This is a genomic window from Pseudarthrobacter sp. As-47 (assembly GCF_058215595.1).
On sequence record NZ_CM177088.1, the window covers coordinates 3,737,065 to 3,793,223 of the forward strand.

A 56,159-nucleotide genomic window follows, 5' to 3' on the forward strand; every position below is an offset into this window, starting at 1 on the left:
CCGCACCACCACGCCGTCAGGGAGCGGCACGGGGACGCTGAGCGCCTGCGCGCCGCCGATCATGATGGATTCCGGCGGATCAGGGACAAAGCCGTGCCCCAGCAGCACCTCATGCAGTCCGGGGGCGTGGTCATGGCTGCGCGTCTTCCATTCCACCCGGGTGATCCCGGGATCGGCCCGGAAGCAGTCCACCGCCCCCCGGACCAGCCGGCGGAGGGCCTCAGTGCCGGCATCCCCAAGATCCCGGTATGTCACAAAGCCGCGGCCGTCCCGGAACGCCGCCAGGTGCAACGGCCCGCGCCTCTTCACCGAGACGGCGCCGGGTGTCTCGGCATCCGTGCGCAGCTGTTCATCGTAGGCAGCCAGGAACCGTGCGGATTCACTCATTCCGCGAGCTTACTGGTGGACGCCGGGATTGATTGCCTGGCAGCCGCTGGACCATCCGTGGTTTCCCCGGCAGGCGGCTGCGGCTTGTAGACCCAGGCCACCAGCACCACTGAAATGATCATCAGCAGGAACCACGCCACCAGTTTCTCCAACCCAACGGGCTGCCAGCCGTCCACCTGGCTGGGGTACAGCCAGGCGCCGGACCAGGTGGCGATGTTCTCGGCCACCCAGATGAACAGCGCCACCAGCAGGAAGGCGAGCAGCAGCGGCATCCTGTGATGCTTCCTGAACACCCTGAAGTGCATCACGCACCGGCCAAAGACAACCACGACGGCGGCGAGCAGCACCCAGCGGGCGTCCCAGATGTAGTGGTGGCTGAAAAAGTTGCCGTAGACGGCCGCGGCCACGGTCGCCGTGATCCAGCGCCGCGGATAGCGGGCGAACCTCAGGTCGAACAACCGGTAGACGCGGACCATGTAGGAGCCGACGGCCGCGTACATGAAGCCGCTGAAGAGGGGGACCGCCCCGATCCGCAGGAAGCCCTCGGCCTCGTAGGACCAGGAGCCGGCGTCGGTCTTGAAAAGCTCCATCACCGTCCCCACCAGGTGGAACAGGATAATGACCCGCAGCTCCTTCAGGGTTTCCAGCCTGAAGGCGACCATGAGGACCTGGATCAGCACCGCGGCGAGGGTCAGGAAGTCGTTCCGGGCCAGTCCGGCCCCGTCCGGGTACCAGAGCCGCGCGGCCATCAGCACTGCAAGCAGGGTGGCGCCGAAGATGCATGCCCAGCCCTGCTTCAGGCCGAAGACCACGAATTCGGTGAGCTTTGGCCGGACGCGGCTGGCAGGGGCGCTGGCCAGGAACCGCCGGGCCCGCTCGTCAAGCCGCGCCTCCAGCGGAGTGGAACTAAGCACTGACGCGCCCTGCCCGGCGGGAGAAGGTGTCCAGCTCGGAGAGGCAGTAGTTCTTGAACCAGTGCCGGAGGCGCTGCGGCAGCTTTGGGTAGGCCACGGCGAGGGCTTTCATGGTGCGGTGGAACCGGCGTTCGTGGCGCCCGCTCCACGGCAGGCCGAAGTCATTCCGCAACTGGTCCGGGAGGAGGCCGGCCGTCAGGAACCGGGCGAACGGCATGATCGCGCGGTACCAGAGCGCTGCATGCCGTGGATACAGGAGCCCGCGGCCCACGCGGACGGCGGCGTCGCTCGCCCGGAGGCCGGCCATGCGGGCGTCATAGTACCGGCCGAACGCCTCACGGTCCTTCGGCCACATGTCCGGCGGCAGCTGCAGGGCTGTCCCCAGCTTCGCGTAGTCCTTGTACATGGCGTCGGCGGACTCGTCGTCGAGCGGGCCGTAGATTTTCTCGATGATGACCACGGCGGTGTCGTAAAGCGTTGCCGTGACCCACAGCTGCAGTTCGGGGTCGTACGCGTTGTAGCCGGGCGTTTCGTGATCGGCATCCCGGCGGACAGGGACGTGGGCGCGGTTCACCCTGCGCCGGACCTCTTTGACCTGCTCGTCAGTCCCGTAGGTGACGGCGTACACGTAGGTCAGGGTGCCCTTGAGCCTGTTGATGGGACGGTCCGTGAAGGTGCTGTGCTCTGCGACGCCGCGGCCCACGCCGGGGTCTGCAAGCTGCAGCAGGATGGCCCGTCCCGCTCCCGCGAGCAGGATGACCTCCGCGTTCAAGTCCGCAAGTTCCCGCACCATTCCCTCAGGGTACCGGAGGGACAACGGGATGGAGCGGGCCTGGGAACGCGCGCAATGGACAAGTTTACTTTACAGTCAAGCTCGCTTTACACTGGAGACATCGATTACCGACAAGAACTGGGGGTCTGACATGACGGAGAACAAGAACAGTGCGGCAGGGAATCCGGTACGCACCGCCTGGGGACGGGCCCGGCTTGGCACCCGCACCGTACCGGCCATGATGCCCGCCATCCCCCTGGGGATCCTTCTCGCCGCGCTGATCGCGGCAGCTGCCGCCCTGGCAGGCTTTGCTCCGCAGCAGCCTTTGCTGGGTGCCGCCATCGTGGCAGCCCTCATGGCCCTGCCCATGTGTGCACTCGCCTGGGCGTTCCTTGTTGACCGGGATTCCCTGGAGGGCGCGGCCTCCCGCCCGGAGGAATCCGTGGAATCGCGCTGGTATGACAATGCCGCCGCAGGAGCATTCCACGACCTGCTGATCTTTTCCGGCCTCGGAACAGCGGTGCTCTTCCTGACGCCCCTTGAAATTGAGGGGTCCGTGGGCCTGCTGGCCGTAAGTGTCGTGGGAATGCTGTCCGCGGGAATACGTTACACCGTCAACCGGAGACGGGGGTAGCCGATGGAGAACACTCTTCCGGAACTGCGCAGGGAGCATGGCTGGTCGCAGCAGAAGCTGGCCGATGCGCTGGGAGTCTCGAGGCAAACCGTCATTTCCATCGAGAAGGGCCGGTTTGACCCGTCACTCCCCCTGGCCTTCCGCCTGGCATCACTCTTCGGGTGCACCATCGAGGACATCTTCACGCCCGGCAGCTAGCACGAGCAATGCCCGCCGAAAATCGAGTACCCACCACTCGTGCCCTCCATCCCCGCTCACCGTAGCGTCCTGTGAAAGCCCGCGGACATCACCACGGGAATTCCGGCTGCGAGGGGGGTCATGGGCTGCATCGAGGCACCGACATGACCCAGCCGGACGGTAACGTCCCTCCCCTCCTGGACCCCGCAGTGCTTGAGCGGCTGCGCGACGAACTCGAGGATGACGAGGGCGTGTGGAAGGTCTTTGTGGAGGCCTTCATCGCGCAGATGCCCCAGAGGCTGCAAAAGGTACGGCTTGCCCTGACCACCGGCGACCTGCCGGGTGCCATGGATGCTGTCCTGAGCCTCAAGACGTCCAGCCAGATGGTGGGGGCGGAGAGGCTCGCCGCCCTCGCCCTGGAACTTGAAGGATCGCTGCGGGAGGAAGCCAGAGCCGCCGACCCGGCCGTTGTGTTGCCCCGGCTTGCGGCGGAGCACCTGCGGAGGCTCAAGCAGTGCGCCCAGCGCACCATCTATGTCCTGCAGGACCACCTGCGGAAAGGTCACTGAACCGACGGCACGGCACGATGTCCCGCGGACTGACGCGGCGCCCCGGAACAGGAACGGACGACGGCGGAACCTCCCGCCGTCGTCCGTTCCGGTTGGGGCAGCCCGCCCGTGCCGGCAGCCCCGCCCAGAGCGTCAGACCTGCAGGGTGGCGTAGTTGTGGCTGGTCTGGACGATGGCTGCAACCGTCTCAAGTTCGCTGTCGTCGCGGGGACCATAAACCAGGACCATGCCGCTGGCCAGCCGGACGCCGGCCAGCGGATGGGCAACCGCCCAGCCCTTCGCTACCGCCTCCGCGGCCAATACCGGGGGCAAGGCAACGTGGAGCGAGCCGTCGTGGGCCGGATGCTGGTGGGCGAACTCGCCCACGGACGGCACCAGGAAACCGTCCGAAGTTGCAGCAGGAGCGGGGCCCAGCATGAGTCCCGTGGCTCCGGGCACCGAAATGGCAGACTGCCGGCTGGAAACACCGGCCAGCGTGCTGATGCGGGACAACAGTTTCTCCTGCAACTCCCGCGGCGCGTTGTCGCTTCGCTGTTCCTGCGGAATGGTCCATGAAACCTGCGGACGATGTCCAGCACGAAGCGGCAGGCCATCCTCCCGCAGCCCGGTCCACCCGGCCTTTACGCCACTGTCGCCGTTGGCGCGCGGCCGTGCCACGAATGCAAGCCGTTCACGGATCCAGCCGCCGAGTTCGGCCAGCGTCTCCCCGGTGATGCCGTGCCCACCCGGATCGCGGCGGGCATAGGCCGGGGCGGCGGACTCTGTGAGGAGATAGGTCCACGTCCGCAGCAGCAGCTCTGCCGGGATGACCCGGTCCTGCTCGCCCTGCGCAACGAAGACGGGTACCCCGGCCAAGCGGGCCGCCGAGAGGGGCACCCCTGCGTCGAAGGGCAGGGTGCCGTACAGGATCGCCCCGCCGGCAAAGCGCTGCGGGTCGGAAAGCAGCAGGCCGCCGGCGAACGCCGCTCCCCCGCTGAATCCCACCAGCACCACCGGCCGGCCGGCCGGAGCAACGGCGTCAAGCCAGCTCCGGAACCAGGCCATGGTTTCGGTCAGGGATTCCTCGACGGGCCTGCCGATGCCACGGTTCCGGAACCAGGCGTAGCCGCCACCTTCAGCGATCGGCGCCCGCACGGCCGCGTAGACCGGGCCGGCGGGCAGGTGCTCTGCAAGACCGATGATCCCGCGTTCGCTTGAACCCCTGCCGTGCAGCAACACCACCAGCGGCTGCGCCGGGTCCGACGATCCGGCGGTCGCCACCACATACGGGGTGTTCATTAGTTGGTGACCTTGAGCCCGGTGTCCCAGTTGAAATCTGCGAATTCAGGGTTGGCCTGCAGGGTCATCAGGACGAACTGGAAGCCCTCGAGCTCGCGGGCGCGCTTGAGTGGTCCCACTACCAGGGGGCGCATTCCGGCGGCGCTGGCAAAGCCGCTGACTGCACGGGTGGCTGCGTCGTCGTCGCCTGCGATGAAAACGTCGAGGGGCTGGCCGTCCGACTCCCCGGCCACCAGGGTGCCGGCGAAGGTGGTGTTGAAGGCCTTGACCACGCTTGCGCCGGCGGGTGCCAGCGCCGCGATTTCCTCGGCGGCGGACGTGCCCGGCTCCACCACCAGGGAATCGAAGGTTTCGAAGTTCACCGGGTTGGTGATATCCACGATGGTCTTGCCCTCGAGCGCGGCACCGTAGGTGCTGACGACGGATTTGGCGGCGTCAAAAGGCACGGCGAGGACAACGATGCTGCCCTGGGGATCCTGCGCCGTGGTGCCGGAGGCGACGCCGGCACCCAGTTCGGCCGCGAGGGCCTGGGCCTTGCCTGCGTCCTGGCCGAGGATTTCGACGGTCTTGCCTGCCGACAGGGCCCGGGTCGCGATGCCGCGGGCCATGTTGCCGTTGCCGATGATGGTGATGGTGATGTCAGTCATGGGGTTCTTCTTTCCAAAGATGCGGGCCAGGAGGTTTGTCATGGGGTTCTGTTCTGCCGTTGTGGATTACTACTTGAAGCTACAACTAAATGTATGTGCGATTAGTTGAAGTGTCAAGTATTTTTTTGGGCCGAAAGACACCAGCGAATGTAGTGCCGACAGTGCATACTGGCGCCATGACTGATGCAGCGCGAAAACCGGACCGGATCCTCCTCGTGCTGCTGGGGGTTATCGGACTGCTGGTGGTGGTGGCCCTGGCCGTGGTGTTTTCCCGGGGAGATCCTGAACCCCTCGATGAGGCCAGCCCGGCCGGAGTCGTCCAGCGGTACAGCACGGCCGTGATCGACGGCGACCTCGCAACTGCCGAAACGTACCTCACGGATTCCGCCCGCACCATCTGCCGCGGCTCGTACTTCGGTGAACCCCGGCCGGCCCGGGTGGTCCTGGTGTCCACGTCGGAGCGGGACCAGTCAGCCACCGTGCGCGTCTCAATCGTCAACTCGTCCCAGGACGGGCCCTTCGGCCCCTCCGAGTACGAGTCGGAAGACATCTTCTCGCTGGTGAAGGCGGACGGAGACTGGAAGATCAGCCAGGCGCCGTACCAGCTGATGGCATGCACCGGAACACAGGTCAAACCATGAGCGCCCCGGCAGGCACAACGGTTCTGCCGGCGGGGCTCGCCCAGGTGACGCTGCGTCGGCTCATCCAGTACGCCCTGCTGTTCGCCCTGGTGGTAATTGCCGCCAGTGGCCTCAGCGGACTACTGGACCGGCTGTTCACTTCAGGGGCTGTGCTGGCTTCCACGGATGTGGCCGGGCTCGCCCGGTCCTTGGCCTTCACCTTGATCGGCGGGCCTCTCGCCCTGCTCCTGTGGTGGTTTGTGTGGCGCAGGCTCGACGACGAGGCAGAGCGCAGGTCCGCCGGGTGGGGCCTCTACCTCACCGCCATGTATGGGGTTTCCCTGATCATCTTCACCACCTCGCTGTTGGGGATGGCGGCGTCCCTGATAGGGCGGCGGGACGGTGACTGGGCGCCGGCGCTTGCCAACGCCATCGTCTGGGCGGCCATCTGGGGGTGGCACCGCTGGATGTGGAAGCACTCCCGGAAGCCCACGGTCCACCTGGACGACGTGAGGGCCGTCGTCGGCTCAGTGTTTGGCCTGCTGCTCGGCGCCGGAGCCGGCATCGCAGCGCTCAGCGGCCTGCTCGACGTCGCTGTCCGCGGCTTCCCCCTGACGGTGACCGTTGAGCCCTGGTGGTACTCCGTGCTCAGCTCGCTCGTGTGGGCGGCGGGCGGAACCGTGGTCTGGTGGTGGCACTGGTTCAGGGAAGGCGGGCGCCGCTTCCAGACCAACCTGGTTGACAGCATCATGATCATCGTCGGGGTTTTCGCGGCCGGCATCACTGCCCTCGGCGGGGCGGGCGTGGTCCTGTTTGTGTTCCTGCGGCTGGCGTTCGACCGGGATGACCCCCTGAACGAACTGCTGGAGCCGCTGGCTCCGGCCGTGGCCGCAACACTCGTGGGGGCGCTGGTGTGGCGCTACCACCGCACCGCGTCCATCCGCCGGTCCCCCGCCACCACGCGTGCCAGCCTCCTGGTGACGTCCGCGGTTGCCCTGGCTGCTTCAGCGTCCGGGGTGGGCGTTGTGGTGAACGCACTGCTGGCAGCCGCCGTTTCCCCGCTGGCGGGTGGGGCTACGCGCACCTTGCTCCTTGGCGGTATCAGTTCCCTCCTGGTGGGCGGGCCGGTCTGGTGGCTGGCGTGGAAGCCCAGGAGCCAGCCTCAGTCTGCCGATGCCATCCCGCCCGGACGCCGCGTGTACCTCATCGCATTCTTTGGCGTCAGCGCCGTGGTGGCACTCATTACGCTCCTGGTGATCGGCTACCGGGTCTTCGAGTTCCTGCTCGGGGACGTCACAGGCGGCAGCCTCCTGGACCGCATCCGTGCACCGTTCGGGCTCCTGGTGGCTGCCGCCCTTGTGGCCGGGTACCACTTCGCCCTGTGGCGGCACGACCGCGCCCTCCTCGCGGCCGCCCAGCCGGCCAGGAAACGGACCATCGAGCAGCTCACCCTGGTCGTGGGGCAGCACCCGGACCCGGACGCCTTGGCACGGGGCATTGCTGACGCCACGGGCGCTGCCAGGGTTACCGTCTGGGTACGGGCGGACGACGGCGGCCCGGTCCTTCCGGCGTCGGGTCCAGATTCGGTGGGGGCAGCTTCCAGCGCAGTTTCGCCAGCATCGGACACCAGCGCCGGCGGAGCTGCCTCTCAAGCCGCTGACGCTGCTCCGGCCGCCGGTGACGCCGTCGCCGTCCAGGTGGCCAAAGCCGTGGAGAACGTTACGGCCCCGCACGTTCTGGTGATCCTGGGCCCGGGGTCGCGGCTGGAAGTCATCCCGCTGGGCTCGCTGCGCTGAGCGGACTACAAAGTGGGGACATCCACAAAATGACGTAGGGTCTTCAGCCCGGACTTCTCTAGACTGGCCAATGGACGTTGAACCACGGACAGAGAGCAAGGGAGCACAGCATGAGCGGAGTAGTTGTTGTAGGTGTGGACGGCAGCCCGTCGGCACGGAAGGCTGCGGAAGTGGCGCTGGGCCTTGCAAAATCGCTGGGAGGTTCCCTCCACATCGTCACCGCATTCGACGTGGACCGGTCCGAGACCTTCGGCGTGGGCTCGGATGAAGTGAAGGTCTGGAACTCCGAGGCCGCCGAAACGGTCGCGAAGTCCCTTGGCGAAACACGGCCGGGAGTGGAGATCAGCTACTTCGCAGCCCGCGGCAAGCCCGCTGACGCACTCATCAAGGAAGCCATGCGCCTGGACGCCCGGCTGATCGTCGTCGGGAACCGGCGCATGCGCGGCATCGGCCGCCTCCTCGGCAGCGTGGCAAACAGCGTGGCGCACAACGCGCCGTGCGACGTCTACATCGCCAACACCTACGACGACTAACCCCACCCAACGGGGCAAAGGACAGCGGACGACGGCGGGAGCTCCCGCCGTCGTCCGCTTGCTTTATGCGCCTCTTGCTCAAGATTTGCCAAGTTTATCCCGTCGATAGATAAACCCTCTTCCGCTGCCGTCCCGGCCTGCCTACGGTTAGCTTCACAAGCACGCCAAGGGGGATACATGGAACGCTCGGACGACGCTACGCAGACTGCCCGCGAGGATGGCCAGCAGCCTGCAATTTCGGACCCGCTGGAGGGCCGTCAGCGGACAGTCGCCGAGTGGACGGGCGACCTCCTGGTCGGCATCCGGCAGCCCGTGCAGTTCAGGCTGGCGGACTGGCCGTAGCCCTGATCCCTAGGTCGAGGCGTCCTTCTCGATCTCCTCGGCAAGGTCGTCGACGGCCTCCGGACGCAAGCTTATGCCGGCCTCGTCGAAGCGTTCCTCAAGCACGTGGCTGACGTCGTCCTCGACGTGGCCCAGGCGGATCTCGTCCCGGATTTCGTCCGCGATACTCTCCGCCGTCGCCACGCCGTCAACCTCCTCCACGGCATCGTCGCCAGAAGGGGCGCCTGCGGGGTCAGCTCCAGTGTCAGTCATACCCCATCGTGGCCAATTGCGGGTGGGCGGTCAACAGCCGGCCCTATCCTTTGATCTCCACTTTGACGAAGTCCTCCCGGTGGAACATGCGGCGCTCGGACCACCCGTCCAGGACCACCCAGATAATGGAGCCGTCCGGTGTGGACCCGTCCACCACGCCGCAGCCGATATGTTGCCCGTCCTGAGAGAGGCGTACCGGCTGGCCTGCGGGCAGGGCGTTCCAGGACACCCGCCGCCAGCTGTGAGCTTCGCTCGGTTTCATGGCGCCTACCGCAGGACGACGGTCCGGTTGCCCAGCAGCAGGATCCGGCCCTCGCAGTGCCAGCGGACGGCATTCCGGAGCGCCACGCACTCCGCGTCCCGGCCCACCGCCACCAGGTCGTCCGCGGTGTACGTGTGGTCCACCTCGATGACCTGCTGCGAGATGAACGGGCCCTCATAAGGCCCCGCGTTGGTGAGCTGCCGCCCAAGATGCGGCTCCTGGCGGGTTGTCACAGGGTTAGTTGTCACGTGCTGCTCCTCGGATCAAAGCTGTCTGGAGTGCGGAAGGGGAAGACGCGGCCGCATCGTTGGGGACCGCATCGAGGCTGTTGAAGCTGTAGAGGTGGATGCCGGCGACGGTGCCGGGCGTGGTTTTGAGCCCGGCCACCAGGGTGTCCGGGGAGTACCGGTCGCCGCTGAGGAGTTTGCGGGCCAGCGGGCCCTTGCGGCTGAGGAACTTCAGGGAACTTCCGACGCCGATCTGCGTGGCGAGTGCCACCAGCTTGGTCCGCGGGACGGACCCCGCCACGCCCGCCCACAGGGGCAGGTGGACGCCTTCGCGGCGCAGGAGCGCGGCGTAATCGTGGATCTTGCCGGCGGAAAAGCACATCTGCGTGACTACATGCGAGGCAAGAGGCTGCTTGGCCAGCAGCCCGTCCAGCAGGTCCAGGGGGCTGACCAGCGGGTGGCCCTCCGGGTATCCGGCCACGCCCACGCGCATCATTCCGCCGGTGTACTGGGCGATGTCCTCGAGGACCGGAAGCGCCGAGTCGTAGGTGCCGGCGGGCTGCTTCCGGTCTCCCCCAATAACGAAGACTTCGCGGATTCCCGCAGCATCGCAGCCACGGATAATCTCGGTGAGCTCGGCACGGCTGCGGATGCTCCGGGCGGCGAGGTGCGGGATCACCTGGTAGCCGGCGTCGCTCAGCTCCACGGCGGTGCGCATGGTGCGCTCGATGCCGTGGTGCGGCAGGCAGGTGACGCTCAGCGGCGTGGCCGCGGACACCTTGGCTCGGACCTGCTCAACGATTCCCTCGGAGGGAATGATTTCGATTCTGACGGGGAACATCATTGGTCCTGTATTTGCTTCAGTTTTCAGGGGCTTCAGCGGTGGCTATCCCGTCATGCAGTGGCCGCCAGCAGGGAGCTGGCTTCCTGGCGGGTGCTGCCGGAGGACTCGATGTGGGCGAGTTCGGCGGGGATCTCCCAGCCCTTCTTCCGCATCGCGGTGGCCCAGAGCCGCCCGGCGCGGTAGGAGGAGCGGACCAGCGGCCCGGACATCACGCCGAGGAACCCGATCTCGGTGGCCTCGTCCTGGAGGTCCACGAATTCCTGCGGCTTGACCCACCGGTCCACCGGCAGGTGCCGCTCACTCGGGCGCAGGTACTGGGTGATGGTGATCAGGTCGCACCCGGCCTCGTGCAGGTCCCGCAGGGCCTCGGAGATCTCCTCGCGGGTCTCGCCCATGCCCAGGATCAGGTTGGACTTGGTGACCATGCCCAGGTTCCGGCCCTGCGTGATCACATCCAGGGACCGCTCGTACCGGAAGGCCGGACGGATCCGCTTGAAGATCCGCGGCACCGTCTCGACGTTGTGCGCGAACACCTCGGGCCTGGAATCGCAGATCGCTTTGATGTGCTCGGGTTTGCCGGAGAAGTCCGGGATCAGCAGCTCGACGCCGGTGCCGGGGTTCAGTTCGTGGATCTTCCGGACCGTCTCGGCGTACAGCCACACGCCCTCATCTTCGAGGTCGTCCCGGGCCACACCGGTGACCGTGGCGTAACGCAGCTGCATCGCCTGCACGGACCGGGCCACCTTGGTGGGTTCGAACATGTCCGCCGGGGAGGGCTTGCCGGTATCGATCTGGCAGAAATCACAGCGCCGGGTGCACTCCGATCCGCCGATCAGGAACGTGGCTTCCTTGTCCTCCCAGCACTCGAAAATGTTGGGGCAACCGGCCTCCTCGCACACCGTGTGCAGGCCTTCTTTCTTGACCAGGTTCTTGAGCTGGACAAACTCCGGGCCCATCTGGACCTTCGCCTTGATCCACTCCGGCTTACGCGCCACCGGAACAGCAGAATTGCGCTGTTCAACGCGTAAAAGCTTCCGGCCTTCAGGTGCCAATGTCATTAGTGTTCTTCCTTTTGCCTTCGGCTAGCATTCGACGACGTTGACGGCGAGGCCGCCCATGGCCGTTTCCTTGTATTTGGAGCTCATGTCCTTGCCGGTCTCGCGCATGGTCACGATGACCTCATCCAGCGACACCCGGTGGGACCCGTCGCCCCAGAGCGCCATCTTCGCGGCGTTGATCGCCTTCGCCGCCGCGATCGCGTTCCGCTCGATACACGGGACCTGGACCAGCCCGCCGATCGGATCACACGTCAACCCCAGGTTGTGCTCCATCGCGATCTCCGCCGCGTTCTCCACCTGTGCCGGAGACCCGCCCATCACCTCAGCCAGGCCCGCAGCAGCCATCGACGACGCCGACCCGACCTCGCCCTGGCACCCCACCTCAGCACCAGAAATCGACGCCTGCTCCTTGTACAGCACCCCCACCGCACCGGCGGCGAGCAGGAAACGCACCACCACGTCGTCCAGGTCTTCCTGGCTTGCGTTTTCCATCCCGGGTGCGAAATGCAGCGCGTAATACAGCACCGCCGGGATGATCCCCGCAGCACCGTTCGTCGGCGCCGTCACCACCCGGCCGCCCGAGGCGTTCTCCTCATTCACCGCAAGAGCAATCAAATTAACCCACTCCTGCCAATACTTCGGATCATGAAACTCGGCCCCGTCGCCGTTTTCGGCGCCGCCGGGCCGGGAGCTTTCCTTCCGCAGCCGGTCATACCAGTCCGGGGCACGGCGCCGGACCTTCAACCCGCCCGGCAGCACACCCTCCCGCTTCAGGGACGTCGCCACACAGTCCTCCATCACCGACCAGATATGCAGCAGCCCCGCCCGGATCTCCCCCGGGGTGCGGCTGTCCTCCTCGTTCACCCGCATCACATCACCGATGCCCAGCCCCGTCACCCGGCAATGCTCCAGCAGCTCCGCCGCGGTCCGGAACGGCAGCGGCAGCTCCTTCTTCGACTCCTCCAGCTCCTGCAGCGCCGCGTCCTCCTCACCCTCACGGACAATGAACCCGCCGCCCACCGAAAAGAACGTCGCCGCATGCAGTACCCGCCCACCGGCGTCGGAGACCGTGAACGTCATCCCGTTCGTATGCCTGGGCAGGACCGTCAAGGGCCGCAACACCATATCCTTCACCCCGTACGGCAACTCCACCGCACCAGCGAGCTGGAGAGTCCCGGTCTCAGCGATCGCAGCCAGCCGCTCCTCCACCTCACCGGGCAGGATCAGCTCCGGATGGAACCCCTCCAACCCCAGCAAAATGGCCGTCATCGTCCCATGCCCATGACCCGTCGCAGCCAACGACCCATACAAATCCACCCGCAACGACGCCACCCCCGCCAGCACCCCCGAAGCCTTCAACTCCTCCGAAAACACAGCAGCAGCCCGCATCGGCCCCACAGTATGAGAACTCGAGGGCCCGATCCCAATGGAAAAAAGATCGAATACGCCAACGGCCATGGTGGGATTCCTAACGAGACGTGTAATGGGTGGGTGGAGCGTCGCTAAGGCGACGTGGGCACGAGGGGCCGGCGGAGCCGGACTTTTCGAAAGCGTGCGTCAAAGCGACGAAGGAGCAGCACGCGTGAAAATGTCCGGTCCGCCGGCTCCGGAACCAGCCTCAGGACAGTGGTGCGATGCCCGGGTAGAGCGGGTGGGCCTTCGCCAACTCCTCGACGCGGTGACGCAGCCCGGAAAGATCCCCATCGGCGTCGGCCGTCAATGCCTCGGCGATGATGTCCGCAACCTCGCGGAAGGCAGCCTCACCAAACCCGCGCGTGGCGAGCGCCGGCGTGCCGATCCGGAGGCCGGAGGTGACCATCGGCGGGCGCGGGTCGAAGGGGACGGCGTTGCGGTTGACGGTGATGTCGATGGCCGCGAGCCGGTCCTCGGCCTGCTGCCCGTCGAGCTCGCAGTTGCGCAGGTCGACGAGGACCAGGTGCACATCGGTGCCGCCGGACACCACGCTGATGCCCTTGGCGGTGACGTCCGGCTGGACCAGGCGCTCGGCCAGGATCCGGGCGCCGGCCAGGACGCGCTCCTGCCGCTCACGGAACTCCTCGGACGCGGCGATCTTGAACGCCACGGCCTTGCCCGCGATGACGTGCTCCAGCGGGCCGCCCTGCTGGCCGGGGAACACAGCCGAGTTGATCTTCTTGGCGATGTCGGCGTCGTTGGTCAGGATGATGCCACCGCGGGGACCGGCGAGGGTCTTGTGCGTGGTGGACGTGGTGACATGCGCGTGCGGGACCGGCGACGGGTGCAGCCCCGCGGCCACCAAGCCGGCGAAGTGCGCCATGTCCACCATCAGATAGGCGCCCACGGAGTCGGCGATGCGGCGGAACTCGGCGAAGTCCAGCTGCCGGGCGTAGGCGGACCAGCCGGCCACGATCAGCGCGGGCTTGGTCTCCTGCGCCAGGCGCTCCACCTCTGCCATGTCCACCGTGTGGGTGTCCTCGCGGACGCCGTAGGGGACCACGTTGTAGAGCTTGCCGGAGAAGTTGATCTTCATGCCGTGCGTGAGGTGGCCGCCGTGGGCCAGGTTCAGGCCCATGATGGTGTCGCCGGGCTTGATCAGCGCGTGCATGACCGAGGCGTTGGCCTGCGCGCCGGAGTGCGGCTGGACGTTGGCGAACCCGGCACCGAAGAGCGCCTTGATCCTGTCGATGGCGAGCTGTTCGATCACGTCCACGTGCTCGCAGCCACCGTAGTAGCGCTTGCCCGGGTAGCCTTCGGCGTACTTGTTGGTCAGCACCGATCCCTGCGCCTGCATCACGGCGACGGCGGTGTGGTTCTCGGAGGCGATCATCTCCAGGCCGTCACGCTGGCGGGTGAGCTCGTCGTCGATCTTCGCGGCGATCTCCGGGTCCAGCGCGGCGAGGTTGGCGTCCAGCGACGGCGACACCACCTGTTCGAAGGCGGTCACGTCTGCCGGGGCGGTCACAGTTCGCCGCCGTTGGCTGAGGCGTACTCTTCAGCGGACATCAGCGGGCCCTCTTCGGTGACTGCAACCTTGAAGAGCCAGCCGGCGCCGTAGGGATCGTTGTTGATCAGCGCGGGGTCGGAGACGACGTCGTCGTTGATCTCCACAACCTCGCCGGTGACGGGGGCGTAGAGGTCGGAGTCAGACTTGGTGGATTCCACCTCGCCGCAGGTTTCCCCCGCGGTCACAGTGGAGCCGACCTCGGGCAGGTCCACGTACACAATGTCGCCCAGGGCATCGGCGGCGACTGCGGAAATTCCGATGTTCACCGGGCCCGATCCATCAGCAGCAACCCACTCGTGCTCGGCGGAGTACTTCAGTTCAGCAACAACTTTTGCCATGGTGTGTTTCCTTCAATCTGGTGTGTGAAAAGTGAGAGAGCGCCGGGCCAAAAGCCGCATCAAGTGATAGAGCGTTTGGATAAAACCGACATCAAGTGAGAGAGCGTCGGCCCCTTTGGGTCCGACCTCCGGCAGCATGCGTCTAAGGGAGCGTCACGTCCGCTCAGCGGGCGTCTTCGCGACCGAGCATGCAGAGGAGGTCGGACCCGACGGGCCGTCGGCGTCCGTTACTTCTGGCGCTTGTAGAACGGGAGGGCTACTACTTCGAAGGGCTCTGGCTTGCCGCGGAGGTCGATGTCGAGGGCGGTGCCGGGTTCGGAGTGTTCGACGTCGACATAGGCCAGGGCGATCGGGTAACCGAGGGTGGGGCTTGGCTGGCCGGAGGTCACCTCACCCACGACGTTGCCGTCCTTGAGCACCGGGTAGTGGCTGCGGCCGGCGCGGCGGCCCAGTCCCTTGAGGCCCACGAGCTTGCGGCCGGAGGTGGAACCGGCACCAAGCTCCTTGAGCTCCGCCAGTGCCGCCTTGCCCACGAAGTCCGACTCCTTCTTGAGCGAGACAACCGGGCCGAGGCCAGCGGCGAAGGGGTTGCCTTCACGGGAGAGTTCGTTGCCGTAGAGGGGCATGCCGGCTTCCAGGCGGAGCGAGTCGCGGCAGGCGAGGCCGGCGGGGATGAGCCCGTGGCCGTCGCCGGCTTCCAGCAGCGCTTCCCACAGGCCGGCGGCGTCCCCGTTCGGGACGTAGATCTCGAAGCCGTCCTCGCCGGTGTATCCGGTGCGGGCCAGGAGCAGGTCCTGGACAGCGCCGTTGACGGTGATCCCTACTTCGACGGCCGCGTAGTACTTCAGCTCAGTCACCAGGGAGTGCTGCTCGGCGGGGACCAGCGTCAGGAGGATGGCTTCGGCGTTCGGGCCCTGCACGGCGATGAGGGAGGTCTCGGCGGAGACGTCCTCCACGGTGACATCGAAGCCGGCGGCCCGCTCGGCCAGGGCAGCGGCCACCACCTTGGCGTTGCCGGCGTTGGGGACCACCAGGTACTTCTCTTCACTCCGGCGGTAGGAGATGAGGTCGTCAATGATGCCGCCGTCTTCCTGGCAGATCAGCGAGTACTTGGCCTTGCCCACGGCCACGGCGGACAGCTTGCCGGCCAGGGCGTAGTCCAGGAAGGCTGCGGCGTCCGGGCCGGTGACCCAGACCTCGCCCATGTGGGAGAGGTCGAACAGGCCGGCGGCGTTACGGACGGCGTGGTGCTCGGCCAGCTCGGAGCTGTACTTAAGGGGCATCTGCCAGCCGCCGAAGTCGGTGAAAGAGGCGCCGGCCAGCTTGTGCTGCTCATAGAGCGCTGTGTAGTTCTCAGTCATCAGGAAATCCTTAGTTCTCAAATGCAGTTTTGTCCTCGAACGCGTCGAGGGGAGGGCAGGAGCACACCAGGTTGCGGTCACCCGCGGCGCCGTCAATGCGGCCGACCGGCGGGAAGTACTTGTCCTGCCGGAGGGAGGACACGGGGAAGGCTGCCTGCTCGCGCGGGTACGCGCGGTCCCAGTCGGAAGAGACGACGGCGGCGGCCGTGTGGGGTGCGTTGCGCAGCGGGCTGCTGGTCACGGTGAAGTCGCCGTTGGCCACCTGGTCGATTTCCTTGCGGATGGTGATCATGGCTTCGATGAAGCGGTCGATCTCCGCGAGGTCCTCGGACTCGGTGGGCTCCACCATGAGCGTGCCCGCCACCGGGAAGGAGAGCGTGGGGGCGTGGAAGCCGAAGTCGATGAGCCGCTTGGCCACGTCCTCCGCGGTGACGCCGGTCTGGGCCGTCAGGTCGCGCAGGTCCAGGATGCACTCGTGCGCCACCAAGCCGCTTTCGCCGGTGTACAGGACCGGGAAGAAGTCGTTCAGCCGTGCCGCGATGTAGTTGGCAGCGAGCAGTGCGGACTTGGTGGCCTCGGTCAGGCCCTGGCCGCCCATCAGCTTCACGTAGGCCCAGGAAATCGGGAGCACACCCGCAGAACCGAAGCGCGAAGCGGAAATCGCAACGCCATGCCCGGCTTCATGGGCGGCCTTGTTTGCATCACCCGGCATGAACGGTGCCAGGTGCGCCTTGGCAGCAACGGGTCCGACGCCGGGTCCGCCGCCGCCGTGCGGGATGCAGAAGGTCTTGTGCAGGTTCAGGTGCGAAACATCGCCACCGAACTTGCCCGGCTGCGCCAGGCCCACAAGAGCGTTCAGGTTTGCACCGTCAACGTACACCTGTCCCCCGGCGGCGTGGACCGCGTCGCAGACCTCGCGGACATCGGAGTCGTACACGCCGTGGGTGGACGGGTAGGTGATCATGATGGCCGAGAGGACGTCCTTGTGGGCCTCGATCTTCGCTTCCAGGTCGGCGTGATCGATCGTTCCGTCAGCGGCAGTGGCCACCACCACAACCTTCATCCCGGCCAGCACTGCGGACGCGGCGTTGGTGCCGTGCGCCGAGGCCGGGATCAGGCAGACGTTGCGCTGCTGGTCACCGCGGGAATGGTGGTAGCCGCGGATCGCCAGCAGCCCGGCGAGCTCACCCTGGGACCCGGCGTTCGGCTGGATGGACACCTGGTCATAGCCCGTGATCTCGGCAAGGTCCGCCTCCAGGCCCGCAATCAGCTCACGCCAGCCCTCAGTCTGCGAATCCGGGGCAAACGGGTGGATCGACGCGAACTCCGGCCAGGAAATGGCTTCCATCTCGGCCGTGGCGTTCAGCTTCATGGTGCACGAACCCAGCGGGATCATGGTGCGGTCCAGCGCCAGGTCCCGGTCGCTGAGCTTCCGGATGTAGCGCAGCAGCTGGGTCTCGGAACGGTGCGTATTGAACACCGGGTGCTGCAGGAAGTCGGAGGTGCGCAGCACGGACTCCGGCAGTTCAAAGCCCTGGCCGGACACAACCGGACCGGCACCAAAGGCCACCGCAACCGCGGAGAGGACCTCCGGCGTCGTGGTTTCATCGACGGACACGCCAACCGTGTCCGCGTCGATGAGCCGCAGGTTGATGCCGCGGGCTTCGGCGGCGGTGATCACCTTGGCGGCCTTGCCGGGCACGCGGACGGTGATGGTGTCGAAGAAGGTCTCGGACACCAGCTCGCGGCCTGCATGCTTCAGCGTGGCGGCCAGGGCGCGGGCGTTGTTGTGGACGGTTTCGGCGATCGCCTTCAGCCCGTCGGGGCCGTGGTACACGGCGTAGAAGGAGGAGACGATGGCCAGCAGTGCCTGGGCGGTGCAGATGTTGGACGTGGCCTTCTCGCGGCGGATGTGCTGCTCGCGGGTCTGCAGGGCAAGGCGGTAGGCCGGGACGCCGGCGTTGTCCTTGGAAACGCCGACGATGCGGCCGGGGAGGGTGCGTTCCATGCCGTCGCGGACGGCCATGTAGGCCGCGTGCGGTCCCCCAAAGAACAACGGCACGCCGAAGCGCTGGGTGGAGCCGACGGCGATGTCCGCCCCCTGCTCGCCAGGAGGGGTGATGAGGGTGAGGGCCAGGAGGTCGGCGGCGACCGTGACCAGTGCACCGCGTTCCTTGGCTTCCGCGATCACGGCGGACTGGTCCCAGACCCGGCCGGAGACGCCGGGCTGCTGGAGGACCACGCCGTTGATGTCGCCGTCCGGCAGGCCGTTGGTGAGGTCGGCGACCTCCACCTCGAAGCCGAGGGCCTCGGCGCGGCCCAGCACGATGGCGATGGTCTGCGGGAGGAGGTCGGCGTCCAGGACGGTCTTGCCGTCCTTGGCCGTCTTGTTCTTATTCGCCCGGCGCATCAGCAGCACGGCCTCGGCCACAGCGGTGGCTTCGTCGAGGAGGGAGGCGTTGGCCACCGGGAGCGCCGTGAGGTCCTGGACCATGGTCTGGAAGTTGAGCAGCGCCTCGAGCCGGCCCTGGGAAATCTCCGGCTGGTACGGGGTGTAGGCGGTGTACCAGGCGGGGGCTTCGAGGATGTTGCGGCGGATCACCGGCGGCGTCACGGTGTCGTAGTAGCCCTGGCCGATCATCTGCACGGCCATCTTGTTCTTGCCGGCCAGCTTGCGGAGCTCGGCAAGAACCTGGACTTCACTGAGGGCGCTCTCGAGTGTGAGGGGCTTGTCCTGGCGGATCGAGTCCGGGACGGCGCTGTCCACCAGGCCATCAAGGCTGTCGTAACCGACCGCCTTGAGCATGGTGTCGACGTCGGACTGGCGGCGCGCGCCGATATGGCGGTCTGCGAAGGTGGTTGGGGACGAGTGAACCGTCATGAGGGGAACTCCATAATTCAGGTGGCGCCTTAGCACCACGTTGATTCGGGTTCCTCCCCGCTCTGTATTGGACCTGAGAGTTTTGCGTTGCCCTGCTGTTCAGCAGGGCGCCACTTGCACCGTCGGTGAGCCCGGTTGCCCGGACTGCTTTCCAGAGTTGCCTTGCCGCGGCGGTACGTGGGCCTGAGAGATTCCTGGGGAGGATTTGCTCCTACGGCGCCTGCTGAACGTACCGGCAGGACTCTCCCGCCGCAGATCATAAGCATGTGCCACTGGTGGGTGACACGACTCACAGGATACCAAGATGCGCGCCGGGATCCAAACTTCCGGACCCGCAGAGGCGGGATGGCGACGGCGGGACGCGACGTCGTCGGCCGCTTGGGCTTAGGGCTGGCCAGGAGTTGTTGGTGCAGCTTTCCTGCCGGTTCTGTAGCCCGCCCAAAAGGCAAGCAGCAGCAGGCCCACGACGGCGATTGCCAGGCCCGCCTGCGTCCCCGGGCTGAGGAACGCCATCCCGGTGCCGGAGAAAGGCTGGTTGCTCAGCGGCGCGTAGGCGAACCAGCCAATGTAGGTGTTCCGGTTGAGCCAAGCCACCAGGCACCCGGCCAGCAGGACCACGAGCCCTGCGATCGGCAGGACCACTCCAGGTACCCGGGCCGGCTTCCGTGGTTCGCGTTGTTCGGGCGCGCGTTCGTGATCAGGTGTGTTGTTGTCCCCCATGCAGGCGAGTCTAGCCGGGGACATCAACCTGGTGCTGGACGCGATGGACGCCCTGTCCGGCAGCGGCGGGATCGAGGAGTTCTTTATCGCCTCGGCCGATGCCGACTTCACGTCACTGATCCAGCGGTTCAGGGCGGCAGACCGGATGACCACCGTGATCGCTGCCGGCGCCGTGGCCTTCGCCTACCGGGAGATGGCGGACCATGTGGTGGAATCGCACGACTTCGTGGCCATCCTCAACGGCACCACCGTTGATCCCATCCACGCGGTGGCGTCCCCGAAGCAGCCGCAGGCCCCAGCCGCTTCCAAGGCGAAGGCCAAAGCCAGCTCCCCCGCCATCCGCGAGGTACTGGACTTTGTCCGGTCCGCGCCTGGACCGGTGGTTGGCGCGATGGTGGCCCACCGGGCGCTGACGGCCGATCCCTCGCTGAAGACGGACTGGGGCGGCTTCGGGAAGTTCGGGACGTGGGTCTCGCAGATCGGCAAGGACGTGGAATATTCGGCAGCGCAGGGCGGCTGGGTGTGGGACGCGAAGAGGTTCTCCAGCGAGGACCTGCCAGTGCCGGCGGACCTCCAGCCGGGTGTCGAGGAGCAGGTCACCCGCGTGACGGACGTCCCGGCGCTCTCCGCCGCCCAGTTCCGGCAGATTTTCAAGGCCATGGCTGCCCGGCTCCGGGACCTGCCCGCGCTCAACCGCACCGAGCTCTCCCGGCAGGTGCGGGACGATTGCGTCAGCGCCGGCCAGCCGGTCTCCCGCAATGCGGTCAGTTTTGTCCTGCAGGGCCTCGCCTACGCCAATTTCCAGCTCAGTGACAAGGCGACGGCGGCGGAACTGGCAGCGGCGTGGACGGCCAACGTGGAGGAACTCTGCCGGGTGGCCCTGCTGGAGTTCGACGCCGCCGAGAAGGCTGCGGTCCGGCGCTGGGCGAGCGGCGGACTGCTGGAGAACGGACAGGCTTAAGCGGACGACGGCGGTTTCGGCTTCTGGTGGGCTGGGCACCGCGTGCGTTGGGTACCGCGCGTGTTGCATACAGGGACGTTCGGCTCTGGGGCCTTCCCCCACGAGTTGGAAGACTGGCGTGCATGAAGTTCCTCCACAACCCGCCGCGCTTCCTGTTCTTCACCGGCAAGGGCGGGGTGGGCAAGACCTCCGTGGCGTGCGCGTCCGCGCTCTCCCTTGCCCGGGCCGGCCGGAAGGTGCTGCTGGTCAGCACTGACCCTGCGTCCAACATCGGACAGGTCTTCGGCCTGGCTGTTGGAAACACCGTCACCGCAATTCCGGACGTGCCCGGACTCTCTGCCCTGGAAATCGACCCGGAGCAGGCAACGGAGGCGTACCGGGAGCGGATCCTCGCCCCCGTCCGGGGAGTCCTGCCGGAGTCCGAACTGGCAGGCGTGGCCGAGAGCCTCTCGGGTTCCTGCACCACGGAGGTGGCCTCCTTCGACGAGTTCACCAGCCTCCTCGGGGACGATGCCGCCTACGCGGAGTACGGCCACATCATTTTCGATACGGCTCCGACAGGCCACACCATTCGCCTGCTGCAGCTGCCCGGCTCGTGGACGGATTTCCTTGCCACGGGTGCAGGGGAACCGTCCTGCCTGGGCCCGCTGTCCGGGCTGGACAAGCACAAGGAGGTGTATGCCAGGGCGGTCCGGGCACTCGCTGATCCCCTGCGCACCCGCCTTGTCCTGGTCACGCGGGCGCAGCCGTCGTCGCTGAAGGAGGTGGAGCGGACCTACCTCGAGCTCAACCAGATCGGCATCCGCGGCGGGTACCTCGTGGTGAACGGAGTCCTGCCCGACGCCGCGGGCGATGAGGAGCTGGCGAAGGCCCTGCGTGCCCGGGAGGCCGCGGCCATGGCGGCCATTCCAGGAGTGGTCGCGGAGCTCCCCCGCGACGTCCTCGAGCTCAAGCCCGGCAACATGGTGGGCATTCCGGCGCTCGAATCGCTGGTGGATCCCGCGTCCGGCGCGGATGCTGGGGAGGGCCCGTCGTCGGCCATTGATATCGAAGACTCACCCCTCGCCGCGCTGGTGGACGGCATCGAGTCCGATCGGCATGGACTCGTGATGTGCATGGGCAAGGGCGGGGTGGGAAAGACGACGGTGGCTGCGGCCATCGCGGTTGCCCTGGCAAAAAGGGGGCACGCGGTCCACCTCACCACCACCGATCCGGCGGCGCACCTGGCCGAAACGCTGCACGGTTCCGTCGCGGGGCTGACCGTGTCCCGCATCGACCCCGCGGCGGCCATCCAGGAATACCGGGCCCACGTGATGGACACCAAGGGCCGGAGCCTGGACGATGAGGGCCGCGCGGCCCTGGCGGAGGACCTAATGTCGCCCTGCACGGACGAGGTCGCCGTGTTCCGGCAGTTCTCCCGGGTGGTCCAGGAGTCCCGGCGGCATTTCGTGGTGATGGACACCGCTCCCACCGGGCACACGCTGCTGCTCCTGGATGCCACGGGTTCGTACCACCGGGAGATTTCCCGGCAGGTGGGGAACTCCCTGGGGTTCGTGACGCCGCTGATGCGCCTGCAGGATCCGGTGGGAACGAAGGTCATCCTCGTGACGCTGGCCGAGACCACGCCCGTGCTGGAGGCGGAGGAACTGAAGGCCGATCTGGAACGGGCCGGAATCCATCCGTGGGCCTGGGTCATCAACAACTCCATCGCCGCCGCCCACCCGCGCTCGCCGTTCCTCCGGGCCCGCGCCGCCCATGAGGCGGACCAGATCACGAAAGTGCGGGCAATCGCGGACAGGGTTGCCCTCATTCCCCTGCTGCCGGAAGAGCCCATTGGCGAGGCGAAACTGACGGCGCTGACGGCCTTCACCAGCGAGCGCGTATAGCAAAAGGTGGGAAAGGACGACGGCGGGACCTCCCGCCGTCGCGCCTTGCCTCCTGCAACGCTTACGCGGCCAGCGGCATGTCGAACAGTTGCTCGGCGAGGCTGATGAGGTGGTGGGGTGCGTCCGTCTCTTCGCCCGGGTCCACGTAGCCCAGGAAGAGCGCCGTTCCGTGAATGGTGTCATCCGGCTCGACGCCGGCTTCGCGGATGAGGACTTCCGCCCGCAGGTTGGGAAAGGACCGGCTTCCGTCATTGTTCAGGTAGGCGCGCCAACCGCGGCCGGCGATGTACCCGATGTCTCCGGCAGCCACTCGCTGAAGTGCTGTGGCGTCCAGGTCCAGGGGTTTGAGGTGCACCGGGTGGGCCAGGCGGGCCGGAACCACCAGGGCGTTGCAGGAGAAGTTCATGGCGTGTCCTTGGAACTGAGCACGGGGGGTTTGCAGACGGGTGGAGCGCGGGCAGCCGGGCGGGCTAGGAGTTCCGGTCCCGGCTGCCCGCGGGCTTGTTAGCGCTGGTTCTTGCGCGGCTTTGCGAAATTCAGTTCGCTGTTCTCGTTTTTGGCCCTTTTATCGGCACGCTTTTCGAGAATTGTCTTGCCGGCCTTTTTTACTGCGCCGCTTTTGGGGGATTTTCCGGACATCGGAATCACGCCTTTCTGTGCTTTGCGATACCCAGTACCATACCTACTTATATTTTTTAATCCAGTCGGCGAGAATCCCGTAGTTCCGGGGGCAGCAGGCCCGTCGGCTCGCCGCAAGACCTTGACGCAAACAGCGACTGCACTTTCCACCTTTTCGAACCAAACCACTTTTGCAGGAATTTCTTGCCATAGCAGCCCAGGGAAAACAAAAAAGCATCAACTTTCTGCTCTTGGATGCTTCCGAATCTCCGAACGAGCCCCGCAAAAGAGAGTCCTGGCTCATTCCATGACGGGCGTTGGAACCAGCCTTTATGCTACGCGAACCTATCTGAGGGGATGGGTTTGGGGGCACAAGGGATGTGACCTTCGGCGATAAACGACGGCGTTTTCACGACGCTACCTGGCGCATGAGGTAGTTCTGCAAGAGGAATGGCTTACGCCCACGACGGTGGAGCGGTGGCCAGTAGCGCACATGGATAAGCAGCCCCGGCAGCGGAGCCCGCTAGTTAGCCGCGCCGACCGCGCCGGCACTGACGTGGCCGCCTAATGCCACCCAGAGGTAGCGGATTGACCTTTCCACGCCTTGCCGGTCGACGCCTGCCAAGAGTTGCAGCACCAGTCCATCCAGTGCCGCGAAGGCAGCCTGGGCCGCACCCTCTTCCTGACCGAATCCGATTCGACGTAAACCCTCTGCGAACGCGGCAACGTAGCTTGCGTACAACTGTTGCACGGCCTCAGCGAGTTCGGGTCTGCGCCGTGATTCCAGGATCATCTCGTACTGGAAGATTTGCAGGTCGGGATTTTCGGCGATCAGCGCGAGGATGCTTTCGCAAAACTCGTCTTCCGTCGCGGGGAGTTTTTCCAGTTGCGAGAGTCCGATGGATTGCTGGACCGACCAATCGAGAGCTGCCTTGATCAGCGCGTCCCGGGTGCCGAAGTGGTGGGCCACCAGGGTGTTGTTGACCCCCGCTTGCTCCGCCACGGCGCGGAAGGTCAGGCCTCTCAGGCCCTTGCGCGCCACGACGTGCACTGTCGCGACCAGCAGCGCCTCTCGGCCTGTGCCGTACCCCTTGTGCTTCTCCCCGTTCATGGCTTGATTCTAGCTTTCCCAGAGCGTCTATTGACGTAAATACTCAGCAGGTGCTTAGATGTGATCCAGCACACAACTAAGCAGGTGCTCAGTAGACCTTATTCTTTCTCTCGAGGAGACCATGATGTCCACTTCCCCCACCACCACTGGCTTCACCGTCCACGACTCCTTTGATCCGCAGAAGTACGAGCCGTTCATCCTCGGCCAGGTCCAGTGGGTCCGCAGCCCGGGCGACGGGGACCGGCCTGCGCTCTCTGCCGGTTTCTGGCACGTCACTACTAAGGAGGCTCCGGAGCCTTTCGATCTTCTGATCGAGGCCGACGAGACTCTCCACATCATTGAGGGCCACCTCCACATTGAAGTTGAAGGCGGAGAAAGCTTCGACCTTCGTCCCGGCTCCGCGGCTTCCTTCAATAAGGGCACCCAGACCCGATGGACCGTCTTTGAAGACACCACCGAGTTCTTCGTCTACTCCTGATCAACAGCCGCCAGCTGATCAATTCCCAGAATCTTTTTGAAAGCAAAAGAGCCGAACGTGACTAACACCAACCCAACCGCGGAGCAAGCGGACGTCATCATCATCGGTGCTGGCTTCGCTGGTCTCACCGCCGCCCGCGAGCTCCGCCAGGCCGGGCACTCCGTCGTTGTCCTCGAAGCACGGGACAGGATCGGAGGGCGCACCTGGCTGGACGAGCAACTGGGCCGTCCCTTGGAGATGGGCGGGACATGGGTGCACTGGACCCAGCCCTATGTCTGGTCCGAGATGAAGCGTTACGGGCTGGGTACCGTACAAAGCCCGGTCCCTGAGTCGGCCTACTGGTGGGCCGGCGGTGAGCGCCACGAGGGCACCCCGGAGCAGTTGCTGGGCGATATTGATGAACCGAACCGGATACTCATGAAAGAGTCCCGAACCTACTTCCCGCAGCCGTTCAGCCCGTTCATCAGCCCGGACATCAAAAGTATTGATAACGTCTCGCTGCCCGAGAAGTTCACCGAACTCGGACTCTCGCCTTACTCCCGCGACATCCTGGAATCGTTCTGGGCACTGAACTTCAACGGCCCCGTTGACCACGCAGCCTTCACCCAGGCCCTGCGGTGGGTGGCGCTGACCAACGGCGACTGGATGGTCAACTTCGAAGCCTGCGCGACGTTCAAGATCCAGGGCGGCACCGGCAAACTGATCAACAGCATCGCCGAGGGCACTGACGTACGGCTCGGAACGACGGTCGCCGCGGTCGAGTACGCCGGCGAAAAAGCGTCCGTTATCACCAGCACCGGCGACACCTTCGAGGCAGGACAGGTGATCTGCACCGTGCCCCTGGGCGCTCTGGGATCCATCGATTTCCAGCCCGCACTGCCGGCACCGGAGCAGCAGGCCATCACCGAGGGCCAGGTCTCCAAAGGCATTAAGGCCTGGATCACCGTTAAGGGCGAGGTCAAGCCCTTCGTTGCCCTCGGGGCCGCGGACTGGCCCCTGAACTACGCTCAGGCGGAATACGACCAGGATGGCAACACCATCCTGGTGGCCTTCGGCCCCGACACCGCCCGCCTCGATGCGACCGACCTCCAGCAGGTCCAGGCCGCCGTCGACCTCCTTGTGCCGGACCTTGAGGTCCTGGACGTCGCCAGCCACGACTGGACCAGCGATCCCCTCCCGGGACAGACCTGGCCCATGCACCGCACGGGATTCCTCACCGAATCCCTGCCCAGTTTCCAGCAGCCACACGGGCCCCTGCTGTTCGCAGGTTCCGATTACGCCAACGGATGGGGTGGCTTCATCGACGGAGCCATTGAAAGCGGAATGGAAGCAGCACACGCTATCACCCAGCGCCGCGCCTAAGCCTGCACGGCTACACCCCCAAAGAATCCTCAAAGAAGGTTGACATCCACCATGTCAAAGACAGAAACATCCACGGGTTCAACCGCGGCAACGACGCCGGGCACTGACCTGAAAAAGGGCTCCATCGGGGTCCTCGGCATCCTGTTCTTCGTCCTCTCCGCCCAGGCACCACTGACCGGAATCGCGGGGGCATCCGGCCTCACGGTGTTCCTCGGCAACGGGGCCGGGGCTCCCGGGGCCTACCTCACGGCGTCATCATCATCTTCGCCGTCGGATTCATCGCCATGAGCCGCAGGCTCCGCGCCAACGGCGCCTTCTACGCTTACGTCGGGGCAGGTTTGGGCCGGCATACAGGTGCCGGCGCCGCCTGGCTGGCGCTGCTGGCCTACGGCACCGTCCGGGCCTGCATGTACGGGCTCTACGGCGCAAGTCTCAGCGCCCTCATCGCGACGTACACCGGAGTGACCATCCCGTGGTGGCTGCTGGTGCTGGTCACCATGGGCGCCGTCCAGCTCCTGGGTTCAAGGAATGTTGAACTCGGGGCCAAGTTCCTGGCCTTCCTCGTGGGTGCCGAGGTTGCCATCCTGCTCGCCTTCGGCATCAGCGTGCTGGCCTCAGGAGGAGGACCCGAAGGAATCAGCTTTTCCGCCAGCTTCTCACCGGCCGCGATCGCAGCCGGGGCACCGGGGGTGGCCATCATGTTCGCCGTAGCGTCCATGTTCGGCTTCGAATCGACCGCGATCTACTCCGACGAGGCGAAAGATCCACGGCGCACCGTTGCCCGGGCCACCTACCTCTCGGTCAGTGTCATTGCGATCTTCTTCGCCTTCATCACCTGGATGCTCGTCTCCTACTACGGCCCGACAGCCGTACAGGGAGCCGCCGGCGCAGCGGTCGAATCCGGTGACGCCACCTCGTTCTTCTTCACAGCAGCCGTCGACAAACTCGGTGCCTGGGCCGGCCCGGTCGGCGGTGCCTTCCTCATCACCTCGGTCCTGGCGGGCATTATCGCCTTCCACAACGCCATCAACCGCTACCTCCACTCCCTGGCCCAACGCGGCTCCGTCCCAGCCCGCCTGGCCCGGACCAACTCCCACGGCGCACCCTACGCCGCCGCGTACGTTCAGACCGCGATGGCCGTGGTGATGACAATGCCGTTCGCGATCCTGGGGCTGGACCCGGTCCTGACCCTTTTCGCCTGGTTCGCCGGCGTCGCAGTGGTTGCGTTGCTGGTCCTCTATGTCCTGGCGTCGGTGGCCGTCGTCGTCTTCTTCCGCCGCCACGGCGGGCAGGGGATCTGGCAGACACTGCTCGCCCCAATCCTGGCCGTAATCCTGATGACCGCGGTGCTCTGGTCGGTGGTCAGCAACTTCACCACCCTCATCGGCGGTGACGCCGTCACAGCCAACTGGCTGCTCGTGATGGTCCCGGGCGCCTTCATTGCCGGCATGGTCCTGGAGCGCCGCAACCGAAGCGAACACACCATCGAGTTCACCGACACCGCCGTCACGGCCGAACCCGCTGGGACTACAGCACGATTCGTCCCGCCAGCTCCAAGCAACTGAATACCCAGATAAGAGGGATCTCATGAACACCACACCTGTCCTGACCCAGGACGCCGTCTCCACCCGGACCATCTTCAACCCCGCCACAGGCGAACCCGTCGGCGAAGCACCCGTCCACACCGTCACGGACCTTCAACACGCCGTCGACAATGCCCTGGCCGCCCAGCCGGCATGGGCAGCGCTTGGGCACGAGGCCAGGTCCGCAGCACTCCTGAAAGCAGCCGACGCCATCGAGGCCCACGCAGAGGAACTCGCCCAATTGCTTTCCCGCGAGCAGGGCAAACCGTTGAACGGCCCGAACGCCCGCTTCGAAGTGGGCGCCTGCGCGGCCTGGCTGCGCGCCGCGGCCGGCACACCGCTGAAGACCGAAACCCTCGTCGATGACGGCGAGACCCGCGCCGAACTGCACTACCGGCCCATCGGTGTTGTCGGCGCCATCGGTCCTTGGAACTGGCCCATGATGATCACCGTGTGGCAGGTCGCCCCCGCCCTGCGGATGGGCAACGCTGTGGTGGTTAAACCGTCCGAATACACCCCGCTGAGCGTGATTGCCCTCGTTGAAACCATCAACGACGCCCTGCCCGAAGGGCTCCTCACCGTGGTCTCCGGCGGACGCGATGTAGGCGAAGCCCTCGCCTCACACCCTTCCATCGGGAAGATCATGTTCACCGGCTCCACCGCAACGGGCAAGGCGATCATCAAATCCTCCGCGGACACCATCAAGCGGCTCACCCTGGAGCTCGGCGGTAACGACGCCGGCATCGTCCTGCCCGACGCCGACCCCAAAGCCATCGCCGAAGGCCTCTTCTGGGGCGCCTTCATCAACACCGGCCAAACCTGCGCCGCCCTGAAACGCCTCTACGTCCACGACGACATCTACGACGCCGTGTGTGAAGAACTGACGACCGTGGCCAAGGCCATGCCCATGGGCAATGGCCTGGACGAGAACAACGTCCTCGGACCGCTGCAGAATAAAGCACAGTACGACATCGTCGCGAACCTCGTAGAAACGGCGAAGGAGTCCGGTGCCCGCGTGCTCGTCGGCGGGAACCCGGACACTGACCAGCCCGGCTACTTCTACCCCACCACCCTGGTGGCGGACATCGACAACGACAACCCACTCGTCGCCGAAGAACAGTTCGGCCCTGCTTTGCCGATCATCCGCTACAGCACCATCGACGAGGTCGTGGAAAAGGCCAACGCCCTCGACGTCGGCCTCGGCGCCTCCGTCTGGTCCTCAGACCTTGCCGCAGCCCGCAAGGTCGCAGCACGCATTCAAGCAGGTACCGTCTGGATCAACAAACACGGCGCCGTCGACCCACGCATCCCCTTCGGCGGCGCAAAACAATCCGGCTACGGCCTCGAATTCGGCGTCGAAGGACTCAAAGCCCTCGGCGTCCCCCAAGTAATCAACGGCTGATTTTTCCCCTCTGGATAGCCCGCGTCTGGCCACCACCGGTCAGGGGCGGGTTATCCATTCACATCTGCCTCTGTAAAGGATAAACATGTCAAAATCCCATCACCGAACCCATCAGGAAGTCACCGACTGGTCATCCCTACAGCCGGGCGACGCAGTCGCTATCTCCGACGATTTCCACTGCCCGGATCCGGCATATGTTGAAATAACAGCTCCCGAGCTCGGTGTTCTATGGATCCACCGGCCAAAGATCGGGGAACGGCGGCTGCTCCACACCGAAACCCACCGAATTTGGCGCCTAGTCCTGAACCGCCCGAGCTGAACAATAGACTTCGGCCGCAAACACTGCTCGTCGGATCCTCCGACACCGGCTTCGTTCGAGAGCCAACCTCTCATCCCTCATGTGTCTCAAAAAACTAAAGCTTTTCAAGACACTGCTCCGGACCTGATGAGGGGTTACCGGCCGGCTGAGAAAGCCGGGCACCCCGTTGATCTGACAGCGGGCTGATGCGCCGGTCCCCCAACAACCTTTAGCGGGTGGTTGGTTTTGGCTTCTCGCTAACCGCTGCCTGGCCCACCAGATGGTGCAGCTGTTCGGCGTGGCCGCGCGCGGCATGCGCCTTGTCTTCACCATTTTCATAGGCGTTCTCGGCGTGGAGCCTGATGTCGAGTCCCTTCGCCTCCACCGGCCCCGCAACCCGGATGCCCATGGTCAGGTCAGGGACCTTTGCAATCACCCACGTGACCGTGAAGGTGTAGGCGAAGACTGCCAGTATGGCCAGAGCCTGGCGCCTTCTGTTTGTCAGAGCTGCCCGGCGGGGCCGCTGTCCTTGACTTCACCGCGCCAGCCGCCGGTTTCGGTGCCTCGGGATTCGATGAAGTCCTTGAACTTCCGCATGTCGGCCCTGACCTGCATCTCGTCGATCTTCAGCGCCGCGCCTGCCTTTTCCGTAGCGGTTTCCGGCGCCCATTCGAAGTGGACTTTGACCTTCGTATGGTTGGCATCCAGCGGGGTGAACCTGATGATGCCGGCATGGGACTTGCCGTCGATGCTGCGCCAGGCGATCCGGTCGTCAGGCTCCTGGTCGACGATTTCGGTGTCGAATTCCCGGTGGACGCCGCCCACGTTGGTGACCCAGTGGTTGGTGGTGTCCGTCAGCTGGGTTACGGATTCCACACCGGACATGAACTGTGGAAAGGACTCGAACTGGGTCCACTGGTTGTACGCGGTCCGCACCGGGACATCGACTTCAACGGTCTCTTCAACGCGTTCCATCTGCTTCCTCCTCATGACAAACGGCCGCAACAGCGGACCGGCAGAGCTTGCCATCCTGCCAGTCAGGCAGCCGCCACTCCTGCACGATAAGTCCGGCTGCCACCGGTGTCCAGACCCCCGCAATTCCCCGGCGGACGACCGCGGGAGGCGCCCGCCGTCGTCCGCTTACGTTTGGTGCCTAGGACCTGAAGGGGACCTTCTCCCAGCTCAGGACAGGGCCGCCGTCGGCGCTGTTGCCGGCGACGGAGAAGCGCACATAGTTCGTGGCGTTGGCGGATCCGTCCACGGTGACGCGCTGCAGGTTGTCCGCGGCGGGCTGCCCGTAGGTCTCCAGCCAAGGTGAGCCGGCGGCGAGTGGCTGGTTCTCGGCGAAGACATGGCTGTCGCCGTTGATCAGGTACACCGGCGCATCGAAGCTGTTGGTCTCCTCGACGATGGAAGCCACGATCTCCCGGAACCCGGACATGATCTCCGGGTTGGCGGTGGCTGCGGCGAGCAGCGACGGATCGAACATGTCGGCCTGCGTCATGAGCACCACGGCACGGTCGTTGCGGCGCTCGGCATCAGCGAACGTGCCGCGTATCTGCTCCAGCGCGGCATCCGTCCGGGCCTCCACCTCAGCAAGCTGTTCCGGCGTGGCCGTGGTTTCGCCGAGGCCCGTCCACGGCTGCAGGGAGTTGTTGCTGCCCTGGATGTTCAGCACGGAGAAGGCCACCCGGTTCTCGGTGAACCGGACGTTTTCCGGAAGCCCAACGTCCTCCTGGGTCTTCACCGGCATGGTGGCGCCGAGGGTCTTGCCGGGTTCATTGAAGAAGACCTCCCGTAGCTTGTCCAGCCGTTCCAGCGGGTTGTAGGCGCCGTTGTTGGTGCGGTGGCAGTCCACCCATTCGTTGTCGCCCGGGGTGAAGACCAGCGGATGCTCGAACGTGTCGAACTGGGTGCGGATGTTGGCGAAGTACTCGTCCGAGCAGACGGAGGAGCCGTTCTTGATGTCGCCAACATGCGTGACGAACTCCAGGTCCTGATCGGCGTTGATGTCCTGGATGCGGGCGGGGAACTTGGCAACTTCGGCGTCGCCGTAAGGGATGTCGCCGATGACGCCGAAGGTGAACGCCTCGCTGTTGGAGGAGTTGCTGACCGCGTGGGCGGGCTGGGACGCAAGGAGGCCGAGCGCCAGGACGGCTCCCGCCGTCGTCGTTTTCAAAGTCTTTGAAGGCATGGGTGTGTTCCTGATTCTGCTGGAAGGGCCTAGGCGGCGCGGACGGTGAGGAACTGCTGCAGCGCGGCGAGGTCGTCGGTGTTGATGTGGTCCACGCCGGCCCCGGCGAGCTCGGTCCAGATGGCGTCGCGGGCTGCGCCGGGCTGGTCCGGGGTGGCCCAGAAGCGGACGCGGTAGCCGCTGGCGTGGGCCTCGGCCACGTACGCGTGCAGCTTGGCGCGCTCGGCTTCCGGCATGGGGCCGACGCCCTGCCAGGCGAAGAGTTTGGTCCAGTTGTCGCTGACCAGCGGCATGAGGGCGGCGGGTTTGCCGGAGGTGAGGTCGGCTGAGCGGCCGTCGTAGAAGCTGAACCGCTTCTCCTGCGCCTGCATGGTGGCGAGCGGGCGGTTTCCGCTGATCACGGCGGTGACGGGGCCGGTCTTGATGGTGCCGTTGATGTAGCGGCTCATGATGTCGCGGTGCTCGGCCAGTTCCTGCTCGATGGCGGCGTAGGTGGCTTCGCCTTCGCTCTTGATGTCGATCAGCAGCTGCAGGCTGCCGTCCCAGTGCGGGTAAACGCCGTGGCCGGGCTGGCTCCGTACCAGGTCCTGGAGCGGATCAAGGTAGAGGCTTTCGAGCGTGACGCCGGGCTGGACGTCCTCCAGGTCATGGGCCACCAGCAGTTCGCCGTCCACCAGCCACACGTCCGCTTCGACGCTGGTGAAGCCGTGCTCGAGCGCGTCAAACAGGGGACGCCCATGCTCGTAGTCGTTGTGCGCATGGGCCTGGGCGAGGGGCTGGCCGACGACGACGGGAGCCGGCTTGGCTGCCTCAGCTTGGGCCGGGGCTGCCGCTGTTCCCGCCAGGGAGGCGAGGACAGCGACGGCGGCGAGGGTGCTTTTCACGAACACGGAGTACTCCTACGTACAGCTGGAATGTCCGCCCGGCTGTTTGGGTGCCGGGCAAAAGGGGGCGTGAAAAGACTGCTGGTTGCGGGAGAACGCTTCGGGGCCGGCGGGTTGCCAGCGGGTGAATCGGGCGGGACATCGACAGGGTTGCGGTTGGCGGTGGGGCGCACGGGCACCCGAATTACTGCAGGGCCAGGTCCACGCTGAGGATGCGGTCGTCATCGGGCCCGGGCCTGCCCCGGCCGTCGGTGTTGTTGATGACGAACCAGAGCTTCCCGTCCGGAGCCTCAGTGACATCGCGGAGGCGGCCGAATTCGCCGTCGTAGTACGTGGTCGACGTGGACGGGTCGGCCACGGGAACCGCCCGGAGCACCTGTCCGCGCAGGTTGGCGATGAACAGGGTCCCGTCAATGTGCGCCATGCCGCTGGGGCTGGCCTCGGTGGGCTCCCATTGCTGAACGGGGTCGGTGAAGTCCCCTGTGGTGGCTATCCCTTCTACGGCCGGCCAGCCGTAGTTCGCTCCCGCGATGATGATGTTCAGCTCGTCCCACGTGTTCTGCCCGAACTCGGTGGCGAACATGGTGCCATCCTCCGCCCAGGCCAGGCCCTGCGGGTTGCGGTGTCCGTAACTGTAGACGAGCGAGTCCGGGAAGGGATTGTCGCCCGGGACGCCGCCGTCGGGGGTCATCCTCAGGATCTTCCCATTCAGGGAATCCAGGTCCTGGGAACTGTCGCGCCGGCCCGCGTCTCCGATCGCCACATAGAGCATGCCGTCGGGCCCAAAGGCGATCCGGCCGCCGTCGTGATAGCTCGCGGAGGCAATCCCCTCGAGGAGCGTTTCGGGCTGCCCCAGCGCCAGGGATCCCGGTTCGCCGGTGACGCCGAAGCGCTGCAGCCTGTTTCCGTCCGTCCCGGTGGAGTACACGTACAGGCGGCCCTGGCTGTCCACGGCCAGGCCCAGCAGCCCGCCTTCCCCCACAGCCGCCACGCCGGGAATGTCTCCAACGGTGCGCGTGGTGCCGTCAGGGCCGAGCTCGAGGATGCGCCCGCTGTCCCGCTCACTGACCAGCGGGATGCCGTTGCGGAACACCACGGACCAGGGAGCCTCCAGCCCGGTGGCCACGGCCCGGGGCGTGCCTGTCGGGGTGGCATTTCCCGCCCTCGCCGCTGTCCCTGTTGGGGAGGGGGACGGAGACGGAACTTCCGGCGTCGCCGCGGGAGAAACCGGCGTTGGGGATGCCGCCGGCGGCGTGGTGGTGCAGGACGAGAGCAGCAGGCCGGCTCCGAGGGCGGCGGCCAACAGGGTGGGCCGGCGGAGGGGGATGGCGTTCATGGGTCTCTCCTTGTTCGTTGCAGTGTGCTGTTGGCTGGCGCCGCCTTGCTGGCTACCGGGGAAATGCCGTGCGGCGTCCGGCAACAGCGACGGCGAGCGCGACGGCGGCAAGTCCCACCAGCGCGGCCGGCAGGACCATCCCGTCGAAGGTGCTGATCACCACCGCGCCGGCCACACCCGCGGCGAAGATCGCAAGGTTGAACGCGACGCCGAGCATCGAGTTGGCGACGTCGGCATTGTCCCCGCTTGCAGCGCTGATGGCCGTCTGCAGCTGTGCTGCTGCGCCGCCGAAGGCGATCCCCCAGAGGACGATCGCTGCCAGGACTGCCACCACGGATGCGTGGCCAACAATGAAGATCACACCGGCCACCATGAAGCTCCCCAGGCTGAGCAGGACCAAACGTCGAAGGCCCTTGTCAATCATGGCACCGGTGATGGCGATCCCCACAATGGCGGCCGCACCGAACACCACGAGCGCGACGTCGACCGGGAGATCCAGGCTTGCCGCGCGGAGGTAGGAGCCAATGTAGGTGTACATCATGTTGTGCCCAAGCATCCAGCTGACGATGACGCCGAGGACAACCGCCACGCCCGGGATGGCCAGGACCCGCGCGAGGGGTACCCGTGTCCCGGCCCGTTGGCCGGGCGCGTCCGGGACCATGAAGAACGCCAGCAGCAAGGTGGCAACCGTGAGAAGCGAAAGTACGCCGAAGGACCAGCGCCAGTCGAAGGCCGCGCCGAGCCAGGAGCCGAAGGGCGTTCCCACTGCCAGGCCCACGGGGGTTCCAACCGACGCAACGGACAAGGCGCGGCCGGCATGGTGCGGCGCCGTGATACGCCGGGCGTAGCCGGCAGTCATCCCCCACAGCAGGCCGGAGAATGCACCGGCCAGGAGCCGCGCTCCCAGGGAGAGGACGATGTCCGTGGAGAATGCCGTGATGAGGTTCGCGGCCAGGAAGCCGAGGATCCCGACGAGGAAAACAGGCTTCCGGCGCAGGCCCCGTGTCAACGCGACGGCGGGCATGGCCGCAAGGACTGTTCCCAGGGCGTAGGCGCTGACAAACTGTCCCGCGGTCCCCTCGGTGATGTCCAGACCCGAGGCGATCTGCGGCAGCAGGCCGGCGGGCATGGTCTCGGTGGAAATCAGGAGGAATCCCATCAAGGCCATGACCAGCAGGGCCGCCCAAGGAAAGCGCCCGGCCGGCACGGAAGGATCGCTTGCCGGGCCCGAATTCTTTGTTTCGTCAGTGATGCTGGTGTTTTCGGAGGGCAGGGCATCGATGGGCGCCTCGCGGGCGCCATCCTCAAGGGTTGCTCGGGTCAAAACGGTTCCGTTCTTTTGTGGAGAATGTTCGGAGCAGCCGTGTCATCCCGCTCAGTCAGCGGGAGCCAGCCTGGCGGTAAAACCGCTTGTTTGGTCCCGGATCGCCGCGAGGTCATCGAACGATCCGATCCGCACAATTCCGCGGGAGTATCCGACGCTCTCGTAATAGAGGACGAGGGCCTGGTCGGGCGCGTAGTAGCCGATGGTCAGTGGTTCTGCGCTGTCGCCGGCAGGCACACCGTCGAGCGAAAGCGCCTCCGGCAGGTCGGCGATCTTTTCCTGGCCGCCGTAGTCCCTGAAGGAGAGCGTCAAGGGAAGCTGCTGGATCAGGGAGCGTGCAGTTGCGTTGCTGGAAAGGGCACCTGTCACGGTCCCGCCGTCGATGTCGATGGTGATCGGAGTGGTTTCTGCTGCTGTTGCGGCGGACAATCCTTGCGACGGCGGGGACGACCCGGCCGCCGTCGAGGATGCTTCCTGCGGGGAGGTCGGCAGCTCAGTGATGGGGGCCGGTCCGTTTGGCGAAGTCTTGCACCCGGCCAGGGGTAATACGAGCGCGATGATCGCAGCCAGGGCCAATGTCTTCAGGTGCATTGCAGATGGTCCGTTCCACTCACGAAAATTTGGTCCCTTCCAGCAAAGCAGCTGGCAGAGAAGTGCAGGAGCCCCTGTTGTGAGGGGCACTGGGAGGGACCCCTACGCGACCCCGGCGGTGAGGCCCGCCGTCAGCCGTTCTTTCGTTCCTGGTGGCCGGCGCCCTTCAGCCGTCCGTCCGGGTCTTTTCGGATGCAGCCCGGACGGAATGTCCATACTCGCTGGCCGCCCATGAGGCGAGCAGCTGCATGCGCTCAGCCGACGGCGACCCGGGCTCTGCTGTGTAGATCGTGAGCGTCAGTCCCGGCTCGGCGGCCATCTCCAACCCCTCGAAAGCCAGGGTCATCTCGCCCACGATGGGGTGGTTGAAGGTCTTGAACCCGGTGCCGTGATGGCGGACATTGTGTGCACCCCAGCGTCGGCGGAACTCGTCGCTGCGGGTTCCGAGCTCGCCAATGAGGTCGTGGAGTTCCTTGTTATGGGGGTCCCGGCCAGCCTCCGTCCGCAGGATGGAAACGGTCACCTCGGCGAAGGCATCCCAGTCCGGGTAGAACTGCTGGGCACGTTCGTCCAGGAACGTGAACCGGGCGATGTTCGGTGACTGGCCGGGCATGTCGTAGCAGTCCTTGTAAAACGCCCGGGCCAAGGGATTGACCGCCAGCAAATCCATCCGGCCGTTGCGGACGAACGCGGGACCGGCCGTGATCGCATCAAGCGCCCACTGCAGGCTCTGATGCGGCACGTAGGACTTGGACGTCCGGCGCCGCGGCGGCCGCGCGGCCGGGCCCGCAGCTTGCGCAAGGTCAAACAGGTGCGCCCGCTCGGCGTCGTCCAGGCGCAAAGCCCTGGCGATGCTCTCCAGCACCTGGCCAGAGGCGCCGCTGATGGCCCCGCGCTCCAGGCGCGTGTAGTACTCAACGCTCAAACCGGCAAGGATTGCTACTTCGCTTCGCCGTAAACCCTTCACGCGCCGGTTCGCCCCGGCAGGCAAACCAGCCTGCTGGGGCGAAACCTGGGCACGCCGCGAAACGAGGAATTCGCGTACTTCAGCTCGGTTGTCCATGCTTTCCACGCTAGGCCAACCCCCGGGCAGGAGGGAGTCCCTTCCAGGGCCTCCCTCCGGAAGGCCCCTGCCTTTCCTAGAGCTGTGCACGGAAGAAGTCCGTGAGCTTGTCGAAGGGGATCAGGCCGGTGCGGTCGTAAAGGTCCACGTGGCCGGCTCCGGGAACCCAGAAGAGTTCCTTGGGGCCGGTTCCGAGCCGGTAGGCCTCTTCGCTGAACTCCCTCGAGTGCGCCTGGTCACCGGCGATGAACAGCAGCGGCCGCGGGGCAATCAGGTCCAGGTCGTTGAACGGGTGGAAGTTCATGAACTTGGTGTTGGTGGCCAGGGCCGGGTGCGTGGTGGTGTTCGGGTGGTAGCCACGCGCGGTCCGGTAGAAGTCGTAGAACTCGCGGTCCACGGCAGTTGAGCCGGCCGTGAGCTCATCCGGTGTGCCGCCGGTGTACTCAATCGCGCCGCCGGCGAACTCGACGTCACGCTGGGCAGCAGCCTGCGCGATGAACGCCTTGCGCTGTTCCAGGGTTACCGATTTGTTCAGCCCGTCGCGGTTGGCGGCGCCCATGTCGTACATGCTCACCGTGGCGATCGCCTTGATCCGGGGATCGATCTTTGCCGCGCTGATCACGAAGCTGCCGCTGCCGCAGATCCCGATCGCCCCGACGCGTTCCTTGTCAACGAAAGCCTGCGCCCGCAGGTAGTCGACGGCAGCACTGAAGTCCTCGGCGTAGATGTCAGGCGAGACGGAGTTTCCGGGCTTGCCGGCGCTCTCACCCCAGAACGAGAGGTCGAAGGAGAGCGTCACGTAGCCCTGTTCCGCCATCTTGGTGGCGTAGAGGTTGGCGCTCTGTTCCTTCACCGCGCCCATGGGGTGGCCCACCACCAGTGCTGGGTGGGCGGTCCCCCGGTCCAGGTTGTTGGGGACAAAGAGGTTGCCCACCACCTTCATCTCGTACTTGTTCTTGAACGAGATCTTCTTCACCGTGACCTGGTCACTGGTGTAGAAGTTGTCGGCACCGTTGGAAGTGTCGCCCGGTTCCAGGTCCTTCCGGGAGGCGGGGGCAGCGAAAGCCGGCCCGGCTCCTGCCAGCCCTGCCGCGCTGGAGAGCCCGATGGCCGCCGCGCCTGCACCTGTCAGCTTGATGATGTTGCGGCGTGACACGCCGGCCTGGATTCCTTGGGTCGTAGGGTCCTGTGCGTTGCAGTCCGTGCTCATCGTCTTCATCCTCGTGATCGTCGGTTACGTATCCTGGTGGACTTCGTCGTCCTTTCGAGCAGACCACGGCGGAACGGCCCGCGGGAGTCCCTGCTAAGGCTGGTCCTGCCAGAGCCCCCTTGGGATACGACGCGAAAAGGTTCCTGCGGCGAACCGGCCTCGGATAGTGGCGTCATGAAGTCCGCCGCGTCAGCCGGTAAATTTGGCTCGGTGATTTCCATTGACCGGGACGACCCCTCGCGCGGCGACGTCCATCAGCTCCTCAGCGAACACCTGGCGGACATGTTCGCCACCTCCCCGGCCGAAAGCGTCCACGCCCTGGACCACTCCGCCCTCTCCGCGCCGTCGATCACGTTTTGGACGGCCCGTGAGGACGGCGGGCTGCTGGGGTGCGGCGCACTCAAACTTCTTGAAGCTAGTCCCGGATCACCGGTGCACGGCGAGATCAAGTCGATGCGCACTGCGGCAAGCGCCCGGGGACGCGGCGTGGCCACCCTGATGCTCCGCCATATCCTCGACGACGCCCGCGCCCGGAACCTTGAGCGCGTCTACCTTGAGACTGGCACCGAGGACTACTTCGCCCCCGCGCGCCGGCTGTACGCCCGCAACGGCTTCACGGAGTGCCCGCCGTTCGCCGGCTACGTCCTGGACCCCAACAGCGTCTTTATGGAGCTCCGTCTGTAGGACCTGCTCCAGCGGACACGGCGGAGACAGCGCGGGGTGCCAGGCAGCGCTGCTTAGGCTGGCGAAGAGCGTCAGGCAGCGAGCCGCGTCAGCAGCACCTGTTCCAGGGGGCTAACAACAGGCAGGCAGTCGGGCGGGATGAGCGGAGGTTCCCGGTCCGGGTGCTCGGCTGGGTAGTACCGGCGGGACCGGCCCCAGCCCGTCGATCTCGGCCGGTTCGTCGGTAATGCCGAGGAAGGAGAGGACCGGAACGGTCACCAGGACGTCAGCCTTGGGGAAGGCACGTCTCCAACGTCCTGGTTCGCGCTGCCCAGCAGCAGCCCTGCCGCAATGTCGGTGCGCAACTGGCTGAGATTGCGGGGTTCCCGCGGGCCCTGCAGGCCGCGGGCCAGTGCCGTCGACTTGTTCCAGACGGCCAAGGCCGTGTCGCCGGGAAGATAGAGCGACAACCAGGCCATGCCGTCCCGGTCCGGACTGAACTCCACTCGGCGGTCCGCCACGCTCTTCGCATGGCGTTCCTCGAGGGACTCAGGGTGGTGGCGTTCACGCCAGGCCCGGAGCTTCCGCCGGAACCGGGCGGGCACCAACTCTCCGGGCGCGGCGCCGCGGCCCGCGTCCGGGCCGAAGAAGTGGGCCTCCAGGGCGGAGACTGCTGCGGGAGTGAGGCCGGCTGTCTCATCCACCACGGTGCGTGCGTGCTGCCAGCCGATGGCGCCGGTTTGCAGCGCATCGAATGCCGCCGGCAAGGACGTGGCCAGCGCGTGGGATTCTCCCACCAGGGCGGCTGCGGCGCGTTCGCCGCTGGTGAGCGCGCATGCGACTTGTGCCACCTAACCTCCGGCAGTCGTCCGCTGGCTCCAAGTGGCGCGCCTGCCCCTGCCTGAAGCCCAACGTCACAAAGGCGACCGCCTCCGGATCCTGCCGGGCAACGCCCTACCCTTAACAGGTGACTTTGACTAAGATGCGCACCGCCGCCGCGAGCTCCCTCGCCGCCGCCGGTCTCCTGTTCTCCCTCGCCGCCTGTTCCGCGCCGTCCGCCACCCAGCCAACCACCTCCGCACCGTCGCCCTCGGCCGCGGCTTCCTCCAGCGACGCCTCCGGCCCCTGCGACGGCGTGAAGGTCATCGTCGACTCGGGCGCCCTGAAGCAAGAAGCCGCCGACACCACCGTGTGCGTGCCCGTGGACGGGCCCACGGTCGCTGCCGAGATCCTCGAAGAGGCCGACGTGGAGACCGAGGGCACCACGCAGTACCCCAACGAACTGGTGTGCCGGGTGAACGGGGTGCCCGCCGCGGACTTCGACATCACGCACAAGGAGGGCACGTACCGCGAAGAATGCCAGGGCATGCCCGCCGCCTTCGCCTACTGGGCACTCTGGGTCAAGCCGGCCGCCGGTGACTGGGCCTACGCCCAGGAGGGCCTCGCCACCCTGAAGGTGAGCCCGGGCGAGAGCCTGGAACTGCTCTTCACGGTCGACGGCGAACCGGCCGCCCCCGCGGCATGACCTTCCGGCCCGCGCCATTACGCGCCGCGGCGGCCCTCGCCGTCGTCTTCATCGTGGCGCGGGTCGTCTACCGCATCCTTTTCAACGGGGCGGGCATCGGCGAGCCGGTCCTGCTCGACCTGCCGGCCATGCGCCTGCCTGCCCCGTACGCCCACGTGGTTTTCCTCGGCCCGGTCAGCGGACCCGGGCTGTGGGCGGCGGTCCTGTCCGCCCTGCCGATTGCCGCGATGTTCCTCGGTTTCGGCCTGCTCAACGCGTTTGTGGACGTGGCCCGCGGCTTCGTCCACCTGGCCCGCCGCGGCCCCATGCAGGGCATCGGGCGGATGCTGGTGGTGGCCTGGGCGGCGCTCCCCGCACTGTCCGACGCCGTCACCTCCGTCCGCCTGGCGTTCCGGCTGCGGGGCGAACGCTTCGGGCCTCGCGCCCTGGTGCCCGTCCTCGAGCGCACCCTTGAGCACGCAGGCAGGGTTGCCGCGGCCCTGGAGCTGCGCGGCTTCGGGAGCCGGGCAGGGCACCGTCCCGGGAACGACGACGGCGGCCCGCTTCAGGTGCGCGACGCCCAGTTCCGCATCGGCGACGCGCAGGTCGAAGTCCCGGACTTCGCGCCGCGGCCCGGGTCCATCACGGTGATCACCGGGCCCACCGGCTCCGGCAAGTCCACCATCCTGCGCGGCATCGCCGGGCTCCTCTCCCACGTGGACGGCGGAGACATCTCCGGCACCGTGCGCGTTTCCGGATTGGACCGCGCCGCCACGCCGCCGCGCGATACTGCCCAAGCCGTCGGCGTCGTCCTGCAGAATCCCCGTGCCGCCTTCGCCACCACCAAGGTCCGGGACGAAATCTCCCTGGCCCTTGAGCTGCGCGGCGTGGCGTCCGGGGCCGCCAAGGCCCGGGTGCTGGAGGTCGCGGAGCGCATCGGCGTGGCGGCACTCCTGGACCGGAACGTCAGCACCCTGTCCGCGGGCGAGGCAACACTCGTGGCCATCGCCGCCGCTACGGTGGAAAATCCGGCCCTGCTCCTGGTGGACGAGCCCCTGGCCGACCTCGACACCACAACCCGCAGGCACGTCATCGCCGTGCTCAACGCCCTCGCCCGCGACGCCGGCGTCTGCGTCATCGTGGCGGAGCACCGGGCGTCAGCGCTCGTCCCGGTAGCCGACTCCTGGTGGACCGTCGAGGGCGGCACCTTGATCCCAACAGCAGGGGTCCCGGCATCGTCCACCTCGGCGTCGGTCGAAGGCCGCCAGCTCCCTTCTCAGCCAGCCGGCCACGCCCCGGTGCTGACGGCGACTAACCTCGCCGTCCACCGCAAGGGCAACACCCTGGTGCGCGACGCGTCCCTGACCCTGCACCGCGGTGAGGTGGTGGCGCTGGTGGGCCCGAACGGTGCCGGGAAGTCGTCCCTCCTGGTGGCGCTGGCCCTGCGTGAGGGCAGCGGCGGTCTACGGGCTGGTGGCGAAAGCGGAGGCGTGGTGGCAACGCTCGACGGCGGCCGGGTCGCCCTGGTGCCGGACGCCTCGGACGACCTCTTCACCAGGGATACGGTGGCGGGCGAGCTACGCGCGGCCGAACGTCGCCTTGCGCGCCGAAAGAACGGCGGACAGCCCGCGCCCGGCTTTGCGGCGTCGCGCCTGGCCCGGCTGCGGGGCAGCGCCACGGTCCCCATCGGACATGAGCACCCCCGGGACCTCTCTGCAGGCGAGCGCCGGATCCTTGCCATCGCGCTGCAGACCATGGACGATCCCCAGGTCCTCCTGATCGATGAGCCCACCCGCGGACTCGACCCTGCGGCGCGGACGGCCGTCGCGGCGGCTTTGACAGCCGCGGCGGACTCCGGCGCGGCGGTCCTGGTCGCCACCCACGACCACGACTTCGCCCACAGCCTCGGCGCCCGGATCCTGCCGATGCGTGACGGCGTCGCGCCCTCCTCCGAAGCGGCACCGGCCAAAGAACCCGAACCGCTCCTCGCGCTCCCCCGGCACGCAGCAACCGGACCGGAACCGAAGACCATCGAACCAGGATCCCCCGCAGCGGAACGAAAGCGCCGCCTCCGCATGCCGCGCGGCGTCGAACTCGCCGTCCTCGCAGCAGCGAACCTCCTGGCCCTTGCTGCCTTCTGCTGGCCGCTGCTCGCCGCGGCACTTCCCCAGGACGCAGCCGCCGCCCTCCCCTACGCGGCGCTGGCCATCGCGCCGCTCGCCGTCGTCGCCATCATTGTGTCCCTGGACGGCTCGGTCCGCTCGGCGCACACCGTGGCGCTCCTCGGCGTCCTGGCAGCGGTGGGATCGGCGGTGCGGGTGGCAAGCACCGGCGTCGGGGGCGTGGAGGCTGTGTTTATCCTGCTGATCCTGGCCGGCCGGGCGTTCGGTGCCCGGTTCGGCATGCTGCTCGGCGCCGCCACCATCGCCCTTTCAAGTGCCCTGTGGGGCGGGATCGGGCCGTGGACCCCGTTCCAGATCTTCGCCTGCGCGTGGGTGGGCGCGGGCGCCGGACTGCTCCCCCGCCGGGTCCGCGGCAAGGCGGAACTGTGGATGCTGTGCGGCTACGGCATTGTGGCGTCCTACCTGTTCGGCCTGCTGACCAACCTGTGGTTCTGGCCGTTCGCCGTGGGCGCCGGAACCGGCATCTCCTATGTGCCCGGCGCACCGCTGGGCACCAACCTGAGCAGCTTCCTGCTGTACTCGCTGGTGACGTCGACGGCGGGCTGGGACACCCTGCGCGCCGTCACAACCATCATCGGCATCGCCGTGGTGGGACGGGCCATCCTCGCCGCGCTCCGGCGGGTGAAGCCGGTCTCCAGCGCGGGCGGAGGCGCCGGCGGGCACGCCGCGCAGGCTTCATCCAACCAGGCCGGGGACCGGCTGCACCTTAGGGTCTGAGCACACCGCCGGGACCCCACCCCCACGCTGCGGGAAACTCAGGGCGCTGCTCGCGGACCTCAAGGTCGGGGCGGTTTCTCCTGCCCAGGAAAGCCATCCTATGCACCCGTCGAGCTGCGAAATTCAGGGGTCGTTACGACGCCTTCCCCGGGCCGCGTCACTTCCTCCAGCAGCTCCAGCACGTGCCGGTACTCAGCCCCGGTTGCCCTGGTCATCCCCAGCTCACAGGTGCGGTTGCAGGACGCATGGGCTGACGCGCCCAGCTCCGCGACCTCCTCCCCCTGCTTCCGGGTGGCGGACTCGGTGAGCTCGGGGTGGAGCATGCCGCGGTCCCCCGCGAAGGCACAGCAGCCCCAGTTCACAGGGACATCCACCTTCTCGGCCACAGCACCGGCCACAGCATCCAGGGAACTGTTGATCCCCAGACGCGTGGACGAGCAGGTGGGGTGCAGTGCCAGCGAATCCAGCTTCTTGTGGTCGGGGAGCATGGGCAGGATGCGTTCGGCCGCGAAGTCCACCGCATCCACAATCCGCAGCGGACGCTGCCCCACCAGGGGAACATCCGATTCCACGGCCTGGCGAAGGCCTTCCGTGCAGGACGACGCATCGCAGATGATGGCCAGTTCGCCGTCCCGGGTGGCTTCCCGCAGCGCGGCCAGGGTCTTCTCCTGCATGGTCGCCTGGCCGGCCACCATGCCCTTGGAGGACCAGGGGGTGCCGCAGCACAGGCCATCGATGCCCTGCGGCACCAGCAGGGTGATCCCGGCCCGTTCGCACAGCTGCTCGAAGCTGTACTGGACGCCCGGCCCGGGCGTGCCGGACTGATCCGCACCGGCCGGCCCGAACATGGTCCCCACGCACGCGGGGAAGTAGACGGCGTCCGGTGCCCGGTCCGGCGTCGGACGTTTCCGCACGGAACCGCCGCCCGGCAGCTCGGCCGAGTACAGAGGGACGGTGTCGGTGCCCAGGACCGCCCTGGCTGCCTTGTTTGGCGGGACCAGCGCGGCGGCCGGCAGCTTGTTGACCACGGTGAGCGCGAGCGAAGCGCCGCGGGTCACCCCTTCCCAGTGCTTGGCAGCCGCGTTCCAGGCGCCGTTGGCCACGGAACCGGCGTCGGAACGCCTGATCCGCTTGACCAGGACCCCCGTGTTGATGTCCACCGGACAGGCCGTCTGGCACATGCCGTCCACCGCGCAGGTCTGCACGGACTCGTAGTCGTAATCCTTCTCCAGCTGTTCCACGAGAGCCGTGTCCCCGGCCAGACGCGCGGCCTCGATGGCACGCAGGGTGACGATGCGCTGCCGCGGCGTAAGGGTGAGGTCCTTGCTGGGGCACACCGGCTCGCAGTAGCCGCAGGAGACACAGCGGTCCACCTCTTCGGCCACGGGTGGCGCCGTTTTGATGTGCCGGAGGTGCGCCTCGGGATCGTCGTCCAGGATGACGCCGGGGTTGAGGATCCCGCGCGGATCGAACAGCTCCTTGATCCTGAGCATCACGCCGTACAGCTCATTCCCGTACTGCCGCCGCACATAGGGCGCCATCACCCGTCCGGTGCCATGCTCGGCTTTGAGTGAGCCGCCCTCCCCCAGCACCAGGTCCACCATGTCCTCGGTGAACGAGCTGTACCTGTCCAGCTCCTCCGCGGTGCTGAACCCGTCCGTGAGCATGAAGTGGACGTTCCCGTCTTTGGCGTGGCCGAAGATCACGCTGTTGCTGTAGCTGTACTTGTCGAACAGCCCGATGAGGTCCTGGCAGGTGCGGCCGAGCACGGGAACCGGGACCACGATGTCCTCCAGCAGAGCGGTGGTCCCCTGCGGCCGGGCTCCCGCCACCGAGGCGTACAGGCCCTTGCGCAGGTGCCAGAGCCCCGCACGTGCTTTGGCGTCACCCGTGAAGTGGGCTTCGGCGGAGAGGCTCAGCTCCTTGAGGATGCTTTCACCGCCCTGCTGCAGTTCCGCGAGCCGGTCCTGCCCTTCGGCCGAGTATTCAACCAGCAGGGCAGCGTGGTCCCGCACCACCAGGTCACGCACGACGGCGGGAGTCCCCTTCAGCGTCTGGCCCACCTTGAGGGACAGCGCGTCCATGAGCTCCACCGTGGCTGCGCCGGTTTCCACCAGCGCGGGCAGGGCGGCGTTGGCCGCCCGCAGGTCCGGGAAGACGAGCAGTCCGGTGGCGGCGTGCTGCAGCCGCGGGATGGTGCGGAAGACGGCCTCGGCCACGAAGCCCAGGGTTCCCTCGCTGCCGACGATCAGGTGGGCCATGATGTCCACCGGGCTGCTGAAGTCCAGCAGCGTGTTGAGGCCGTAGCCCATGGTGTTCTTCATGGCGAACTGCTGCCGGATCCTGCGCACGGACTCGCTGTTTCCGCGCACCCGCTCCGCCAGCTGGGCCAAGCCCTGGTAAAGCTCCGGCTCCAGCGCGCGCAGCTTGGTGTCCGCGTCCGGGGCGCCGGTGTCAATGACTGTCCCGGACGGGAGCACTACGGTGAGGGACTCGAGCGTACGGTAGGCGTTGTCCACGGTTCCGCAGTTCATGCCGGACGAGTTGTTCGCCACCACACCGCCGATGGTGCACGCGGCCTCGCTGGCCGGATCGGGCCCAAACTTCCGGCCGTAGGGTGCCAGCCGGGCATTCAGCGCCCGCACCGTGACGCCGGGCTGCACCCGGACACGCGCACCGCCGTCGAGCACTTCAACGTCCCGGAAATTGCGCCGCACGTCCACCAGCACGCCGTCGGTGACGGCCTGTCCGCTGAGGCTGGTCCCGCCGGAGCGGAACGTGAGCGGCACGCCCTGGGCGGCACTCGCGCGGAGCAGCCCGCCCACGTCGGCTGCGCTTCCGGCGGTGACCACGGCCTGCGGGATCAGCAGGAAGTGGGAGGCGTCGTGGGCGTTTGCGTGCAGGTCGATGGCCCGGGTTTTGACGTGGGCGGGATCGGTGACAGCGGAGCGGAGGGCTGCGAGGTCCAGCGGTGCCATATCAGGGAACCATCCAGCCGAGGACGGGCGTTGACTGCAGGAAGATCAGGACCGTGATGAGGGCGAGGAGGCCCAGGCTCCAGCCGATGAGCTTGCGGAACAGGGTTCCCTCGGCACCGTCAAGCCCCACCGCTGCCGAGGCCACGGCCAGGTTCTGCAGGGACAACATCTTGCCCATCACGCCGGCGGAGGAGTTGGACGCAGCCATCAGCACGGGTGAAAGTCCGGTCTGCTCCGCTGCGGTGGCCTGCATCTGCCCGAACAACGAGTTGGAGGAGGTGTCCGAGCCGGTGAGTGCCACGCCGATCCAGCCGATCAGCGGCGAGAGCAGGGCGAAGAAGCCGCCGGCGGAGGCCAGGGCGAAGCCCAAAGTGGTGGTCTGGCCGGACAGGTTCATCACGAAAGAGAGGCCCAGCACGGCGGTGACGGTGACGATGGTCCAGCGCAGCTGCACCACGGTGTCGCGGTAGATGCGCAGGCCCTGGGATGTACTGATTTTGTAGAGCAGCATGGTAAGCAGGCCGGAGAACAGCAGCAGGGTGCCGGTGGCCTTGAGGTGGTCCAGCTTGAACTTGGTGGCCGCCACCGGCTTGCCGGCCGAGTCCGTGATGTCCAGGCCGGGCCAGGCGAACGTGACGCTGCCAACCTGGGTCAGCCAGGCCTTGACGGCAGGGATCTGGGCCACGGAAAACACCGCAATGATGATCAGGTAGGGCGCGATCGCCATCCAGATCTGGCGCGGCCCGGGCCGGGAGTTGTCCGTGGGGATGGCGGGGTCTGCAGGCAGGGCGCTGCCGCCGCTGCCGCGTGCCGCCGTCGTACCTTCCTGTGCCGCGGAGCCGCCCGTTCCGCCGGCGCTGACGACGGCGGGGACCGCCGCAGCCTCCACGGCACCGCCCATGCCCACGGTTTCCTTCGGCTGCCAGACCTTCAGCATGAGCAGGACCGCGGCCACGGTGACGACGGCGGCGACGACGTCCGTGAGTTCCACGGCGAAGTAGTTGGAGGTGACGAACTGGGCCAGGCCGAAGGCGGCGCCTGCCACCAGTGCCACGGGCCAGGTCTGCTTGACGCCGCGGCGGCCGTCCACGATGAACACCAGCAGCAGCGGGACGATCAGGGCAATGAACGGCGTCTGGCGTCCGGCCATGGCGGACAGCTCATTCAGGGGCAGGCCGGTGACGCCGTTGAGGGCAATGATGGGTGCGGCCATGGCGCCGAATGCCACGGGAGCGGTGTTGGCCAGCAGCGAGACAATTGCGGACTTCAGGGGTTTCATGCCGGCGGCCATCAGCATGGCGGCGGAAATTGCCACGGGTGCGCCGAATCCGGCCAGCGACTCAAGCAGCGCACCGAAGCAGAAGGCGATGAGGATGGCCAGGATCCGGAGGTCGTTGGAGATGGAACGGATGGTGCGTCCCAGGACCTCGAACCACGGCGTGGCCACGGTGAGCCGGTAGATCCAGAGCGCGTTCACCAGGATCCACAGGATGGGGAACAGCCCGTAGAAGATGCCGGCCGCCGTGGCGCTCAGGGCTTGGTTGACCGGCATCTGCCAGCCGACGACGGCCAGCACCAGTGACAGGGCCAGGCCGGCCAGGGCGGCGAAAGGTGCTTTGACCTTGAAGACGCCAAGGAGGACGAAAAGCAGGACGAGGGGAAGTGCCGCGCAAAGGGCTGAAATCACGAGGGACCCGGCGAGGGGGTCGAGGATCTGCTGAAACATGTGTCTCCAGATTGTGTTAGGCGTCACAACACCGTGGCGCCCTTCGATTGTCTAACAAGTACACATGTTGGTCAAGTATCGATGTTGTTCTGTCTGGCAAGATGAAGTACGTCGGAAAGAACCTTGGGAGGGAACGCACGTGCCCGGTCGCATTGCAGCAGTCTCCATCGTGGAGGCGATCGCCGCAGATCTGCGGAGCCGCGTCTTCTCCGGTGAGCTCGGTTCCGGGGAGGCCCTCACCGAGACGGACGTCGCTTCCACCTACGAGGTGGCCCGCCCCACCGCCAAAGCCTCCATTGAAAAGCTCGTGGCCGAAGGGCTGCTGGACAGGGGAACGCACAAGACGGCACGCGTGGTGGATCTGGGACCGGAGTCGGTCCGGGACATCTACCTGGCCAGGGCCTACCTGGAAAGCGAAGTGCTCCGCCGGCTTGCCTCCGGCCGGACCGTTCCGGCCGGAGCCGTACAGGCGAACAAGGACATTGCCGCAGTGAAGAGCGGAGCGCCGCTGGACGTGGTGGAACCGGACATGAGGTTCCACACCAGCCTGATCGATGCTGTGGGCAATACGCGCATCAGCAAGATGTACCGGTCGCTCGTTGGGGAAGTCCGCCTGTGCATGTCCCGTGTACAGTCGCTGCACCTCCTCGACACCGCCCTGATCCAGGCGGAGCACCAGAGGCTGCTGGAACTGATTGAGGAAGGCCGGGGCGACGAAGCCGCCGGCCTGCTCGACGTCCATTTGGGGCGCGCCCGTGAACGGCTGGTCGCTGCAATGGGTGGCGAGGCCGGACCTGAAGCCCAGTTGCCGTCCGACCTGGTAGCCGAGTAACGAGCGAGGCTATGTCCCAAGTACTCATGCGCTGGATGAGTCGGGGAGCCGCGTAAGCCGCGGCGCATGCAAGGGGCTGAACGGACGTCGCCTTGAAGGTCATAGTGGGAGGATCGCTAGGATTCGCTATTTCCCGTCGATAGTCTGGGACAGGACGCCACCCGACGGAGGGTCAGTGAGAACGTGATGGAAGCAGTTGCCGCCGTAATCGGCCGGAACAACGTCACCATATCCGGCCGGGATGATGGGCCTGTCATGATGTTTGCCCACGGCTTCGGCTGCGACCAGGCTATGTGGCGGAAGCTGCTGCCCTATTTCGCTGACGATTACCGGCTGGTGCTCTTTGATCATGTTGGTGCGGGACACTCCGACATCAGCGCCTATGACTGGGAGAAGTACGGGTCCCTGAACGGGTACGCGTCGGACCTGCTGGAGATTTGCGCCGCCCTTGAACTTGAGGACGTCATCCTGGTGGGCCACAGTGTCAGCACCATGATCGCCGTGATCGCCGCCGTGCAGGACCCCAGCCGCTTCTCCCACCTGGTCCTGCTTGCTCCTTCGCCCCGTCATACGGATGACCCGTACGACGGCTACGTGGGCGGCTTTTCGCGGGAAGACATCGAGGGCCTGCTGGCATCTCTGGACAGCGACTACTTCGCCTGGGCCGCGGCCTTGGCCCCCGTGGTGATGGGCAACCCGCAGGAGCCCGAATTAGCGGAGGACTTGCGCGTTAGCTTCTGCCGGACAAATCCGACCATCGCACGGCACTTCGCGGGGGTAACTTTCTTCTCCGACACCCGCCCTGAACTGAAAAAGGTACGCACCAGCTGCCTGATACTGCAGTGCTCCAACGATCGGCTTGCCCCGCCGGAAGTGGGTGCCTACCTGCACAAGAATCTGGAACACAGCACCCTGGTGCAGCTCCAGGCCACCGGGCACTGCCCCCACGTCAGTGCCCCGGAGGAAACAGCCCGGGCGATTCTGCACTACCTCGACCCCCGCTCCTGACAGGTGACCTGCAGATCCGGGTTCAGGCGAGTTTGCGTACCTGGTAGGTGTGGCCGGCCGCGCGGAGCCGCTCTATGAGCACGTTGCCGAGTGCCGTGGCCGGTGTCAGCGACCCTTTCGCGGGCGGCAGCCGGTCACCGTCGAGGGCAAGAGCGAGTGCTGTCTCCCCTGCCATCACGGCGGTGGCGGCATAGCCGGGATCACCGGGGCCAGCAGCAATCGCCTGGTAACGCTGGCCGTCCTCGGTGCGGGCGGTCACCTGGGAGTGGAACCAGCCCGCGGGCTGCATGCTGGTGCTCGGACCCGTACCCGGTACCGGAAGAAAGCGGTCGAGCACCTTCCGGGTTGGTGGAAATGCCATCGCGCCCGTGAATGCCCGGAGCCCGAGTGCCATTGCCCTTGCGATGACCGCTCCTGCCGGTCCGGGGGCCACCTCCATCACCTCGCCGTACTGAAGAGAGCGGCCATAGGCCCAGCCCTGCAATGCGTTGCTGCGGCGCACTATCCGGGTGTTGAACGGGGCCATGATGAAAGGCGCGGTCCAGGTGCCGTCAGCGGAACGGCGCACAGGCCCGGCGTCAGGAGGCTGTGGTGTCGTCGGCTCCCGTGTGCGGTCGGGGCTCAGGGCGAAGGGGTCAGCGACTAATGACTGCAGGGCGGTGCTCGATCGCATCGCATCGAGCTGCCCGCGCATCGATTCGAGCGTGCCTCCGCTGATGCCGGCCCTGGCCCTTGCAACGAGTTGCACCTCGGCCAAACTGCCAGCGCCATCGGCTACTGCCGCCTGATGCAGCATCAGTACGGCGAGGTCAGACGGCACGGAGTCGTAGCCGCAGGAGTGCACGATCCTGGCCCCGCTCGTCCTGGCCAGAGCGTCGTAGCGATCGATCGCCTCCCGGATGAAGGACACCTCGCCGGCGAGGTCGGCGTAGTGGGTACCGGCCCGGGCGCAGGCCTCGACGACGGGCAGTCCGTGTTTCGCGTAGGGACCGACGGTGGTGAAGAGCACGTGTGTCTTCGCAGCCAGGGCGGCGATTGAGTCCGCATCCCCCGAGTCGGCTTCGATGAGGGCCCACCCGTGCGCCGCGGGTGGCAACTCCGACCGGAGCGCCTCGAGCCTGGACGAGGACCGGCCCGCGAGCCCGACTCGGAGACCGGCCGGTGCATGCTCGGCGAGGTAGGCGGCGATCAGTCTCCCGAGTTGCACAGGTAATTGGGGTTCTGGAGTGTTTGCCCAGCTCAAGGCGGGGTCACCTTCTGAAATGGGGCACTAACGGTAGCCTTCTGGGGTGTCCCCGCATATCCGGAAGGTGAAAACTGGCTCGGGCGCGACCGCGGTCCAAATCGTTGAGAAGCGGTCCGGGGTCCGGCGGATCCTCGAGCACCTCGGCTCAGCCCACGACGAGGCTGGAGTGGCAGCCTTGGTCCGCGCCGGGCAGGAGCGTCTGAACGCCGGCCAACAGGCCTTTGAGCTCGACCTCGTCCCGGCAAGCTCAGAATCTGCGGTCCCGGCGCACAATGCGGTGGTCGCCGGTTCACGATGCGAGGTCCTGTGGGAAGTCCTCGCGGACGCCTACTCCCGACTGGGATTCGACGTACTTGGGGACGACGCGTTCGCTGCGATGGTGCTCGCCCGGCTGGTGGAACCGGCTTCGAAAGCCGCCACGGTCGGGATACTCGAGGATCTGGGCGTAGCCGCCCCGCACCGCAACACTTTGGGAGCGGCGCTGAAACGCTGCCAGAACCGTGACTACCGCGGCACGCTGGCCAAGGCGTGCCTTGCCCACTCGGCCCGGACCACGGGAACCTCGGCGATGGTGCTCTACGATGTCACGACGCTTCACTTCGAGAATGAGGACGAAGACGCGTTGCGCAAGGTCGGGATGAGCAAGGAGCACCGCGTTGACCCGCAGGTCCAGGTCGGGCTCCTCGTGGATCCGGGCGGATTCCCGCTGGAAGTGCATCTGTTCGAGGGGAACAAGGCCGAGACAACCACCCTCATCCCCGTTCTGGAAGCGTTCCAGAAGCGGCACGGGGTGACGAACATGGTTGTCGTCGCCGACGCGGGAATGCTTTCGGCGGCGAACCTGAACGCGCTCGAAGATGCCGGGTTTTCCTTCATCGTCGGTTCCCGCCTGACCAAGGCCCCCTACGACCTGGCCGAGCACTTTGAGCGCCGCGGGGACTACTTCGAAAACGGGCAGATCCTTGAATCCAAGCGCGTCATGGGCACCGGCAAGTCCGCCCGGGAGCGCCGGATTGTCTACCAGTACTCCTTCAAACGAGCCAAGCGTGACAACCGCACCATCAATCTCATGATCGACAAAGCCGAACGCATCGCCGACGGCAAGATTCCCTTGAAGAAGGCCAGATTCCTGAAGGTCACAGGCGCACAGAAGACCCTGGACCAAGCCACTATCGACCGCGCCCGCCAGCTCTCGGGGCTCAAGGGCTACGTCACCAACCTCCCCGAAACCAAGATGCCAGGCGCCGAGGTGATCACCGCCTACCACGACCTCTGGCAGGTCGAGGCGTCCTTCCGCATGACCAAATCCGACCTACGCGCCCGGCCCGTGTTCCACCGTCAGCGCGATGCCATCGAAGCCCACCTCACCGTCGTGTTCGCAGCCCTCGCCATCGCACGCCATCTCCAGGACACTACCGGCGTCACGATCAAGAAGCTCGTGCGGACACTCAAGCCCCTGCGCACCGTCACCGTGCGCATCGGAGCTCAGACCATTACCGCCGCGCCAGCCATCGACCTGGAGGCACGGGCCATCCTCGACCGGCTACCGCCGATCAACGCACCGGGGCACTAAGCCTGTGCAACTCGGGTCGGAGACCGGCCGGTGCATGCTCGGCGAGGTAGGCGGCGATCAGTCTGCCGACGAAACCTGTCGCTCCGTAGAGAACGAGGTCATGATCCCGAGATGAGGTGTCCATGACTGCAGCCTTTCACAGCGGCACTGCACTCACACCTTGAAGTACTTCGCCTCCGGGTGGTGGAACACGAACGCGTCGGTGGACTGCTCGGGGTGCAGCATCAGCTCGTCGCTGAGAACAACGCCCATCCGCTCGGGCTTCAGCAGCTCGGTCACCTTGCGGCGGTCCTCCATGTCCGGGCACGCGGGGTAGCCGAGCGAGAACCGGGCACCGCGGTACTCGAGCTTGAAATACCCTGCCGTGTCCTTCGGCTCCTCGGCCCCTAAGCCCAGCTCCTTGCGGATCCGCGCGTGCCAGAACTCGGCCAGCGCCTCGGTGAGCTGCATGACCAGGCCGTTGAGCTCGTAGTAGTCGCGGTACTGGTTGGCGGCGAACATCTTGGAGGTGAACTCCTCGATCTTCGAGCCGGCGGTGACCAGCTGCACCGGCAGCACGTCGATCTGGCCGGATTCGCGGGACTTCACAAAGTCGGCCAGGCACAGGTGCCGGTCGCGGCGCTGGCGCGGGAAGTCGAAGCGCAGCCGGTCGGTGCCGATCGGACCGCCGGAACCACCGTCCGGGGCGAGCAGTCCCGCGGGGCCCAGGACGCCGTCGCGATCCTCGCCGTGGTGCAGCACCACCACCTGCTCCCCCTCGGAAACCACCGGGAAGTAGCCGTAGGCGACGGACGCGTCCAGCATGCCCTCGCCGAGGATGCGGTCCAGCCAGTAGCGCAGGCGCGGCCGGCCCTCGCGCTCCACCAGCTCCTCGTAGGAGGCGCCGTCCTCGCCGCGGCCGGGCTTGAGCCCCCACTGGCCCATGAACGTGGCGCGCTCGTCGAGGAACGCCGAGTAGTCGTGAAGTGAAACGCCGCGCACAATGCGCGTGCCCCAAAACGGCGGCGCAGGCACGGGATTGTCGGTGGCGACGTCGGACCGGCCGGGCATCGCTTCCGGCTCGGTCACCGTGAACTTCGCGCCGCCCTTGTGGATGCGCTTCTTCAGGGGCGGAAGGCCGACGTCGTCCGGCGACTCGCCGCGCGCCACGTGGACCAGCGGCTCCATGAGGGAAAGGCCCTCGAAGGCGTCCTTGGCGTAGCGGACCACGCCGTCGAACTGCTCGGCCAGGTCCTGCTCCACGTAGGCGCGGGTGAGGGCGGCGCCGCCCAGGATGATGGGCCACTTCTTGGCCAGGCCGCGGGACTGCAGCTCGGCGAGATTTTCCTTCATCACCACGGTGGATTTCACCAGCAGCCCGGACATGCCGATGACGTCCGCGTTGTGTTCCTCCGCTGCGGCCATGATCTCGGCGATGCCCTGCTTGATGCCGATGTTAACCACTTTGTAGCCGTTGTTGGTGAGGATGATGTCCACCAGGTTCTTGCCGATGTCGTGCACATCGCCGCGGACGGTGGCGATCACCATGGTGCCCTTGCCGGAGGAATCCGACTTCTCCATGTGCGGCTCGAGCAGGGCGACGGCGTTCTTCATCACCTCGGCGGACTGCAGCACGAACGGCAGCTGCATCTCGCCGACGCCGAAGCGCTCGCCCACCACCTTCATGCCCTCGAGCAGGTGGTCGTTGATGATGCCGAGCGGGGTCATGCCCTCGCTGCGCGCCAGGTCCAGGTCCTCTTCGAGGCCCTTGCCTTCGCCGTCGATGATGCGGCGTTCCAGGCGCGCGCCGGTAGGCAGCGCGGCGAGTTCGGCGGCGCGCTGGTCCTTGAGCGCTGCGGTGTCGACGCCGGCGAACATGTCGAGCATGATGGCGAGGGGATCGTAGGTGGTGTTGCCCTCGGCGTCGTATTCGCGCTTGTCCCAGACGAGGTCCAGGGCCACCTTGCGCTGTTCTTCCGGCAGGGAAGCGAGCGGGACGATCTTGGCGGCGTCGATGATGCCGCTGGTCAGGCCCGCCTGGACGGCCTCGTGCAGGAACACGGAGTTCAGGACGACGCGCGCTGCCGGGTTCAGGCCGAAGGACACATTGGAGACGCCGAGCGTGGTGTTGATCCCGGGGTACTTCGCGGTGATCTGGCGGATGGCCTCGATGGTTTCAATGCCGTCCCGGCGGGTCTCTTCCTGGCCGGTGGCGACGGGGAAGGTCAGGGCGTCCACGATGATGTCCTCGACGCGCATCCCCCACTCGCCCACCAGGGCGTCGACGAGGCGGGAGGCGATGGCCACCTTGCCCTCGGTGGTGCGGGCCTGGCCCTCTTCGTTGATGGTAAGGGCGATCACGGCGGTGCCGTGTTCCTTCACCAGCGGCATGATGCGCGCGAAGCGGCTGTCCGGGCCGTCGCCGTCCTCATAGTTGACGGAGTTGACTACCGGGCGGCCGCCGATGTGCTCCAGGCCGGCCTGAAGTACGGCCGGTTCGGTGGAGTCCATGACCAGCGGGAGCGTGGAGGCCGACGCAAAACGGGAGACGATCTCCTTCATGTCGGCCACGCCGTCGCGCCCCACGTAGTCGATGCAGACGTCCAGCAGGTGCGCGCCGACGCGGATCTGCTCGCGGGCAATGTCCACGCAGTCGTCCCAGCGCTCTTCGAGCATCGCCTGGCGGAACGCCTTGGAGCCATTGGCGTTGGTGCGCTCACCGATGGCGAGGTAGGAGGCGTCCTGGTCGAAATTCACGTGCTGGTAGAGGGAGGCGACGCCGGCTTCGCGTTCGGAGGGGACGCGGGCAGGACCGTTGCTCGCGTCCGTCTTGCGGGTGCGGAAGGGCTCAAGGCGTTCGACGACGGCGGCCATGTGCTCCGGCGTCGTACCACAGCAGCCGCCCACCAGGCCGAGGCCGAATTCGCGCACGAACTGCTCGTGCGCGGTGGCGAGTTCGGTGGGGGTGAGCGGGTAGTGCGCGCCGTTGGCGCCGAGGATGGGCAGGCCGGCGTTGGGCATGCAGGCGATGGCCACGGAGGACTGCTTGGAGAGGTGGCGCAGGTGCTCGCTCATCTCGTCCGGGCCGGTGGCGCAGTTCAGGCCGATGGCGTCGACGCCGAGCGGCTCGAGGGCGGTGAGGGCGGCGCCGATCTCTGAGCCCATCAGCATGGTTCCGGTGGTTTCGACCGTCACCTCCACGAAAATGGGGAGCCGGATGCCGCGGGTGACGATGGCTTGCTTGCAGCCGTTGACGGCGGCTTTGGTCTGCAGGAGGTCCTGGCTGGTTTCGATGAGGAAGGCGTCCGCGCCGCCGTCGATGAGGCCCTCGGCCTGCAGGGCGAAGGTCTGCTTGAGGTAGTCGTAGCTGGTGTGGCCGAGGCTGGGGAGCTTGGTGCCGGGGCCCATAGAGCCGAGAACCCAGCGCATGCGGCCGTCTGTTTTTTCTGCCGCTTCTGCGCGGTCGCGGGCAATCTCCGCACCCTTGCGGGCGAGCTCCTCGATCCGGTCGTCGATGCCGTAGTCGGAGAGGTTGGACCAGTTGGCACCGAAGGTGTTGGTTTCGACCGCGTCGATGCCCGTGGCGAAGTACGCGTCATGGATGTCCGCAATGACGTCCGGGCGGGTGTCATTGAGGATCTCGTTGCAGCCCTCGAGGCCCAGGAAGTCCTTCTCGAGGGACAGGTCCCGGCCCTGCAGCATGGTGCCCATCGCGCCGTCGGCAATGACGACGCGGTGGTTCACGGCGTCCAGAAGCTCCTGCGCGCGGGCAGGGCGGGGCACGGACTCAATATCAAGCGCAAAACGAGGCATCTAAACAGGTTACGTGTGGGGGCCGGAAGGTTGCGCTGTGT

The 56,159-nt window shown here is 66.6% G+C and carries 51 protein-coding genes, 2 pseudogenes and 2 riboswitches (1 of these 55 running past the window's edge); of the genes and pseudogenes, 20 read left to right on the forward strand and 33 right to left on the reverse strand.

The annotated features are described in order from the left end of the window. The 3 genes in view from AC4BCK_RS17370 to AC4BCK_RS17380 are tightly spaced (each overlapping or abutting the next) and all read right to left on the reverse strand, a layout consistent with a single transcriptional unit that may run on beyond the window. Positions 1-387 carry the 5' portion of a GNAT family N-acetyltransferase gene (locus AC4BCK_RS17370; protein ID WP_363958128.1) on the reverse strand. The gene continues 411 nt to the left of window position 1, outside the view, so the window shows 387 of its 798 coding nt (coding positions 1-387); it begins with the start codon at positions 385-387; its stop codon lies beyond the left edge, outside the window. After that, positions 384-1,301 carry a DUF817 domain-containing protein gene (locus AC4BCK_RS17375; protein WP_363958125.1) on the reverse strand — a complete coding sequence of 306 codons (918 nt, stop codon included), beginning with the start codon at positions 1,299-1,301 and terminating at the stop codon, positions 384-386. The genes AC4BCK_RS17370 and AC4BCK_RS17375 overlap by 4 nt, the downstream gene beginning before the upstream one ends. Continuing rightward, the gene (locus AC4BCK_RS17380) at positions 1,294-2,094 is read right to left on the reverse strand and encodes an oxygenase MpaB family protein (protein ID WP_363938996.1); all 801 of its coding nucleotides are present in this window, start codon (positions 2,092-2,094) and stop codon (positions 1,294-1,296) included. Before AC4BCK_RS17380 ends, AC4BCK_RS17375 begins: the two co-directional genes overlap by 8 nt. A gap of 130 nt (positions 2,095-2,224) precedes the next feature. Here AC4BCK_RS17380 and AC4BCK_RS17385 point away from each other — a divergent pair, with 130 nt between their 5' ends. The 3 genes from AC4BCK_RS17385 to AC4BCK_RS17395 all read left to right on the forward strand — a co-directional run bounded on the left by AC4BCK_RS17385 (position 2,225) and on the right by AC4BCK_RS17395 (position 3,453). Continuing rightward, on the forward strand, positions 2,225-2,707 hold the full coding sequence (locus AC4BCK_RS17385; protein ID WP_363938998.1) for a hypothetical protein: 483 nt from the start codon (positions 2,225-2,227) through the stop codon (positions 2,705-2,707). A gap of 3 nt (positions 2,708-2,710) precedes the next feature. Further along, positions 2,711-2,905, forward strand: coding sequence for a helix-turn-helix transcriptional regulator (locus AC4BCK_RS17390; protein WP_104189442.1), 195 nt, complete (start codon positions 2,711-2,713; stop codon positions 2,903-2,905). Between the two features lie 143 nt (positions 2,906-3,048). Then, a complete protein-coding gene (locus AC4BCK_RS17395) occupies positions 3,049-3,453 on the forward strand; it encodes an Hpt domain-containing protein (RefSeq protein ID WP_174174870.1) in 405 nt (134 codons plus the stop codon). Between the two features lie 132 nt (positions 3,454-3,585). On the opposite strand, the gene AC4BCK_RS17400 is transcribed toward AC4BCK_RS17395, so the two are convergent. Together AC4BCK_RS17400 and AC4BCK_RS17405 are read right to left on the reverse strand one after the other, a co-directional pair. Then, a complete protein-coding gene (locus tag AC4BCK_RS17400) occupies positions 3,586-4,731 on the reverse strand; it encodes a luciferase domain-containing protein (protein WP_363958122.1) in 1,146 nt (381 codons plus the stop codon). Then, on the reverse strand, positions 4,731-5,378 hold the full coding sequence (locus AC4BCK_RS17405; RefSeq protein WP_366286939.1) for an NADPH-dependent F420 reductase: 648 nt from the start codon (positions 5,376-5,378) through the stop codon (positions 4,731-4,733). Before AC4BCK_RS17405 ends, AC4BCK_RS17400 begins: the two co-directional genes overlap by 1 nt. Before the next feature lie 176 nt (positions 5,379-5,554). On the opposite strand from AC4BCK_RS17405, the gene AC4BCK_RS17410 reads away from it, so the two are divergent. The 4 genes from AC4BCK_RS17410 to AC4BCK_RS17425 all read left to right on the forward strand — a co-directional run bounded on the left by AC4BCK_RS17410 (position 5,555) and on the right by AC4BCK_RS17425 (position 8,669). Next, positions 5,555-6,019 carry an LpqB family beta-propeller domain-containing protein gene (locus AC4BCK_RS17410; RefSeq protein ID WP_174174876.1) on the forward strand — a complete coding sequence of 155 codons (465 nt, stop codon included), beginning with the start codon at positions 5,555-5,557 and terminating at the stop codon, positions 6,017-6,019. Further along, positions 6,016-7,794 carry a DUF5671 domain-containing protein gene (locus tag AC4BCK_RS17415; RefSeq protein WP_490566252.1) on the forward strand — a complete coding sequence of 593 codons (1,779 nt, stop codon included), beginning with the start codon at positions 6,016-6,018 and terminating at the stop codon, positions 7,792-7,794. Before AC4BCK_RS17410 ends, AC4BCK_RS17415 begins: the two co-directional genes overlap by 4 nt. Before the next feature lie 110 nt (positions 7,795-7,904). Beyond that, positions 7,905-8,327, forward strand: a complete 423-nt coding sequence (locus AC4BCK_RS17420; RefSeq protein ID WP_174174880.1) for a universal stress protein — start codon at positions 7,905-7,907, stop codon at positions 8,325-8,327. Between the two features lie 177 nt (positions 8,328-8,504). Continuing rightward, a complete protein-coding gene (locus tag AC4BCK_RS17425; RefSeq protein WP_174174882.1) occupies positions 8,505-8,669 on the forward strand; it encodes a hypothetical protein in 165 nt (54 codons plus the stop codon). 9 nt (positions 8,670-8,678) lie between these two features. Here AC4BCK_RS17425 and AC4BCK_RS17430 read toward each other — a convergent pair whose 3' ends face one another. From AC4BCK_RS17430 to AC4BCK_RS17480, 11 genes and pseudogenes are all read right to left on the reverse strand, one after another. Further along, on the reverse strand, positions 8,679-8,921 hold the full coding sequence (locus AC4BCK_RS17430) for a hypothetical protein (protein ID WP_174174884.1): 243 nt from the start codon (positions 8,919-8,921) through the stop codon (positions 8,679-8,681). Between the two features lie 43 nt (positions 8,922-8,964). Continuing rightward, positions 8,965-9,183 (reverse strand): hypothetical protein, encoded by a 219-nt coding sequence (locus AC4BCK_RS17435; protein WP_174174886.1) that lies wholly within the window; start codon positions 9,181-9,183, stop codon positions 8,965-8,967. 5 nt (positions 9,184-9,188) lie between these two features. After that, positions 9,189-9,359: pseudogene (locus AC4BCK_RS17440) on the reverse strand (formyltetrahydrofolate deformylase); the annotation flags it as partial. Between the two features lie 61 nt (positions 9,360-9,420). Continuing rightward, positions 9,421-10,254: a methylenetetrahydrofolate reductase gene (locus AC4BCK_RS17445; RefSeq protein WP_174174888.1), complete on the reverse strand. Its 834-nt coding sequence runs from the start codon at positions 10,252-10,254 to the stop codon at positions 9,421-9,423. A 50-nt stretch (positions 10,255-10,304) separates the two neighbouring features. Beyond that, positions 10,305-11,312: a lipoyl synthase gene (gene lipA / locus AC4BCK_RS17450; RefSeq protein WP_490566253.1), complete on the reverse strand. Its 1,008-nt coding sequence runs from the start codon at positions 11,310-11,312 to the stop codon at positions 10,305-10,307. Positions 11,313-11,336: 24 nt separating this feature from the next. Further along, positions 11,337-12,770: an L-serine ammonia-lyase gene (locus tag AC4BCK_RS17455; protein WP_490566254.1), complete on the reverse strand. Its 1,434-nt coding sequence runs from the start codon at positions 12,768-12,770 to the stop codon at positions 11,337-11,339. A gap of 160 nt (positions 12,771-12,930) precedes the next feature. Next, positions 12,931-14,253, reverse strand: a complete 1,323-nt coding sequence (gene glyA, locus AC4BCK_RS17460; protein ID WP_400602321.1) for a serine hydroxymethyltransferase — start codon at positions 14,251-14,253, stop codon at positions 12,931-12,933. Continuing rightward, positions 14,250-14,633 carry a glycine cleavage system protein GcvH gene (gene gcvH / locus AC4BCK_RS17465; RefSeq protein ID WP_490566255.1) on the reverse strand — a complete coding sequence of 128 codons (384 nt, stop codon included), beginning with the start codon at positions 14,631-14,633 and terminating at the stop codon, positions 14,250-14,252. Before gcvH ends, glyA begins: the two co-directional genes overlap by 4 nt. 227 nt (positions 14,634-14,860) lie before the next feature. Beyond that, the gene (gene gcvT / locus AC4BCK_RS17470) at positions 14,861-15,994 is read right to left on the reverse strand and encodes a glycine cleavage system aminomethyltransferase GcvT (RefSeq protein ID WP_174174896.1); all 1,134 of its coding nucleotides are present in this window, start codon (positions 15,992-15,994) and stop codon (positions 14,861-14,863) included. A 10-nt stretch (positions 15,995-16,004) separates the two neighbouring features. Further along, positions 16,005-18,875, reverse strand: coding sequence for an aminomethyl-transferring glycine dehydrogenase (gene gcvP / locus AC4BCK_RS17475; protein WP_472531302.1), 2,871 nt, complete (start codon positions 18,873-18,875; stop codon positions 16,005-16,007). A 52-nt stretch (positions 18,876-18,927) separates the two neighbouring features. Then, positions 18,928-19,035: riboswitch (glycine riboswitch) on the reverse strand. Between the two features lies 1 nt (position 19,036). Continuing rightward, positions 19,037-19,134, reverse strand: a riboswitch (glycine riboswitch). 125 nt (positions 19,135-19,259) lie between these two features. Next, on the reverse strand, positions 19,260-19,595 hold the full coding sequence (locus tag AC4BCK_RS17480) for a hypothetical protein (RefSeq protein ID WP_174174900.1): 336 nt from the start codon (positions 19,593-19,595) through the stop codon (positions 19,260-19,262). On the opposite strand from AC4BCK_RS17480, the gene AC4BCK_RS17485 reads away from it, so the two are divergent. After that, positions 19,594-20,556 carry an NYN domain-containing protein gene (locus tag AC4BCK_RS17485; RefSeq protein ID WP_490566256.1) on the forward strand — a complete coding sequence of 321 codons (963 nt, stop codon included), beginning with the start codon at positions 19,594-19,596 and terminating at the stop codon, positions 20,554-20,556. The two genes, AC4BCK_RS17480 and AC4BCK_RS17485, sit on opposite strands and share 2 nt — an antisense overlap. 122 nt (positions 20,557-20,678) lie before the next feature. After that, entirely contained in the window at positions 20,679-22,442 is a 1,764-nt protein-coding gene (gene arsA / locus AC4BCK_RS17490; RefSeq protein WP_490566257.1) for an arsenical pump-driving ATPase, read from the forward strand. Between the two features lie 61 nt (positions 22,443-22,503). Here the strand turns inward: arsA and AC4BCK_RS17495 are convergent, their stop codons facing one another. From AC4BCK_RS17495 to AC4BCK_RS17505, 3 genes are all read right to left on the reverse strand, one after another. Continuing rightward, complete coding sequence (locus AC4BCK_RS17495) at positions 22,504-22,848, reverse strand: hypothetical protein (protein ID WP_174174911.1); 345 nt, start codon at positions 22,846-22,848, stop codon at positions 22,504-22,506. 98 nt (positions 22,849-22,946) lie between these two features. Beyond that, positions 22,947-23,081, reverse strand: a complete 135-nt coding sequence (locus tag AC4BCK_RS17500; RefSeq protein WP_268238380.1) for a hypothetical protein — start codon at positions 23,079-23,081, stop codon at positions 22,947-22,949. A 502-nt stretch (positions 23,082-23,583) separates the two neighbouring features. Continuing rightward, positions 23,584-24,171 carry a TetR/AcrR family transcriptional regulator gene (locus AC4BCK_RS17505; RefSeq protein WP_490566258.1) on the reverse strand — a complete coding sequence of 196 codons (588 nt, stop codon included), beginning with the start codon at positions 24,169-24,171 and terminating at the stop codon, positions 23,584-23,586. A 121-nt stretch (positions 24,172-24,292) separates the two neighbouring features. On the opposite strand from AC4BCK_RS17505, the gene AC4BCK_RS17510 reads away from it, so the two are divergent. From AC4BCK_RS17510 to AC4BCK_RS17530, 5 genes are read left to right on the forward strand one after another with little or no spacing between them, the layout of a single operon-like run. Beyond that, the gene (locus AC4BCK_RS17510) at positions 24,293-24,649 is read left to right on the forward strand and encodes a cupin domain-containing protein (RefSeq protein ID WP_490566259.1); all 357 of its coding nucleotides are present in this window, start codon (positions 24,293-24,295) and stop codon (positions 24,647-24,649) included. Positions 24,650-24,706: 57 nt separating this feature from the next. After that, positions 24,707-26,011, forward strand: coding sequence for a flavin monoamine oxidase family protein (locus tag AC4BCK_RS17515; protein ID WP_490566260.1), 1,305 nt, complete (start codon positions 24,707-24,709; stop codon positions 26,009-26,011). Positions 26,012-26,062: 51 nt separating this feature from the next. Next, positions 26,063-26,299 carry a hypothetical protein gene (locus AC4BCK_RS17520; protein WP_309296825.1) on the forward strand — a complete coding sequence of 79 codons (237 nt, stop codon included), beginning with the start codon at positions 26,063-26,065 and terminating at the stop codon, positions 26,297-26,299. After that, on the forward strand, positions 26,296-27,576 hold the full coding sequence (locus tag AC4BCK_RS17525; RefSeq protein WP_490566261.1) for an APC family permease: 1,281 nt from the start codon (positions 26,296-26,298) through the stop codon (positions 27,574-27,576). Before AC4BCK_RS17520 ends, AC4BCK_RS17525 begins: the two co-directional genes overlap by 4 nt. 22 nt (positions 27,577-27,598) lie before the next feature. Further along, entirely contained in the window at positions 27,599-28,996 is a 1,398-nt protein-coding gene (locus AC4BCK_RS17530) for an aldehyde dehydrogenase family protein (protein WP_490566262.1), read from the forward strand. A 527-nt stretch (positions 28,997-29,523) separates the two neighbouring features. Here AC4BCK_RS17530 and AC4BCK_RS17535 read toward each other — a convergent pair. The 9 genes from AC4BCK_RS17535 to AC4BCK_RS17575 form a co-directional block, all read right to left on the reverse strand. Beyond that, positions 29,524-29,730 carry a hypothetical protein gene (locus AC4BCK_RS17535; RefSeq protein ID WP_490566263.1) on the reverse strand — a complete coding sequence of 69 codons (207 nt, stop codon included), beginning with the start codon at positions 29,728-29,730 and terminating at the stop codon, positions 29,524-29,526. Positions 29,731-29,795: 65 nt separating this feature from the next. Next, positions 29,796-30,269: an SRPBCC family protein gene (locus AC4BCK_RS17540; RefSeq protein WP_251420611.1), complete on the reverse strand. Its 474-nt coding sequence runs from the start codon at positions 30,267-30,269 to the stop codon at positions 29,796-29,798. Between the two features lie 178 nt (positions 30,270-30,447). Then, positions 30,448-31,488 (reverse strand): hypothetical protein, encoded by a 1,041-nt coding sequence (locus tag AC4BCK_RS17545; RefSeq protein ID WP_490566264.1) that lies wholly within the window; start codon positions 31,486-31,488, stop codon positions 30,448-30,450. Positions 31,489-31,517: 29 nt separating this feature from the next. Next, on the reverse strand, positions 31,518-32,378 hold the full coding sequence (locus AC4BCK_RS17550; RefSeq protein WP_490566265.1) for a phosphatidylinositol-specific phospholipase C/glycerophosphodiester phosphodiesterase family protein: 861 nt from the start codon (positions 32,376-32,378) through the stop codon (positions 31,518-31,520). Positions 32,379-32,556: 178 nt separating this feature from the next. Continuing rightward, positions 32,557-33,708, reverse strand: coding sequence for a PQQ-dependent sugar dehydrogenase (locus AC4BCK_RS17555; protein WP_490566266.1), 1,152 nt, complete (start codon positions 33,706-33,708; stop codon positions 32,557-32,559). A 52-nt stretch (positions 33,709-33,760) separates the two neighbouring features. Then, positions 33,761-35,032, reverse strand: a complete 1,272-nt coding sequence (locus tag AC4BCK_RS17560; protein ID WP_490566267.1) for an MFS transporter — start codon at positions 35,030-35,032, stop codon at positions 33,761-33,763. Positions 35,033-35,083: 51 nt separating this feature from the next. Next, positions 35,084-35,623, reverse strand: coding sequence for a cyclophilin-like fold protein (locus AC4BCK_RS17565; RefSeq protein ID WP_490566268.1), 540 nt, complete (start codon positions 35,621-35,623; stop codon positions 35,084-35,086). Positions 35,624-35,789: 166 nt separating this feature from the next. Next, positions 35,790-36,686, reverse strand: a complete 897-nt coding sequence (locus AC4BCK_RS17570; RefSeq protein WP_490566269.1) for a helix-turn-helix transcriptional regulator — start codon at positions 36,684-36,686, stop codon at positions 35,790-35,792. Positions 36,687-36,762: 76 nt separating this feature from the next. Further along, entirely contained in the window at positions 36,763-37,896 is a 1,134-nt protein-coding gene (locus tag AC4BCK_RS17575) for an alpha/beta hydrolase (protein ID WP_490566270.1), read from the reverse strand. A gap of 210 nt (positions 37,897-38,106) precedes the next feature. On the opposite strand from AC4BCK_RS17575, the gene AC4BCK_RS17580 reads away from it, so the two are divergent. Beyond that, positions 38,107-38,580: a GNAT family N-acetyltransferase gene (locus AC4BCK_RS17580; RefSeq protein ID WP_310113293.1), complete on the forward strand. Its 474-nt coding sequence runs from the start codon at positions 38,107-38,109 to the stop codon at positions 38,578-38,580. A 141-nt stretch (positions 38,581-38,721) separates the two neighbouring features. Here the strand turns inward: AC4BCK_RS17580 and AC4BCK_RS17585 are convergent. After that, positions 38,722-39,410: pseudogene (locus AC4BCK_RS17585) on the reverse strand (DUF222 domain-containing protein); the annotation flags it as partial. Positions 39,411-39,526: 116 nt separating this feature from the next. On the opposite strand from AC4BCK_RS17585, the gene AC4BCK_RS17590 reads away from it, so the two are divergent. Continuing rightward, positions 39,527-40,084 (forward strand): hypothetical protein, encoded by a 558-nt coding sequence (locus tag AC4BCK_RS17590; protein ID WP_363959779.1) that lies wholly within the window; start codon positions 39,527-39,529, stop codon positions 40,082-40,084. Beyond that, positions 40,081-42,963, forward strand: coding sequence for an ATP-binding cassette domain-containing protein (locus tag AC4BCK_RS17595; protein ID WP_490566271.1), 2,883 nt, complete (start codon positions 40,081-40,083; stop codon positions 42,961-42,963). Before AC4BCK_RS17590 ends, AC4BCK_RS17595 begins: the two co-directional genes overlap by 4 nt. A gap of 98 nt (positions 42,964-43,061) precedes the next feature. Here AC4BCK_RS17595 and AC4BCK_RS17600 read toward each other — a convergent pair whose 3' ends face one another. Beyond that, on the reverse strand, positions 43,062-45,941 hold the full coding sequence (locus AC4BCK_RS17600) for an FAD-binding and (Fe-S)-binding domain-containing protein (RefSeq protein ID WP_490566272.1): 2,880 nt from the start codon (positions 45,939-45,941) through the stop codon (positions 43,062-43,064). A 1-nt stretch (position 45,942) separates the two neighbouring features. Further along, entirely contained in the window at positions 45,943-47,667 is a 1,725-nt protein-coding gene (locus AC4BCK_RS17605) for an L-lactate permease (RefSeq protein ID WP_400591834.1), read from the reverse strand. Positions 47,668-47,806: 139 nt separating this feature from the next. Here AC4BCK_RS17605 and AC4BCK_RS17610 point away from each other — a divergent pair, with 139 nt between their 5' ends. After that, positions 47,807-48,499 carry a GntR family transcriptional regulator gene (locus AC4BCK_RS17610; protein ID WP_120692522.1) on the forward strand — a complete coding sequence of 231 codons (693 nt, stop codon included), beginning with the start codon at positions 47,807-47,809 and terminating at the stop codon, positions 48,497-48,499. 183 nt (positions 48,500-48,682) lie between these two features. Further along, entirely contained in the window at positions 48,683-49,507 is an 825-nt protein-coding gene (locus AC4BCK_RS17615; RefSeq protein WP_490566273.1) for an alpha/beta fold hydrolase, read from the forward strand. Positions 49,508-49,529: 22 nt separating this feature from the next. On the opposite strand, the gene AC4BCK_RS17620 is transcribed toward AC4BCK_RS17615, so the two are convergent. Then, positions 49,530-50,714: a saccharopine dehydrogenase family protein gene (locus AC4BCK_RS17620; protein ID WP_490566274.1), complete on the reverse strand. Its 1,185-nt coding sequence runs from the start codon at positions 50,712-50,714 to the stop codon at positions 49,530-49,532. Positions 50,715-50,796: 82 nt separating this feature from the next. On the opposite strand from AC4BCK_RS17620, the gene AC4BCK_RS17625 reads away from it, so the two are divergent. Next, positions 50,797-52,326 carry an IS1634 family transposase gene (locus AC4BCK_RS17625; protein ID WP_363960563.1) on the forward strand — a complete coding sequence of 510 codons (1,530 nt, stop codon included), beginning with the start codon at positions 50,797-50,799 and terminating at the stop codon, positions 52,324-52,326. 153 nt (positions 52,327-52,479) lie between these two features. On the opposite strand, the gene metH is transcribed toward AC4BCK_RS17625, so the two are convergent. Further along, positions 52,480-56,118 carry a methionine synthase gene (gene metH, locus AC4BCK_RS17630; protein ID WP_490566275.1) on the reverse strand — a complete coding sequence of 1,213 codons (3,639 nt, stop codon included), beginning with the start codon at positions 56,116-56,118 and terminating at the stop codon, positions 52,480-52,482. Between the last annotated feature and the right edge of the window lie 41 nt (positions 56,119-56,159).

Excerpts from the sequence above, each read along its gene's own strand:
- AC4BCK_RS17380 (WP_363938996.1), bottom strand. The coding sequence starts at position 2,094 with ATGGTGCGGGAACTTGCGGACTTGAACGCGGAGGTCATCCTGCTCGCG.
- AC4BCK_RS17385 (WP_363938998.1), top strand. The coding sequence starts at position 2,225 with ATGACGGAGAACAAGAACAGTGCGGCAGGGAATCCGGTACGCACCGCC.
- AC4BCK_RS17390 (WP_104189442.1), top strand. The coding sequence starts at position 2,711 with ATGGAGAACACTCTTCCGGAACTGCGCAGGGAGCATGGCTGGTCGCAG.
- AC4BCK_RS17395 (WP_174174870.1), top strand. The coding sequence starts at position 3,049 with ATGACCCAGCCGGACGGTAACGTCCCTCCCCTCCTGGACCCCGCAGTG.
- AC4BCK_RS17400 (WP_363958122.1), bottom strand. The coding sequence starts at position 4,731 with ATGAACACCCCGTATGTGGTGGCGACCGCCGGATCGTCGGACCCGGCG.
- AC4BCK_RS17405 (WP_366286939.1), bottom strand. The coding sequence starts at position 5,378 with ATGACTGACATCACCATCACCATCATCGGCAACGGCAACATGGCCCGC.
- AC4BCK_RS17410 (WP_174174876.1), top strand. The coding sequence starts at position 5,555 with ATGACTGATGCAGCGCGAAAACCGGACCGGATCCTCCTCGTGCTGCTG.
- AC4BCK_RS17415 (WP_490566252.1), top strand. The coding sequence starts at position 6,016 with ATGAGCGCCCCGGCAGGCACAACGGTTCTGCCGGCGGGGCTCGCCCAG.
- AC4BCK_RS17420 (WP_174174880.1), top strand. The coding sequence starts at position 7,905 with ATGAGCGGAGTAGTTGTTGTAGGTGTGGACGGCAGCCCGTCGGCACGG.
- AC4BCK_RS17425 (WP_174174882.1), top strand. The coding sequence starts at position 8,505 with ATGGAACGCTCGGACGACGCTACGCAGACTGCCCGCGAGGATGGCCAG.
- AC4BCK_RS17430 (WP_174174884.1), bottom strand. The coding sequence starts at position 8,921 with ATGACTGACACTGGAGCTGACCCCGCAGGCGCCCCTTCTGGCGACGAT.
- AC4BCK_RS17435 (WP_174174886.1), bottom strand. The coding sequence starts at position 9,183 with ATGAAACCGAGCGAAGCTCACAGCTGGCGGCGGGTGTCCTGGAACGCC.
- AC4BCK_RS17445 (WP_174174888.1), bottom strand. The coding sequence starts at position 10,254 with ATGATGTTCCCCGTCAGAATCGAAATCATTCCCTCCGAGGGAATCGTT.
- lipA (WP_490566253.1), bottom strand. The coding sequence starts at position 11,312 with ATGACATTGGCACCTGAAGGCCGGAAGCTTTTACGCGTTGAACAGCGC.
- AC4BCK_RS17455 (WP_490566254.1), bottom strand. The coding sequence starts at position 12,770 with ATGGCCGTTGGCGTATTCGATCTTTTTTCCATTGGGATCGGGCCCTCG.
- gcvH (WP_490566255.1), bottom strand. The coding sequence starts at position 14,633 with ATGGCAAAAGTTGTTGCTGAACTGAAGTACTCCGCCGAGCACGAGTGG.
- gcvT (WP_174174896.1), bottom strand. The coding sequence starts at position 15,994 with ATGACTGAGAACTACACAGCGCTCTATGAGCAGCACAAGCTGGCCGGC.
- gcvP (WP_472531302.1), bottom strand. The coding sequence starts at position 18,875 with ATGACGGTTCACTCGTCCCCAACCACCTTCGCAGACCGCCATATCGGC.
- AC4BCK_RS17485 (WP_490566256.1), top strand. The coding sequence starts at position 19,594 with ATGCAGGCGAGTCTAGCCGGGGACATCAACCTGGTGCTGGACGCGATG.
- AC4BCK_RS17480 (WP_174174900.1), bottom strand. The coding sequence starts at position 19,595 with ATGGGGGACAACAACACACCTGATCACGAACGCGCGCCCGAACAACGC.
- arsA (WP_490566257.1), top strand. The coding sequence starts at position 20,679 with ATGAAGTTCCTCCACAACCCGCCGCGCTTCCTGTTCTTCACCGGCAAG.
- AC4BCK_RS17495 (WP_174174911.1), bottom strand. The coding sequence starts at position 22,848 with ATGAACTTCTCCTGCAACGCCCTGGTGGTTCCGGCCCGCCTGGCCCAC.
- AC4BCK_RS17500 (WP_268238380.1), bottom strand. The coding sequence starts at position 23,081 with ATGTCCGGAAAATCCCCCAAAAGCGGCGCAGTAAAAAAGGCCGGCAAG.
- AC4BCK_RS17505 (WP_490566258.1), bottom strand. The coding sequence starts at position 24,171 with ATGAACGGGGAGAAGCACAAGGGGTACGGCACAGGCCGAGAGGCGCTG.
- AC4BCK_RS17510 (WP_490566259.1), top strand. The coding sequence starts at position 24,293 with ATGATGTCCACTTCCCCCACCACCACTGGCTTCACCGTCCACGACTCC.
- AC4BCK_RS17520 (WP_309296825.1), top strand. The coding sequence starts at position 26,063 with ATGTCAAAGACAGAAACATCCACGGGTTCAACCGCGGCAACGACGCCG.
- AC4BCK_RS17525 (WP_490566261.1), top strand. The coding sequence starts at position 26,296 with ATGAGCCGCAGGCTCCGCGCCAACGGCGCCTTCTACGCTTACGTCGGG.
- AC4BCK_RS17530 (WP_490566262.1), top strand. The coding sequence starts at position 27,599 with ATGAACACCACACCTGTCCTGACCCAGGACGCCGTCTCCACCCGGACC.
- AC4BCK_RS17540 (WP_251420611.1), bottom strand. The coding sequence starts at position 30,269 with ATGGAACGCGTTGAAGAGACCGTTGAAGTCGATGTCCCGGTGCGGACC.
- AC4BCK_RS17545 (WP_490566264.1), bottom strand. The coding sequence starts at position 31,488 with ATGCCTTCAAAGACTTTGAAAACGACGACGGCGGGAGCCGTCCTGGCG.
- AC4BCK_RS17555 (WP_490566266.1), bottom strand. The coding sequence starts at position 33,708 with ATGAACGCCATCCCCCTCCGCCGGCCCACCCTGTTGGCCGCCGCCCTC.
- AC4BCK_RS17565 (WP_490566268.1), bottom strand. The coding sequence starts at position 35,623 with ATGCACCTGAAGACATTGGCCCTGGCTGCGATCATCGCGCTCGTATTA.
- AC4BCK_RS17570 (WP_490566269.1), bottom strand. The coding sequence starts at position 36,686 with ATGGACAACCGAGCTGAAGTACGCGAATTCCTCGTTTCGCGGCGTGCC.
- AC4BCK_RS17575 (WP_490566270.1), bottom strand. The coding sequence starts at position 37,896 with ATGAGCACGGACTGCAACGCACAGGACCCTACGACCCAAGGAATCCAG.
- AC4BCK_RS17595 (WP_490566271.1), top strand. The coding sequence starts at position 40,081 with ATGACCTTCCGGCCCGCGCCATTACGCGCCGCGGCGGCCCTCGCCGTC.
- AC4BCK_RS17600 (WP_490566272.1), bottom strand. The coding sequence starts at position 45,941 with ATGGCACCGCTGGACCTCGCAGCCCTCCGCTCCGCTGTCACCGATCCC.
- AC4BCK_RS17605 (WP_400591834.1), bottom strand. The coding sequence starts at position 47,667 with ATGTTTCAGCAGATCCTCGACCCCCTCGCCGGGTCCCTCGTGATTTCA.
- metH (WP_490566275.1), bottom strand. The coding sequence starts at position 56,118 with ATGCCTCGTTTTGCGCTTGATATTGAGTCCGTGCCCCGCCCTGCCCGC.